General features: G+C 64.0%; 57 protein-coding genes, 2 pseudogenes and 1 riboswitch (2 of these 60 running past the window's edge). Of the genes and pseudogenes, 41 read left to right on the top strand and 18 right to left on the bottom strand.

Annotation, left to right across the window (positions count from 1 at the left end):
• A protein-coding gene (gene coq7 / locus RBA41_RS10825; RefSeq protein WP_306623676.1) for a 2-polyprenyl-3-methyl-6-methoxy-1,4-benzoquinone monooxygenase crosses the window boundary here: on the top strand, nt 1-593 show its 3' portion. It extends 52 nt beyond the left edge of the window; 593 of the gene's 645 nt are visible here — the last part of the coding sequence; the start codon falls outside the window, past its left edge; the stop codon is at nt 591-593.
• Nucleotides 594-666: 73 nt separating this feature from the next.
• Here coq7 and RBA41_RS10820 read toward each other — a convergent pair whose 3' ends face one another.
• From RBA41_RS10820 to RBA41_RS10805, 4 genes are all read right to left on the bottom strand, one after another.
• Nucleotides 667-1089 carry an OsmC family protein gene (locus RBA41_RS10820; protein ID WP_306623675.1) on the bottom strand — a complete coding sequence of 141 codons (423 nt, stop codon included), beginning with the start codon at nt 1087-1089 and terminating at the stop codon, nt 667-669.
• Between the two features lie 64 nt (nt 1090-1153).
• A complete protein-coding gene (locus RBA41_RS10815) occupies nt 1154-2338 on the bottom strand; it encodes an ABC transporter permease (RefSeq protein ID WP_306623674.1) in 1185 nt (394 codons plus the stop codon).
• A complete protein-coding gene (locus tag RBA41_RS10810) occupies nt 2335-3066 on the bottom strand; it encodes an ABC transporter ATP-binding protein (protein ID WP_306623672.1) in 732 nt (243 codons plus the stop codon). The genes RBA41_RS10815 and RBA41_RS10810 overlap by 4 nt, the downstream gene beginning before the upstream one ends.
• A gap of 16 nt (nt 3067-3082) precedes the next feature.
• On the bottom strand, nt 3083-4531 hold the full coding sequence (locus RBA41_RS10805) for an alpha/beta hydrolase (RefSeq protein ID WP_306623671.1): 1449 nt from the start codon (nt 4529-4531) through the stop codon (nt 3083-3085).
• A 328-nt stretch (nt 4532-4859) separates the two neighbouring features.
• On the opposite strand from RBA41_RS10805, the gene rplM reads away from it, so the two are divergent.
• The 5 genes from rplM to erpA all read left to right on the top strand — a co-directional run bounded on the left by rplM (nt 4860) and on the right by erpA (nt 8764).
• Entirely contained in the window at nt 4860-5294 is a 435-nt protein-coding gene (gene rplM, locus RBA41_RS10800; RefSeq protein WP_054266289.1) for a 50S ribosomal protein L13, read from the top strand.
• Nucleotides 5295-5303: 9 nt separating this feature from the next.
• Nucleotides 5304-5696: a 30S ribosomal protein S9 gene (gene rpsI, locus RBA41_RS10795; RefSeq protein ID WP_054266290.1), complete on the top strand. Its 393-nt coding sequence runs from the start codon at nt 5304-5306 to the stop codon at nt 5694-5696.
• Between the two features lie 248 nt (nt 5697-5944).
• A complete protein-coding gene (argC, locus tag RBA41_RS10790) occupies nt 5945-6982 on the top strand; it encodes an N-acetyl-gamma-glutamyl-phosphate reductase (protein ID WP_306623670.1) in 1038 nt (345 codons plus the stop codon).
• 118 nt (nt 6983-7100) lie between these two features.
• Nucleotides 7101-8240: an FxDxF family PEP-CTERM protein gene (locus tag RBA41_RS10785; protein ID WP_306623669.1), complete on the top strand. Its 1140-nt coding sequence runs from the start codon at nt 7101-7103 to the stop codon at nt 8238-8240.
• A 161-nt stretch (nt 8241-8401) separates the two neighbouring features.
• Nucleotides 8402-8764 carry an iron-sulfur cluster insertion protein ErpA gene (gene erpA / locus RBA41_RS10780; RefSeq protein ID WP_306623668.1) on the top strand — a complete coding sequence of 121 codons (363 nt, stop codon included), beginning with the start codon at nt 8402-8404 and terminating at the stop codon, nt 8762-8764.
• Between the two features lie 39 nt (nt 8765-8803).
• Here the strand turns inward: erpA and RBA41_RS10775 are convergent, their stop codons facing one another.
• Both RBA41_RS10775 and RBA41_RS10770 read right to left on the bottom strand, forming a co-directional pair.
• Nucleotides 8804-9904, bottom strand: a complete 1101-nt coding sequence (locus RBA41_RS10775) for an anhydro-N-acetylmuramic acid kinase (RefSeq protein ID WP_306623666.1) — start codon at nt 9902-9904, stop codon at nt 8804-8806.
• Nucleotides 9905-9991: 87 nt separating this feature from the next.
• Nucleotides 9992-11356: a M23 family metallopeptidase gene (locus tag RBA41_RS10770; protein WP_306623665.1), complete on the bottom strand. Its 1365-nt coding sequence runs from the start codon at nt 11354-11356 to the stop codon at nt 9992-9994.
• Between the two features lie 171 nt (nt 11357-11527).
• Between RBA41_RS10770 and tyrS the strand changes: the two genes are divergently transcribed.
• The 10 genes from tyrS (at nt 11528) to ruvB (ending at nt 20093) form a co-directional block, all read left to right on the top strand.
• Nucleotides 11528-12793 (top strand): tyrosine--tRNA ligase, encoded by a 1266-nt coding sequence (tyrS, locus tag RBA41_RS10765; protein ID WP_306623664.1) that lies wholly within the window; start codon nt 11528-11530, stop codon nt 12791-12793.
• Nucleotides 12790-13236, top strand: coding sequence for a D-aminoacyl-tRNA deacylase (gene dtd / locus RBA41_RS10760; RefSeq protein WP_306623663.1), 447 nt, complete (start codon nt 12790-12792; stop codon nt 13234-13236). Before tyrS ends, dtd begins: the two co-directional genes overlap by 4 nt.
• 48 nt (nt 13237-13284) lie before the next feature.
• Complete coding sequence (locus tag RBA41_RS10755) at nt 13285-13950, top strand: YbhB/YbcL family Raf kinase inhibitor-like protein (RefSeq protein WP_306623662.1); 666 nt, start codon at nt 13285-13287, stop codon at nt 13948-13950.
• 45 nt (nt 13951-13995) lie between these two features.
• Nucleotides 13996-14643 carry a histidine phosphatase family protein gene (locus RBA41_RS10750; RefSeq protein WP_306623661.1) on the top strand — a complete coding sequence of 216 codons (648 nt, stop codon included), beginning with the start codon at nt 13996-13998 and terminating at the stop codon, nt 14641-14643.
• Nucleotides 14644-14771: 128 nt separating this feature from the next.
• Complete coding sequence (gene dusB / locus RBA41_RS10745; protein WP_306623660.1) at nt 14772-15797, top strand: tRNA dihydrouridine synthase DusB; 1026 nt, start codon at nt 14772-14774, stop codon at nt 15795-15797.
• 92 nt (nt 15798-15889) lie between these two features.
• Nucleotides 15890-16123 carry a helix-turn-helix domain-containing protein gene (locus RBA41_RS10740; protein WP_054266301.1) on the top strand — a complete coding sequence of 78 codons (234 nt, stop codon included), beginning with the start codon at nt 15890-15892 and terminating at the stop codon, nt 16121-16123.
• Between the two features lie 109 nt (nt 16124-16232).
• Nucleotides 16233-17804, top strand: a complete 1572-nt coding sequence (purH, locus tag RBA41_RS10735; RefSeq protein ID WP_099874292.1) for a bifunctional phosphoribosylaminoimidazolecarboxamide formyltransferase/IMP cyclohydrolase — start codon at nt 16233-16235, stop codon at nt 17802-17804.
• A gap of 60 nt (nt 17805-17864) precedes the next feature.
• The gene (ruvC, locus tag RBA41_RS10730) at nt 17865-18401 is read left to right on the top strand and encodes a crossover junction endodeoxyribonuclease RuvC (RefSeq protein WP_099874293.1); all 537 of its coding nucleotides are present in this window, start codon (nt 17865-17867) and stop codon (nt 18399-18401) included.
• Between the two features lie 21 nt (nt 18402-18422).
• Entirely contained in the window at nt 18423-19001 is a 579-nt protein-coding gene (gene ruvA / locus RBA41_RS10725) for a Holliday junction branch migration protein RuvA (protein WP_099874294.1), read from the top strand.
• 27 nt (nt 19002-19028) lie between these two features.
• Nucleotides 19029-20093, top strand: a complete 1065-nt coding sequence (gene ruvB, locus RBA41_RS10720) for a Holliday junction branch migration DNA helicase RuvB (RefSeq protein WP_306623659.1) — start codon at nt 19029-19031, stop codon at nt 20091-20093.
• A 10-nt stretch (nt 20094-20103) separates the two neighbouring features.
• Here ruvB and yidD (RBA41_RS10715) read toward each other — a convergent pair whose 3' ends face one another.
• Nucleotides 20104-20550, bottom strand: coding sequence for a membrane protein insertion efficiency factor YidD (gene yidD / locus RBA41_RS10715; RefSeq protein ID WP_306623658.1), 447 nt, complete (start codon nt 20548-20550; stop codon nt 20104-20106).
• A gap of 139 nt (nt 20551-20689) precedes the next feature.
• Here yidD (RBA41_RS10715) and RBA41_RS33470 point away from each other — a divergent pair.
• Nucleotides 20690-20788: pseudogene (locus RBA41_RS33470) on the top strand (hypothetical protein); the annotation flags it as partial.
• A gap of 63 nt (nt 20789-20851) precedes the next feature.
• Here the strand turns inward: RBA41_RS33470 and yidD (RBA41_RS33465) are convergent.
• The 3 genes and pseudogenes from yidD (RBA41_RS33465) to RBA41_RS10700 form a co-directional block, all read right to left on the bottom strand.
• Nucleotides 20852-20998 (bottom strand): annotated as a pseudogene (gene yidD / locus RBA41_RS33465) (membrane protein insertion efficiency factor YidD); the annotation flags it as partial.
• A gap of 319 nt (nt 20999-21317) precedes the next feature.
• The gene (locus tag RBA41_RS10705) at nt 21318-21575 is read right to left on the bottom strand and encodes a hypothetical protein (protein WP_306623656.1); all 258 of its coding nucleotides are present in this window, start codon (nt 21573-21575) and stop codon (nt 21318-21320) included.
• Nucleotides 21572-21991 carry a hypothetical protein gene (locus tag RBA41_RS10700; RefSeq protein ID WP_306623655.1) on the bottom strand — a complete coding sequence of 140 codons (420 nt, stop codon included), beginning with the start codon at nt 21989-21991 and terminating at the stop codon, nt 21572-21574. The genes RBA41_RS10705 and RBA41_RS10700 overlap by 4 nt, the downstream gene beginning before the upstream one ends.
• A 176-nt stretch (nt 21992-22167) precedes the next feature.
• On the opposite strand from RBA41_RS10700, the gene RBA41_RS10695 reads away from it, so the two are divergent.
• From RBA41_RS10695 to RBA41_RS10675, 5 genes are read left to right on the top strand one after another with little or no spacing between them, the layout of a single operon-like run.
• Nucleotides 22168-22623, top strand: a complete 456-nt coding sequence (locus RBA41_RS10695; RefSeq protein ID WP_306623827.1) for a YaiI/YqxD family protein — start codon at nt 22168-22170, stop codon at nt 22621-22623.
• A gap of 58 nt (nt 22624-22681) precedes the next feature.
• On the top strand, nt 22682-22912 hold the full coding sequence (locus RBA41_RS10690; RefSeq protein WP_306623654.1) for a hypothetical protein: 231 nt from the start codon (nt 22682-22684) through the stop codon (nt 22910-22912).
• 42 nt (nt 22913-22954) lie between these two features.
• Nucleotides 22955-23191, top strand: coding sequence for a hypothetical protein (locus RBA41_RS10685; RefSeq protein WP_306623653.1), 237 nt, complete (start codon nt 22955-22957; stop codon nt 23189-23191).
• 2 nt (nt 23192-23193) lie between these two features.
• Nucleotides 23194-23955 (top strand): prolipoprotein diacylglyceryl transferase, encoded by a 762-nt coding sequence (locus RBA41_RS10680; RefSeq protein WP_306623652.1) that lies wholly within the window; start codon nt 23194-23196, stop codon nt 23953-23955.
• Complete coding sequence (locus RBA41_RS10675; protein ID WP_306623651.1) at nt 23952-25418, top strand: radical SAM protein; 1467 nt, start codon at nt 23952-23954, stop codon at nt 25416-25418. The genes RBA41_RS10680 and RBA41_RS10675 overlap by 4 nt, the downstream gene beginning before the upstream one ends.
• A gap of 22 nt (nt 25419-25440) precedes the next feature.
• Here the strand turns inward: RBA41_RS10675 and RBA41_RS10670 are convergent, their stop codons facing one another.
• The 8 genes from RBA41_RS10670 to RBA41_RS10635 form a co-directional block, all read right to left on the bottom strand.
• Nucleotides 25441-26196 carry a hypothetical protein gene (locus RBA41_RS10670; RefSeq protein WP_306623650.1) on the bottom strand — a complete coding sequence of 252 codons (756 nt, stop codon included), beginning with the start codon at nt 26194-26196 and terminating at the stop codon, nt 25441-25443.
• 33 nt (nt 26197-26229) lie between these two features.
• Complete coding sequence (locus RBA41_RS10665; protein ID WP_306623649.1) at nt 26230-26601, bottom strand: VOC family protein; 372 nt, start codon at nt 26599-26601, stop codon at nt 26230-26232.
• A 136-nt stretch (nt 26602-26737) separates the two neighbouring features.
• The gene (locus RBA41_RS10660) at nt 26738-27193 is read right to left on the bottom strand and encodes a DUF2147 domain-containing protein (RefSeq protein WP_306623648.1); all 456 of its coding nucleotides are present in this window, start codon (nt 27191-27193) and stop codon (nt 26738-26740) included.
• Nucleotides 27194-27365: 172 nt separating this feature from the next.
• The gene (locus tag RBA41_RS10655) at nt 27366-28283 is read right to left on the bottom strand and encodes a hypothetical protein (RefSeq protein ID WP_306623647.1); all 918 of its coding nucleotides are present in this window, start codon (nt 28281-28283) and stop codon (nt 27366-27368) included.
• A 439-nt stretch (nt 28284-28722) separates the two neighbouring features.
• The gene (locus tag RBA41_RS10650; protein WP_306623646.1) at nt 28723-31533 is read right to left on the bottom strand and encodes a valine--tRNA ligase; all 2811 of its coding nucleotides are present in this window, start codon (nt 31531-31533) and stop codon (nt 28723-28725) included.
• A gap of 90 nt (nt 31534-31623) precedes the next feature.
• Entirely contained in the window at nt 31624-32304 is a 681-nt protein-coding gene (locus tag RBA41_RS10645; protein WP_306623644.1) for an SRPBCC family protein, read from the bottom strand.
• Nucleotides 32301-33428: an MGDG synthase family glycosyltransferase gene (locus RBA41_RS10640; RefSeq protein WP_306623643.1), complete on the bottom strand. Its 1128-nt coding sequence runs from the start codon at nt 33426-33428 to the stop codon at nt 32301-32303. The genes RBA41_RS10645 and RBA41_RS10640 overlap by 4 nt, the downstream gene beginning before the upstream one ends.
• 86 nt (nt 33429-33514) lie before the next feature.
• A complete protein-coding gene (locus RBA41_RS10635) occupies nt 33515-35080 on the bottom strand; it encodes a S8 family serine peptidase (RefSeq protein WP_306623642.1) in 1566 nt (521 codons plus the stop codon).
• Nucleotides 35081-35472: 392 nt separating this feature from the next.
• A riboswitch (TPP riboswitch) is annotated at nt 35473-35578 on the top strand.
• Nucleotides 35579-35648: 70 nt separating this feature from the next.
• Between RBA41_RS10635 and thiC the strand changes: the two genes are divergently transcribed.
• The 19 genes from thiC to RBA41_RS10540 all read left to right on the top strand — a co-directional run.
• Complete coding sequence (gene thiC, locus RBA41_RS10630) at nt 35649-37574, top strand: phosphomethylpyrimidine synthase ThiC (RefSeq protein WP_306623641.1); 1926 nt, start codon at nt 35649-35651, stop codon at nt 37572-37574.
• Between the two features lie 2 nt (nt 37575-37576).
• Nucleotides 37577-37783, top strand: coding sequence for a sulfur carrier protein ThiS (gene thiS / locus RBA41_RS10625; protein WP_099882074.1), 207 nt, complete (start codon nt 37577-37579; stop codon nt 37781-37783).
• 17 nt (nt 37784-37800) lie between these two features.
• A complete protein-coding gene (locus RBA41_RS10620) occupies nt 37801-38607 on the top strand; it encodes a thiazole synthase (protein ID WP_374709530.1) in 807 nt (268 codons plus the stop codon).
• Nucleotides 38608-38624: 17 nt separating this feature from the next.
• On the top strand, nt 38625-39362 hold the full coding sequence (gene thiD / locus RBA41_RS10615) for a bifunctional hydroxymethylpyrimidine kinase/phosphomethylpyrimidine kinase (RefSeq protein ID WP_306623640.1): 738 nt from the start codon (nt 38625-38627) through the stop codon (nt 39360-39362).
• A gap of 20 nt (nt 39363-39382) precedes the next feature.
• A complete protein-coding gene (gene thiE, locus RBA41_RS10610) occupies nt 39383-40030 on the top strand; it encodes a thiamine phosphate synthase (protein ID WP_306623639.1) in 648 nt (215 codons plus the stop codon).
• Nucleotides 40031-40066: 36 nt separating this feature from the next.
• A complete protein-coding gene (locus tag RBA41_RS10605) occupies nt 40067-40702 on the top strand; it encodes an ANTAR domain-containing response regulator (protein WP_306623638.1) in 636 nt (211 codons plus the stop codon).
• A gap of 301 nt (nt 40703-41003) precedes the next feature.
• A complete protein-coding gene (locus tag RBA41_RS10600) occupies nt 41004-41591 on the top strand; it encodes a DNA-binding transcriptional response regulator (RefSeq protein ID WP_306623637.1) in 588 nt (195 codons plus the stop codon).
• Between the two features lie 14 nt (nt 41592-41605).
• On the top strand, nt 41606-42004 hold the full coding sequence (locus RBA41_RS10595; protein ID WP_306623636.1) for a response regulator: 399 nt from the start codon (nt 41606-41608) through the stop codon (nt 42002-42004).
• Between the two features lie 89 nt (nt 42005-42093).
• Nucleotides 42094-43200 carry an S-(hydroxymethyl)glutathione dehydrogenase/class III alcohol dehydrogenase gene (locus tag RBA41_RS10590; RefSeq protein ID WP_099874345.1) on the top strand — a complete coding sequence of 369 codons (1107 nt, stop codon included), beginning with the start codon at nt 42094-42096 and terminating at the stop codon, nt 43198-43200.
• A gap of 291 nt (nt 43201-43491) precedes the next feature.
• Nucleotides 43492-43938: a hypothetical protein gene (locus RBA41_RS10585; protein ID WP_306623635.1), complete on the top strand. Its 447-nt coding sequence runs from the start codon at nt 43492-43494 to the stop codon at nt 43936-43938.
• A 95-nt stretch (nt 43939-44033) separates the two neighbouring features.
• Nucleotides 44034-44807 (top strand): hypothetical protein, encoded by a 774-nt coding sequence (locus tag RBA41_RS10580; RefSeq protein ID WP_306623634.1) that lies wholly within the window; start codon nt 44034-44036, stop codon nt 44805-44807.
• Between the two features lie 8 nt (nt 44808-44815).
• Entirely contained in the window at nt 44816-47494 is a 2679-nt protein-coding gene (locus RBA41_RS10575; protein ID WP_306623632.1) for a class III lanthionine synthetase LanKC N-terminal domain-containing protein, read from the top strand.
• 269 nt (nt 47495-47763) lie between these two features.
• A complete protein-coding gene (locus RBA41_RS10570; protein ID WP_306623631.1) occupies nt 47764-49683 on the top strand; it encodes a M56 family metallopeptidase in 1920 nt (639 codons plus the stop codon).
• Nucleotides 49684-49794: 111 nt separating this feature from the next.
• Nucleotides 49795-50199 (top strand): hypothetical protein, encoded by a 405-nt coding sequence (locus RBA41_RS10565; RefSeq protein ID WP_306623629.1) that lies wholly within the window; start codon nt 49795-49797, stop codon nt 50197-50199.
• 124 nt (nt 50200-50323) lie between these two features.
• Nucleotides 50324-50734 carry a hypothetical protein gene (locus RBA41_RS10560; protein WP_306623628.1) on the top strand — a complete coding sequence of 137 codons (411 nt, stop codon included), beginning with the start codon at nt 50324-50326 and terminating at the stop codon, nt 50732-50734.
• A 107-nt stretch (nt 50735-50841) separates the two neighbouring features.
• Nucleotides 50842-51228, top strand: a complete 387-nt coding sequence (locus tag RBA41_RS10555) for a BlaI/MecI/CopY family transcriptional regulator (RefSeq protein WP_306623627.1) — start codon at nt 50842-50844, stop codon at nt 51226-51228.
• Nucleotides 51218-52435, top strand: coding sequence for a M56 family metallopeptidase (locus RBA41_RS10550; RefSeq protein WP_306623626.1), 1218 nt, complete (start codon nt 51218-51220; stop codon nt 52433-52435). The genes RBA41_RS10555 and RBA41_RS10550 overlap by 11 nt, the downstream gene beginning before the upstream one ends.
• Before the next feature lie 62 nt (nt 52436-52497).
• On the top strand, nt 52498-54810 hold the full coding sequence (locus tag RBA41_RS10545; RefSeq protein WP_306623625.1) for a UvrD-helicase domain-containing protein: 2313 nt from the start codon (nt 52498-52500) through the stop codon (nt 54808-54810).
• Between the two features lie 215 nt (nt 54811-55025).
• Nucleotides 55026-55433 carry the 5' portion of a TfoX/Sxy family protein gene (locus RBA41_RS10540; RefSeq protein ID WP_306623624.1) on the top strand. 153 nt of this gene lie beyond the right edge of the window, so the window shows 408 of its 561 coding nt (coding positions 1-408); the start codon lies at nt 55026-55028; its stop codon lies off the right edge, out of view.

The following is a 55433-nucleotide window of genomic DNA, read 5'->3' as shown; positions in this document are numbered from 1 at the left end:
ACAAGGCCCTGCGCGTGATCGCGGGCGTGGCATCGGCGTCGCGGCCGACCCCGGCGGCGCACGCCGATGACGGCCAGCTCGACGCAGCGGAACAGCGCCACAGCGCCGGCCTGATGCGGGTCAACCACGTGGGCGAAGTGTGCGCGCAGGCGCTGTACAACTCGCAATCGCGCTTTGCCAAGACCGAGGCGATGCGGCTGCAGTTCGCCGAGGCCGGGCGCGAGGAAGAGGATCATCTGGCGTGGACGGCCCAGCGGCTGGCCGAGCTGGGGTCGCAGCCGAGTTTGCTCAATCCCCTGTGGTATGCGGGAGCGTATGCACTGGGCACGGTGGCGGCGCAACTGGGCGACGCGCGCAGCCTGGGGTTCGTGGTCGAGACCGAGCGCCAGGTGGAGGCGCATCTGAACAGCCATCTCGATCTGCTGCCGGTGCAGGATGCCAAGTCGCGCGCCATTGTCGACCAGATGCGGGTCGACGAGATTGCGCACGGCGCGGCGGCGCAGGCGCTGGGCGCGGTGGACGTGCCGCTGCCGGTGCGCGGCGTGATGAGTGCGATGGCGAAGGTGATGACGACGACGGCGTATTACGTTTAACCACTGTCCCGAAAACCGTCGTTTCTGCCATTGGCAGAAACGACTTTCTGCCATTGGCAGGAACGACGGAGCTTCACCCTTCGATAATCTCAAACGAATGCGTGATCTCGGCCATCTTGGCCAGCATGATCGACGCTGAGCAATACTTGTCGTGCGACAGGCTCACCGCGCGCTCCACCGCGCCCGGTTTCAGATTCTTCCCCGTCACCGTGAAGTGAAAGTGGATCCTGGTAAACACCTTGGGATCGGTCTCCGCGCGCTCGGCTTTCAAACTCACGTCGCAGCCGCGCACATCCTCGCGGCCGCGCTTGAGAATGAGCACCACGTCATACGCCGTGCATCCGCCGGTACCGAGCAGCACCATTTCCATCGGCCGCGGCGCCAGGTTGTGGCCGCCGCCTTCTGGGGCGCCATCCATGCTGACCATGTGGCCCGACCCTGTTTGCGCCCGAAAACTCATGCCCGAGGGACCATTCCAGCTGACTGTGACTTCCATTGCATTCTCCGATCATTGTGTCGGCCTATTGTAATGGAGCCCGCGCGCCCGTGCTGGGCAGCGCCTACACCGACAGCACGTAGCGCTCGCTCTTCATGCGCCAGCTGGCGAACGCCACCGCGCCCAGGGCCGGCAGCATCGAACTGAGGAAGGTCAGCACGAACGGCAGCGCGCCCAGATCCTGGCCCTTGGCCAGCTCGCGCAGCAGGGTCTGGTTCGACAGCATCGGCACCACATACATCCATGTCGCCGTCTTCAGGTCCAGCACCGACACCGCCACCCCCGGCAGCATCGGCAACAGGATCACGAGGCTGAGCATGCTCTGGGCTTCCTTGAACGATTTCGCATTCATGGCCAGCGCGATGTGCAGGCCGGCCGCGAACAGCGACAGCGGAATGGTCGCCACGCACACCAGGGCCAGCTGGGCCGAGGTGACGCGCCAGCTCATGCCGATTTCTTCCAGCGGCAGCCAGGACAGCACGGCATGCGCCAGCGCCAGTTCCAGGGTGATGCCGATCACGGCCAGCGAGCCGGCCGCCAGCCACTTGCCGGTGATCAGCGACCACGGACTGGCCGGCTGGGCCATCAGCACTTCGAGCGAGCGCCGCTCGCGTTCGCCGGCGGTGCTGTCGACCGCCGCCGACAAGCCGCAAATAAACGCCGGGAAAAACAGGAAGCCGAGAATGGCGCCGATCAGCCCGGCCGAGCGCGCCGCCGTGCTGCCGGTATCGAAGCGCTGCAGGCGCACCGGCGCCATGGTGGCCGGCGAGACGCCGTGCGCCAGCAGGCGTGCGCTGCTGATGTTCGAGCTGTAGCTGTGCAGCACTTCTTCGATATCGCGCTGGCGCTGGCCGTTGTCGCTGGCCGAGTCGAACCAGAGCTCGATGCCGGCCGGCCGCATGCCCTGGTACTGCTCGCCGAATGCGGGGTCGAGCCGCAGCAGGGCCACCACCTTGCGCCCGCGCAGCAGCTCGGCGATGGCGTCTTCCTTCATCTCTTCCATCGGCACGACCGTGATGTTTTTTTGCTTGAGCTGGGCCATCAGGTTGGGCGCCTGGGCGGCGTTGACGACCGCCAGCTGCATGCCTTCGCGCTCGGAGCGGGTGGCGCGTCCGATCTGCTGGTTGAGCATGTAGCCGAGCATGAGCGGGTACATCAGGGTGAACAGGGCCAGCAGGACCAGCGCGCGCCGGTCGCGCAGCGTTTCCTTGAATTCCTTGAGAAAAACGACCAGGAATGCCGGCTTCATGCTGAGATTCCTTCTTCGCCCACCAGGCTGACGAAAGCGTCTTCGAGATTGGCGATGCCGGTGCGCCGGCACAGCTCCTGGGGCGAGCCCTGGGCCACGGTATGGCCCTTGGCGATGACGATCACGTCGTCGCACAGGTGCGTTACTTCCTGCATCACGTGGGTGGCCATGATCACGCAGCAGCCGTCCTGGCGCAGGGCGGTGAGCGCGGTGCGCAGGGCGCGCGTGCTCATCACGTCCAGCCCGCGGCTCGGTTCGTCGAGCAGCAGGTGGCGCGGCTTGTGCAGCAGGGTGCGCGCCAGCGCCACCTTGATGCGCTGGCCCTGCGAAAACCCCTTGGCGCGCCGCTCCAGGATGTCCTGCATGGCCAGCAGGTCGGCCACTTCATCGATGCGGCGCTGCACCAGGGGCGTGCTCATGCCGTTCAGTTCGCCGAAATAGGCCAGGTATTCGCGCGTGCTCAGGCGCTCGTAGAGGCCGAACTGGTCGGTCAGGAAGCCGATATCCTTGCGCACCGTCATCGGATCGATGGCCGGATCGATGCCGCCGATGCTGATGCTGCCCTGGTCGCGCTTGAGCAAGCCCACCAGCAGGCGCAGCAGGGTGGTCTTGCCGGCCCCGTTCGGACCGAGCAGGGCCGTGATCTGGCCGTCGGCGGCCGTGAAGCTGACGCCTCCCAGCGCTTGCAGCGTGCCGAACTGTTTGCGTACGTCGTCTACAACAATCATCGTGGCCTCGGGCTATTCAGGGGTGCGGACCGGCGCTGCCGATCTGGAAATTGGCGGCCGGAATGTCATTCAGGCAGTGGGCAATCACCGGTTTCTGCGGCGCGTCGAGAAACTCGCGCAGCAGGCGCGGCGCGCAGCCCAGCGCGGAAATGCCGTGGCCGGCATTGGCCACCACCAGGTGCTGGGCCTTGGGAATGTGGCGCGCGGCGGCCTCGGCGCGGCGCGGTGGCGTTACCGGGTCCAGCGCGCCCGACAGCAGCAGGGCCGGCGCCAGGATCGGGCTCGGCGCGCGCCAGGCGACGGCCGGGACCTTGATCGACTTGCACAGCTCGATCAATTGCCCGACCCGCCCGCCGCCGAGGAAGGAATTGTGGGCGTCGTCGGCCAGCAATTGCGGCGTCATGCGCGGATAGTCCTCGGCGCAGATCACGGCCATGTGCAGCACCAGCGCGGTGCCGCCTTCGCCGGCCAGGTCGGAGGCGACGTTGCGGCGCGCCACGAAAGGAGCCCAGCGCCCCAGGTGGGCGCTGTGGATCAGGAACGGCAGGCGCCGTCCGTCCAGCGCCGAGTACAGCACGTTGTGCACGGTGTTCAGGAAGCGCTCCTTGGTCAGGTTCATCTGCAAGGGCTCGGCGGTGCGCGGATTGGACAGGTTCAGCGGCACCGGACCGGCGCTGACCCTGGCCAGCAGGCCGTCGAATTCGGCGCGCAGCGCGGGGTAGGCCTTGTTGCAGCCGGCATCGGCCGCGCACTGGCGGAACAGGGCGTCGAGCGCCGCCTGGCCGTCGCGTCCGCCGGCCGGGATGATCTGGTCGGGCGCGGCCACGCCATCGAGCACCAGGCTGCGTACCGCATGCGGAAACGCGCGCGCGTAGGCCTGGCCGAGGCGGGTGCCGTACGACGCCCCCCACACATTGATTTGCTGGTAGCCGAGCGCCAGGCGCACTTGTTCGATGTCGCGCGCGGCGTGTTCGGTGGTGTAGGCCGACAGCGGCTGGCGGATGGCGGCCAGGCAGGCGCGCACGGCGGCGATCTGTTCCTCGTCGCTGAGATTTTCCGGCAGGGTCTTGTCATCGCAGTCGAGCTTGCCGGACAGGCCGGTGCCGCGCTGGTCGATGAAGACGATGTCGCGGGTGGCGCGGGTGCGCCGGAAAATCGCATTGAGCACCGGCAGCACGTCGCTGCCGGCCTGGCCGGGGCCGCCCGCCAGCACGAACAGGGGATCGGGGCGTCCCGATTCGCGGAAGGCCGGCGCGACGGTGATGTGCAGCGTCAGGGTCGGGCCGGTGGGCTGGTGGTAATCGAGGGGAACGGCCAGTGTGCGGCAGCGCAAGCCTTCTTCGGAACCGGGCAGATGACAGGTGCGGCCGTTCAGGGCCGCGCCGGGCGCGCCGGCCAGGCAGGGTGGCGCCAGGGCCGACAGCAAGGAGATTAGTGAGGCGGCAAGGCAATGTTTCAATTTCACGAGGTCTCCCGACGATAAGTGCTCAGGCATAGTAGATTGACATTCTTTCCGGGGTCAAGAAAGTTTTTCCCGGTTAATGAAATAGGCGCTGTGGTGCAGTCTAGGATGGGCCATGGCGCTGGCGTTTGCGATTTGTCTAGGGATGGCGCCGATGTCATTTCGCTACTGCGGCAACAGCCGGAGAAGGGCTTGACTCGGCTGTGGGGAGTGCGCTATAGTAGCCGGCTTTCCGTTTGCTCAGGAAAAGACAATAAGGCAGAGTCCGCGGGTAGTCCAAGCGGAACCACCATTTGAGCGATTTAATAAGTTTTATATTTAGGAAGTCAACATGAAAACTTTTTCCGCTAAGGGACATGAAGTCCAGCGCGATTGGTTCGTGGTTGACGCGACGGATCTGATCCTCGGACGTGTTGCCAGCGAAGTGGCACTCCGGTTGCGCGGCAAACACAAACCCGAATTCACTCCTCACGTCGACACGGGCGATTTCATCGTCGTGATCAATGCAGGCAAACTGCGCGTGACCGGTACCAAGGCAACCGAGAAGACGTACTACCGTCACTCCGGCTACCCAGGTGGTATCTACGAAACCAACTTCAAGAAAATGCAAGAGCGTTTTCCTGGTCGCGCGCTTGAAAAAGCGGTCAAGGGCATGCTGCCTAAGGGCCCGCTTGGCTACGCCATGATCAAGAAGCTCAAAGTGTACGCGGAAGGTTCCCACCCGCACGCTGCCCAGCAACCTACAGCACTCGTGCTGTTCAAGTAAGGAGCTGACATGATCGGTAACTACAATTACGGCACCGGCCGTCGCAAGAGTGCAGTCGCTCGCGTCTTCATCAAAGTTGGCACTGGCCAAATCATCGTTAACGGCAAACCAGCCGCTGACTACTTCTCGCGCGAAACGGGCCTGATGGTCATCCGTCAACCGCTGGAACTGACCGGCAACGTCGAGCGTTTCGACATCAAGGTCAACGTTCACGGTGGTGGCGAGTCCGGCCAGGCTGGCGCGGTTCGTCACGGCATCACCCGTGCACTGATCGACTACGACGCATCGTTGAAGGGCGACCTGGCACGTGCCGGTTTCGTTACCCGCGATGCACGTGAAGTCGAGCGTAAAAAAGTTGGTCTGCGCAAAGCACGTCGCGCAAAGCAATTCTCGAAGCGTTAATTCGCCTCCAGCGCGCACTTCGGTGCGCAGCGTCAAAAAAGCCGCCGACTGCGAAGTCAGGCGGCTTTTTTGTTTTTGTTTCCTAACCGGGGTCAGACCTCCGACTAGCAACAAAAGTGTTTCGAATCGGAGGTCTGACCCCGGTTAGGAAAGTTTTGGGGTTCGGTAGCGCTGCGCAGCGTTTTGCTTGCGCTGTTAGAATCACCATCTTTCGGGCAGGGCCCACCATTTACTCTCAAGGAATACATATGATCAAAGTTGGCATCGTCGGCGGTACGGGTTACACGGGCGTGGAATTGCTGCGACTGCTGTCGGTCCACCCTGATGTGGAGCTGACCGCGATTACCTCGCGCAAGGAAGATGGCTTGCCCGTCGCGGATATGTTTCCTTCGCTGCGCGGCAAGGTGAACCTGGCGTTTTCGGCCCCGGACAAGGTCGACCTGACCAAGTGCGACGTGGTCTTTTTCGCCACCCCGCACGGCGTGGCCATGGCCCAGGCCCCGGCCCTGCTGGCCGCCGGCGTCAAGGTCATCGACCTGGCCGCCGATTTCCGCCTGAAAGACCAGGCTAGCTTCGAGCAGTGGTACAAGATCCCGCACACTTGCCCGGACCTGCTGGAAGAGGCCGTCTACGGCTTGCCGGAACTGAACCGCGAAGCCGTCAAGAACGCGCGCCTGATCGCCAATCCGGGTTGCTATCCGACTACGATGCAGCTGGGCTTCGTGCCGCTGCTTAAGGCGAACCTGATCGACGCCAGCGCCCTGATCGCGGATGCCAAGTCGGGCGTGTCGGGCGCCGGCCGCAAGGCGGAAATCGGCACCCTGTTCTCCGAGTCGAGCGATAATTTCAAGGCCTACGGCGTGTCCGGCCACCGCCATACCCCGGAAACCGTGGCCCAGCTGCAGCGTTTCACCGGCCTGCCCGTGAACCTGATTTTCACGCCGCACCTGGTGCCGATGATCCGCGGCATGCATTCGACGCTGTACGCGCGCCTGACTACCGATATCAGCAACGAGGAGCTGCAGGAACTGTTCGAGACGACCTACAAGGACGCGGCTTTCGTCGACGTCATGCCGTTCGGCTCGCATCCGGAAACCCGCTCGACCCGCGGCTCGAACATGCTGCGCCTGGCGCTGCATCGTCCGAACAACGGCAATACCCTGGTCATCCTGGTGGTCCAGGATAATCTGGTCAAGGGCGCGTCGGGCCAGGCGATCCAGTGCATGAACCTGATGTTCGGCCTGGATGAAACCCTGGGCTTGCAACAGGTCGCGCTGCTGCCGTAAGGCATGACAATGGCGGGAAGCGCAGCTGCTTCCCGCAATATTAAATTTTAGTTAAACTTTCAATTTAGCCAAGTAGTCTTTATGATGGGTGGTATTTACCCACCATCGAAAGACGCTCATGCGATTCGTCCGCTCCCTGTTGTCCGCCCTCGTGCTCGGCATCTTCGCCGCGCCCGCGCTTGCCGCCCCCTCCTACACAGTCACGACGCTCAATACCGGCCAGTACGATCAATGGCGCCTGATCGACAACGCCGGCACCCTGTACGGTTCTTCAAACTGGCGTACGGCATTTCATGCCGGCGGCAGCACCACGGTGGTGCATGTCAGCACGAGTCCGTTTCCCACCGGTGAAATCACGGCCATCAGCAATGCCGGCCATATGGCCAGCTACGAATACTGGACCACCATTGGCGACATCGTCAACGCCAGTGGCTACCTGACGGTCAACGGCGTTACCACGGACCTCGGTGGGTTCGGCCCTGATAGCGGCCGCGGGGACACGTTCAGCCATGGCGTCAACAATGCCGGCACGGTGGTGGGCAGTTCAAGCACCAATCTGCGCCTGCCGGGAGGCGATCCGCATTATCCGCGCTTCGCCAGCCATGCTTATGTGTACAGCGACAATAAAATGAAGGACCTGGGCACGCTGGGAGGCATCCACAGCAGCGCCTCGGGCATCAATGCCGCCGGGACCATCGTGGGCACCGCTGAAAACGCCAACCGCCAGGATCGCGCCTTCATCTATCAGAACGGCCGCATGACCGACCTGGGCGGATTCAGTGGCGGCAGCAGTCTGGCAAGCGGCATCAATGATGCCGGCCTGATCATCGGACAGTCCGCACGCGACAATAACGGCTATGTGAAGTCGGCCTTTGTGTATGCGAATGGCGCGATGACGGATCTGGGCTGGGGTGCGCAGCGCAGTTCGACTGCCGTCGATATCAACGAGCTGGGCCAGATCATCGGCTACGGCGCCGATGCGAACGGCCAGGAGCGTGGCTTCATCTACCAGAACGGCCAGTTGCTGCAGCTCGACACGGCCGTCGACCCGCTGGACAACTGGATCATCAAGACCACCTACAGCATCAACGACCGTGGCCTGATCCTGGCCGATGCGTGCAAGCTCGATGTCTGCGGCACGGTGCTGCTGAGCCCCGTTCCGGAACCGGAAACCTATGCAATGATGCTGGCCGGACTTGGTTTGCTCGGCTTTTGCGCGCGCCGCCGCTCCCGCACCGCAGCGAGCGCAAAGCAATAGCTTGAATTCAAGCCGGATGGCCGCATTGTAGGTACAGTAGGACAGCACAGCCCCGGCACGCGCCGGGGTGTTGCATTTGACGGTCGCCGGCAGTGGTCTGTGAGCGTGACTCGTCCCAACAGTCTATAATGACTCATATCCGTTCCCAGTAGGAGTTCCAAATGAATGCAGTTGCTGAAATGCCAGAAGTAATGCCGGCCCCGATCGTGTTTACCGATAGCGCCGCGCAAAAGGTTGCACAGCTGATCGAGGAAGAGGGCAATCCCGACCTCAAATTGCGCGTCTTCGTGCAGGGCGGCGGCTGCTCGGGCTTCCAGTACGGCTTCACCTTCGACGAAATCGTCAACGAAGATGACACCACCATGGTCAAGAACGGTGTGCAACTGCTGATCGATTCGATGAGCTACCAGTACCTGGTCGGCGCCGAAATCGACTACAAGGATGATCTCGAAGGCGCCCAGTTCGTCATCAAGAATCCGACCGCTACCTCGACCTGCGGTTGCGGTTCGTCGTTCTCGGCCTGAGTCAGTCCGGCCCAGGCCGCTCTCACGCGGCCTGCCAGCCTAAGCAGGATAGAGGGCGCCCAGAATCCTGGGTCCCTTCGCCCCCGTCACCGAGGGCAGATTGCCCGCTTCGCGCCTCGTGAAGCGGTAGCCCAGCCACGCGAACGCCAGCGCTTCGACGTGATTCGGGGCCACGCCCAGGGCGTCGGTTGTTTCCACTCTTGTATTGCCACCCAGCGCTTGCGCCAGTTCGCGCAGCAGCGTGCCGTTGTACGCCCCGCCGCCGCACACATACACCGCCTCCACCTCGCTGGCCTGCTGGCCGATGGCGCGCGCAATGCTGACGGCGGTGAGCGTGGTCAGGGTCGCCTGTACGTCCGCCGCCGGCATGCTCGGCGCCTGCGCCAGCCGCTGCGCCAGCCAGTCGGCATGGAACAGGTCGCGCCCCGTGCTTTTGGGGGCGGCCAGGCGGAAATATGGTTCGTCGAGCAAGATGCCGAGCAGGGTCGGGTCGACTTGACCGCTGGCGGCCCAGGCGCCGCCGGCGTCATAGGCCTTGCCCTGGTGCAGGCCGATCCAGTGATCCATCAGCACATTGCCGGGACCGGTGTCGAAGCCGCTCACCTTGCCGTCGGCATGCAGCACGCTGATGTTGGCGATGCCGCCGATATTGATCACCACGCGGGTCTGGCCGGCCTGGCCGAAGCAGGCCTGGTGGAAGGCCGGCACCAGCGGCGCGCCCTGGCCGCCGGCGGCCACGTCGCGCGCGCGGAAGTCGGCGATGACATCGATGCCGGTCAGTTCGGCCAGCAGGGCAGGGTGGTTGAGCTGGCGCGTGTAGCCGAGCTCGGGGCGGTGGCGTACCGTCTGCCCATGCGCGGCCAGCGCTTGCACGGGGCCGGGCGCCCCCGGCAGCAGGGCCGCCACGCACTCGGCGTAGCAGCCGGTCAACTGGGCGGCGGCCAGCGCTTCGCGGGCGATTTCATCGTCGCCGCTGCTTTGCAGGGCCATCAGGTCGGCGCGCAATGCGTCGGGGAAGGGGACGATGGCCGCTTGCAGGGTGCGGATGGCGCCGCCGGCAAAGTCGGCCAGCACGCCGTCGACCCCATCCATGCTGGTGCCGGACATCAAGCCGATGTACAGCGTCGAAGGTGTGGTCATGTCTGTTCCAATCAAAACAGCGGGCGAAAAAAAGGGCAGGAGCCGGAGTCGATGATCCGGTTCCTGCCCGTCTTGGTGCGGCGAGCCTTAGCGCGCCATGTTCGAGCCGGTCGTCGGACGCAGCAGGGCGAAGCGGTGCGACATGTCGGCCGCGGCGATCTGGAAGCGGGCCCGCTCGGCCTGCGTCATCGGGGCCTGTGCCAGCACCTTGATCGACATCGGATCGACAGCATCGTTGTTGACTCGGAACTCGTAGTGCAGGTGAGCGCCGGTCGACCAGCCGGTCGAGCCGACATAGCCGATCACATCGCCCTGGCTGACCTTGCTGCCCTTGCGGATGCCTGGCGCGAAACGGCTCATGTGCGCATACGCGGTGGTGTAGTTGGCCCAGTGCTTGATGGTGACGAAGTTGCCGTAGCCGCCTTGCACGCCGGCGAAGTCGATCACGCCGTCGCCCGAAGCGCGGATGGGCGTACCCAGCGCGGCGGCGAAGTCGACGCCCTTGTGCGCTTTCCAGGAGCCGGAAATCGGATGCGAGCGCATCGAGAAGCCCGACGAAATCCGCGAAAATTCCAGCGGCGACTTGAGGAAGGCTTTTTTCAGTGCCTTGCCGTCGAAGGTGTAGTAGCCGCCCTGCTTGCTGACCGGATCTTCGTACCAGACGGACTGGTAGGTCACGCCGCGGTTGACGAATTCGCCTGCCAGGATGCGGCCGGCGCGCACCATTTCGCCATCTTGCCAGAACGTTTCGTAGACCACGTTGAAGCGGTCGCCGCGTTTCAGGTCGGAACGGAAGTCGATACTGGTGGAGAACATTTCGATGATCTGGGCGACGATGGCGTCGGGCAGTTTGCCGCCGTCGGAGGTGGCGTCGGTCGCCGAGTAGAGGGAGTTGGTGATTTCGCGGGCACGCATTTCAACCCGGCGTTCCAGCAAGGCTGGCGTTTCCTCGGCAGTGAACTTGCCGCCCTCGCGGGTGATCGAAATCAGTTTGACCGGGTTGTCGCGGCCGTCGACGACGGTGGCGCGCAGCCATTGCAGTTCGCCGTTTTCACCCGTCTGCGCCTGGACCCGCTTGCCGGTCTTGAGCTGCATGACCGCCTTGGCGACCTTGTCGGACTTGATGAAGTCGACGGCAGCGGCATCGTCCACGCCCAGACGCGTGAGCAGGGCGGCGAGCGTATCGCCCGGACGTACCTTCTCTTCGTGAATGAATTGCTGGTCGTCCTTTTGCAGCGCAGTGATCTGATCCGCCAGGTTCGGCAGTTCGAGATCTTGTGCGATCGATTTGACCGGCAGGTCCGACGCATCCGGGGCCAGGGGCGCTACGCCCGCGGCACCAAATGCGCACACTGTCAGGAAAATCGCGCCGGCGCTGATGATGCGCGCTTTTCGCGTTGTTCCTAGCAGGCCGGTCAAGCGTTTGCCTGTGAATTTGTTTGTAGGGTCCATGCAATCAGTTAAAATTTGCCGCTTGAACATTCGCGTTGAGCACTTAACTATTTCTTGTTATTGTTTTGTTTAGTTTTCATTGGGCAAGATTAATCGGATCGAGCAGTATATCAAACTTTTGAATCCGCCCAACAATTTCGACACTTTGCTACAGATTTATTACAGAACCCTATGACCACTCCTGCCACCTCCAAGCCTGCCGCCCCTGCGCAAGGTACTCCCCCATTGCCGCTGACGGACACCGTGCTGGAAGCGCTGGCCATCACCAAGCGCGGCGTCGACGAGCTGCTGATCGAGAGCGAGTTCGCGCAAAAGCTGGCCCGTTCCGAAACAAGCGGCACGCCGCTGCGCATCAAGCTCGGCCTCGACCCCACCGCGCCCGACCTGCACCTGGGCCACACCGTGGTGCTGAACAAGATGCGCCAGCTGCAAGACCTGGGCCACCAGGTGATCTTCCTGATCGGCGACTTCACCTCCATGATCGGCGATCCGTCGGGCCGTAACGTTACGCGCCCGCCGCTGACCAAGGAGCAGATCGAAGTCAATGCGATGACCTACTTCAAGCAGGCGTCGCTGGTGCTGGACCCCTCGCGCACGGAAATTCGCTACAACTCCGAGTGGTGCGACCCGCTCGGCGCGCGCGGCATGATCCAGTTGTCCTCGCGCTACACGGTGGCGCGCATGATGGAACGCGACGACTTCACCAAACGCTTCAAGAGTGGGACACCAATATCGATCCACGAGTTCCTTTATCCTTTGATGCAGGGGTACGATTCTGTCGCTTTGAAGGCCGATCTTGAGCTGGGCGGCACCGATCAGAAGTTCAACTTGCTGGTCGGACGCGAGCTGCAGAAGGATTATGGCCAGGAACAGCAGTGCATCCTGACCATGCCGCTGCTCGAAGGGCTCGATGGCGTCGACAAGATGTCCAAGTCCAAGAACAATTATATTGGCATAACGGAACCCGCCAACACGATGTTCGCCAAGCTGATGAGCATTTCCGACGTGATGATGTGGCGTTATTTCGAGCTGCTGTCGTTCCGCTCCATCGCCGATATCGCCGCGCTCAAGGCCGAGATCGATGGCGGACGCAATCCGCGCGATGCAAAAGTAGCTCTTGGACAAGAAATTGTGACGCGTTTCCACTCGGCCCAGGCGGCTGACGATGCGCTGGCCGATTTCGTGAACCGGTCCGCCGGCGGCATTCCCGATGATGCGCCCGAAATGACCGTCGACGGCGCGCCCATGGGCATCGCTCACCTGCTCAAGAAAACCGGTATGTGCGCCTCCACCGGCGAGGCGATGCGCATGGTCGAGCAGGGCGGCGTGCGCATCGACAGTGCCGTCGTCAGCGACAAGGCGCTCAAGATCGAGGCCGGCAGCTTCGTGCTGCAAGTGGGCAAGCGCAAGTTCCTGCGCGTGACCTTCACGGCATGATTGCGCTGCTGCAACGGGTCAGCCACGCCAGCGTGGTCGTCGATGGCGCCACCATCGGCGCCATCGACGCCGGCCTGTTGGTCCTTCTGTGCGCCGAAAAGGGCGACAGCGAAAAGGAAGCGGACGCCCTGTTGACCAAATTGCTGGGTTACCGGGTGTTTGGCGACGAGGCTGGCAAGATGAACCGCAGCCTGCTTGATACCAACGGCGGCCTGTTGCTGGTGCCCCAGTTCACCCTGGCGGCCGACACCAACTCGGGCACGCGGCCATCGTTCACGCCCGCCGCCAGTCCGCAGGATGGCTTGCGCCTGTTCGACCACGTGGTGCGCCAGGCCCGCGCGCGCCACACCACAGTCGAGACCGGTCAGTTCGGTGCTGACATGAAAGTGTCGCTGACCAACGACGGTCCGGTCACTTTCTGGCTGCAAGTGCACCCAAAATGAAACCAAGCGGGCCGTTTGTGGTCAATATAATCAGTACAGGAGGTTGCGATGAGACTCTGGAGTGATTCCTTTACCGACGGCGGCCTGATTCCCGCCGAGTGCGCCTTTGCGGCGATCGACCCGGTCAAGCACGCGCGCCTGTCGACCAACCGCAACCCGCACTTCGCCTGGGATGATGTGCCTTCCGGCACGCAGTCGCTGATTCTGTTTTGCTACGATATCGACGCGCCCACCGTCGCCACCAATGTCAACAAGGAAGGCTTGTTCGTGCCGGAAGCGTTGCCGCGCGCCGATTTCTATCACTGGACCCTGGTCGATATCCCGGTCGCCATGCGTTCGATTGGCGAAGGCAAGTTCTCGGAACTGGTCACGCCGCATGGCAAAGCCGGCCCGCTGGTGCCGTTCACCATCAAAAACGGCACCGAGCATCAATTACGCCAGGGTGTAAACGATTACACGAGCTGGTTTGCGAGCGATCCGGACATGGCTGGCGAGTATTACGGTTACGATGGCCCGTGTCCGCCGTGGAACGACCTGCGCGTGCACACCTATTTATTCTGCGTCTACGCGCTCGACGTGCCGCGCCTGGCGCTCGAAGGCCGCTTTACCGGCCCCGAGGCGCGCCTGGCGATTCGCGGGCACATCCTCGACGAGGCGCAGATGTACGGCGTGTATTCGCTCAATCCCGACCTCGCGGCCACCCTGGTTCCTTAAAGAACGCAACTTTTTCAGTCCGGGCACGGCGTGCCCGGCTTCCCCATGTCCCCGACCACGATCATTCTCATCCGCCACGGCGAAACCGCCTGGAACGCCGAACGCCGCCTCCAGGGCCATATCGATATCGCCCTCAATGACGAGGGCCTGCGCCAGGCCAGCGCGCTGGCCGACGCCCTGGCGGGCGAGCACCTCGACCTGATCGTCTCCAGCGACCTGCAGCGCGCCGCCCAGACCGCCGATGCCGTGGCCCGCACGCGCAGCATGCCGGTCCGGCGCGACCCTTTGCTGCGCGAACGCTGCTTCGGCGGCTTCGAGGGCTTGCTGTACGCCGAGATCGAACAGCGCTTCCCGGTGGAATTTGCCGCCTGGCAGGCGCGCGAGATCGATGCGCCGATGCCGTCCGGCGCACGGGCGGCCGAAACGTTCCGCCAGTTTTACCAGCGCGCCGTTGCCGCCATCATTGAATGGGGCGAATCTCATCCGGGCCAGAGCCTGGCCCTGGTGGCCCACGGCGGCGTGCTCGAATGCGCCTACCGCGCCGCGCTCGGCCTGTCGCTGGAAACGCCGCGCGACTTTCCGGTGCTCAACGCCAGCGTCAACCGCTTCCACCTGCTTGACGGCAAGCTGAGCCTGCTCAGTTGGGGCGAGGTCGGACACTTGCAGCCACGCGTGCTGGATGAGCTCAATTGAGGCTTGTCAAGCGTGCACGATCCCGTTTTTGTGGCCGCGCGGTGCTGTCAAATGAAAAATAGTGCTTATTAATTGAGCAGCACTTCAGGTAAAATAGAGGGTTCCCGCAAACTCTGAGCGTCCCGCCCGTGCAAATTGGTCCTTACTTGCTGCGCAATAATGTTTTCGTTGCTCCCATGGCGGGGGTGACGGATCGTCCTTTCCGACAACTTTGCAAGCAGCTGGGCGCCGGCTATGCCGTCTCCGAAATGGCCGCCTCGAACCCGCGGCTGTGGGCCACCGAAAAGAGTTCGCGCCGCACCGACCATGAAGGCGAAATGGAGCCGAAAGCGGTCCAGATCGCCGGTGCCGACCCGCAAGACCTGGCCGACTGCGCCAAGTTCAACGTGGACCGTGGCGCCCAGATCATCGATATCAATATGGGTTGCCCGGTCAAGAAGGTGTGCAACAGCTGGTGCGGTTCGGCCTTGCTGCAGCACGAAGACCTGGTCGAACAAATCCTGTACGCCGTGGTGCGCGCGGTGGACGTGCCGGTGACATTGAAATTTCGCACCGGCTGGAACCGCGAAAACAAGAACGCCCTGCGCATCGCCCGCATCGCCGAACAGGCCGGCATCCGGATGCTGACCCTGCACGGGCGCACCCGGGCCGACGGCTACAGCGGCGACGCCGAGTACGAGACCATTGCGGCCGTCAAGGCCTCGGTCGCCATTCCCGTGGTGGCCAACGGCGACATCACCACCCCCGAAAAGGCGAAACATGTCCTGGCCGTGACCGGGGCCGATGCGGTGATGATCGGGCGCGCGGCCCAGGGCCGGCCGTGGATTTGCCGCGAAGTCGACCATTACCTGCGCACCGGCCTGCATCTGCCCGCGCCGGCGGTGGAGGAAGTACGCGCGCTGATGAACGAACATTTGCAGGCCCACTACGCGTTTTACGGCGAATTTTTGGGCGTGCGCACGGCGCGCAAGCACATCGGCTGGTATGTGCGCGACCTGATCGGCGGAGAAGAATTCCGCCAGCAAATGAACCTGCTGGAATCGACCGAGGCACAGTTGCGCGCGGTCGATGCCTTTTTTGAAACGCAACATGTTCATGGGGAACGGTTACAATACCGGCCCGCGGCCCTTGCTCAAGTGGCATTGGCAGCCTGACACGGCACAGCTAGCAATACGACATACTGGAACGACCGCTGCCTGCAGAGCCGCGGCGAAACATTTAATCCGCAGAAAAGCACCAACATAATATGAGCAAAGAAAGTATCCAGGAAGTTGTCCAGAAGAGTCTTGAAGAGTATTTCAACGACCTTGGCGAGCAGCAGGCATCGAACATCTACGATATGGTGGTCCTGACCGTCGAAAAACCGATCCTCGAGGTCGTCATGACGCGAGCGGAAGGCAACCAGTCGCACGCGGCCCAGATGCTGGGCATCAACCGCAATACCTTGCGGAAGAAATTGCAGGAACACGGACTGCTGTAATTAGTCTTATTAGCACACACTGAGTGGCCGTGCTATCGAGCGCGAGCCCATCGCGCCCGAGGGGTGCGCCAGTGCAAACACCGAATACTCCACAACCAGGCCACTCACCATGATCAAACAAGCCCTCATTTCCGTTTCCGACAAGACCGGCGTGCTCGACTTTGCACGCGCGTTGTCCGCGCTCGGCGTCGGCATCCTGTCCACCGGCGGCACCGCCAAGCTGCTGGCCGATAACGGCGTGGCCGTCACCGAAGTGGCGGATTACACGGGCTTTCCGGAAATGCTCGATGGCCGGGTCAAGACCCTGCACCCGAAAGTGCACGGCGGCATCCTGGCACGCCGCGACTTTCCCGAGCACGTCGCCAAGCTGAGCGAGCACGACATTCCGACCATCGACATGGTGGTGGTCAACCTGTATCCGTTCCAGGCGACCGTAGCCAAGGACGATTGCTCGCTGGAAGACGCGATCGAAAACATCGATATCGGCGGCCCGACCATGCTGCGCTCGGCTGCCAAGAACCACAAGGACGTAATCGTCATCTGCGATCCGACCGACTACGCGCAGGTGCTGGCGGAAGTGACGGCCGGTGAAGTGCCTTACGACACCAAGTTCCGCCTGGCTAAAAAAGTGTTCGCTCACACCGCACAATACGACGGCGCCATCACCAATTACCTGACCAGCCTGGGCGAAGACAAGGCCCACGCCACGCGCGCGGCCTATCCGCAAACGCTGAACATGACGTTCGAAAAAGTGCAGGACATGCGCTACGGCGAAAACCCGCACCAGTCGGCCGCGTTCTACCGCGACCTGGCGCCGGCCGCCGGTTCGCTGTCCGCCTACAAGCAATTGCAGGGCAAGGAACTGTCATATAACAATATCGCCGACGCCGATGCGGCATGGGAATGCGTCAAGTCGCTGGGCGGCCTGGGCCAGCCAGCCGGCTGCGTGATCGTCAAGCACGCCAATCCGTGCGGCGTGGCAATCGGCACCGATGCGCTCGACGCCTACAGCCGCGCGCTGCAGACCGACCCGACGTCGGCGTTCGGCGGCATCATCGCGCTGAACACTGAGCTGGACGGCAAGACCGCCGAAGCGATCGCCAAGCTGTTCGTGGAGGTCTTGATCGCGCCATCGTTCTCGGCTGAAGCACGCGCCATCATGGCGGCCAAGCAGAACGTGCGCCTGCTGGAAATTCCGCTGGGCGCGGCCAACAATCCGTTCGACGTCAAGCGCGTCGGCGGCGGCCTGCTGGTGCAGTCGCCGGATGCCAAGAATGTCGGCCTGGAGGAATTGCGCGTGGTCACCAAGAAGCAGCCGACCCAGCAGCAGTTGCAGGACATGATGTTCGCCTGGCGCGTGGCCAAGTTCGTGAAATCGAACGCCATCGTCTTCTGCGCCAACGGCATGACCCTGGGCGTGGGCGCCGGCCAGATGAGCCGCATCGACTCGGCCCGCATCGCCTCGATCAAGGCCCAGAACGCCGGCCTGACCCTGGCTGGTTCGGCCGTGGCGTCGGATGCCTTCTTCCCGTTCCGCGACGGCCTCGACGTGGTGGTCGATGCGGGCGCGACCTGCGTGATCCAGCCGGGCGGTTCGATGCGCGACCAGGAAGTGATCGATGCCGCCGACGAGCGCGGCGTGGTGATGCTGTACACCGGCGCGCGCCATTTCCGTCATTAATTTCGACGGCTTGCGCAAGTTTGGTATACCGAAGTTTCTCCGGCGGTATACCATTCGTCCATGATTATTCTTGGCATTGACCCGGGCCTGCGCACCACAGGCTTCGGGCTTATCGAAAAGCAGGGCAACAAACTGCGCTACATCGCTTCCGGCACCATCAAGACGGTGTCCGAAGGCGAGCTCCCCGGCCGTCTCAAGGTGATCCTGCACGGGATCGCCGAGATCGTCCGCACCTACCAGCCCGATTGCGCGGCGGTGGAAAAAGTCTTCGTCAACGTCAATCCTCAATCGACCTTGCTGCTCGGGCAAGCGCGCGGCGCCGCCATCACGGCGCTGGTTGGCGCGGACCTGTCGGTGGCCGAGTACACGGCGCTGCAGGTCAAGCAGGCCGTCACCGGCCACGGCAAGGCGGCCAAGGAACAGGTGCAGGAAATGGTGGCGCGCCTCTTGGTGCTGCCCGGCCTGCCCGGCACCGACGCCGCCGACGCGCTCGGCGTGGCAATCTGCCACGCCAACAGTGTCGACGCGCTGGCGCTGATCGGCGCGCTGGCGCCCTCGCTTTCCGGCCTGCGCATGAAGCGCGGCCGTCTCGTTTAACCTTGTTTTAAGGTCTACCCCATGATCGGACGTATTTCCGGAACGCTGCTCGAAAAAAATCCGCCGCAGTTGCTTATCGATTGTCACGGTGTCGGCTATGAAGTCGATGTGCCGATGAGTACCTATTACGATCTGCCCGCACTCGGCGCGCAAGTCACCCTGTTCACGCATCAGGCGATCCGCGAAGATGCGCATTTGCTGTTTGGCTTCGGCAACGCGGCCGAGCGCGCGGTGTTCCGCCAGTTGATCAAGATCACCGGCGTGGGTGCGCGCACGGCGCTGTCGATCCTGTCGGGCATGACGGTGAACGACCTGGCGCAGGCCGTGACCTTGCAGGAAGCGGGTCGTCTGGTGAAGGTGCCCGGCATCGGCAAGAAGACGGCGGAACGGCTGCTGCTGGAACTGAAGGGCAAGCTCGGCGCCGACCTCGGCTCGGTGGGCGGCGTGGTGCAGCACGATGCGCAATCTGACATTTTGAATGCGCTGCTGGCGTTGGGGTATTCTGACAAGGAGGCCACGGCCGCGCTGAGGAATATGCCGGCCGGCAGCACCGTCTCGGACGGCATCAAGTTCGCGCTCAAGGCGCTGTCCAAGGGCTGACGCTAACATTTACACGAAAGTTCATCCATGAGTATCCAGACCGACGACTTCAGCGAGCAGCGCATCATCGCGCCCACGCCCGCGTCGCCCAATGAAGAGGCGATCGAGCGCGCGCTGCGGCCCAAGCAGCTCGACGAATACGTCGGCCAGGAAAAAATCCGCGGCCAGCTCGAGATTTTCATTTCGGCCGCGCGCAAGCGGCGCGAAGCGCTCGATCACACCTTGCTGTTCGGGCCGCCGGGGCTGGGCAAGACGACGCTGGCGCACATCATCGCGCGCGAGATGGGCGTGAATTTGCGCCAGACGTCCGGCCCGGTGCTGGAGCGGCCGGGCGACTTGGCTGCGATTCTGACCAATCTCGAAGCGAACGATGTGCTGTTCATCGACGAGATTCACCGCCTCTCGCCGGTGGTGGAAGAGATTTTGTATCCGGCGCTGGAAGACTACCAGATCGACATCATGATCGGCGAAGGGCCGGCGGCGCGTTCGGTCAAGCTGGACCTGCAGCCGTTCACGCTGGTGGGCGCGACCACGCGCGCCGGCATGCTGACCAATCCGCTGCGCGACCGTTTCGGCATCGTGGCGCGGCTGGAGTTCTATAACACGGCGGAACTGACGCGGATTGTGACGCGCAGTGCTTCGCTGCTGAACGCGCCCATCGTCGAAGAAGGCGCGCGCGAAATCGCCCTGCGCGCGCGCGGCACGCCGCGGATCGCCAACCGGCTGCTGCGGCGCGTGCGCGATTATGCGGAGGTGAAGGGTACCGGTGAAATTACCAAGGCCATGGCCGATGCTGCGCTGGTGATGCTCGATGTCGACTCGGTGGGTTTTGACGTCATGGACCGCAAGCTGCTCGAAGCGGTGCTGTTCAAGTTCGGCGGCGGGCCGGTTGGCATCGGCAATCTTGCGGCGGCCATCGGCGAGGAAAGCGATACGATTGAAGATGTGCTCGAACCATATCTGATCCAGCAAGGCTATTTGCAGCGCACCCCGCGCGGACGCATCGCCACGCCGCTGGCCTACCAACACTTCGGCCTGTCCGCGCCGCGCACCAGCCCGACGGGCGACTTGTGGGACAACCTGGGGGGCTGAGCCAGCCGGGTTAGGTGCGTCGGCGGCCGTCTCTTCGGGGTGGGATATGCGTGGACTGTTCGCGCTTGCGCTCGCGTCGCTTGTTCCACCAGTCGCAGCAGTGGGCGCCGTCGCCGCAGCCGGATAAACAGTCGCACGCCTTTCCGGCGGTCGACGGCGACAGATCGCAATCGCAGGGGAGGTCGCACTCGCCTGCCTGATTCGGCCTGGCCAGGAGGCGTGCCGTGGCGGGCCGCTCTACTGTGGGCTGGTAGCGGCGGTAGGCGATCCCGCATTTTCGCAGGCGCCCGTTCAGGATTGCCAAGCCATCCCACAAACCGAAGCGGCGGATGGCGCGTGCACCAAGATGCGAGCAGCTGGCGTTGCCGGTATAGGCGCAATAGGCGCAGCGGAAACCCTTGTACGGCGACAGATGGCGCTGGTAGAACCCGATTGCCGATAGCGCGAGTGTTTTCATTATGGTGCTTTATCACCGTGTCTTGTGACGGCGCCTGTTTGATTGCCAAGAAGAACATTTCGCACGAGTATGGTTGCTTGACCCTTCCAGAACAAGCAGGTATTTACGAGGTTTTGCTACCGTAAACTAGGAGAGACATCTGCATGCAACACCGGCACCGATCACGTCAGATATTCCGCTGCGTCAAATTCGCGCCGAGTATAACGACGTCACCATTCGCGCCTATCAGGCGTATTCCCATCCGATCACGGATGCGGCATTGGCTGCGGGCACCTTCGTTTCGCCCCACGCCGAGGCCATCCCAAACGCCGTAACGGCGGATGGCCCGTGCACCGAGCGCCGAACAGCTGGCGTTGCCGGTGTAGGCGCAGTAGGCGCAGCGGAAACCCTTGTAGGGCGACAGATGGCGCTGGTAGAAACCGATGGCCGATAGCGCGAGTGTTTTCATCATGGTGTGCTTGTCACCGTTTCTTGCAATGGCGCCTGTTTGATTGCCAAGGAGAACATTTCGCACGAAGTATGGTCGGGGGACACTTCCAGAACAAGCAGGTATTCACGAGGCTTTCCTACCGTAAACTAGGAGAGACATCCGTGTGCCTGCACGCCCGGTGAACCTGTGCATGACGCACCAGATTCACGCGATGGGGGAAGCACGGCGCTTGTAAGATAGCGGACCCGAGGATGCTACCAGCCATTTGACAAATTTTCTCAGGGGAACATTTAATGAAAATGAATGAAGGCAGACGGTGGAATGTGTATCTGCTCTGTCAATCCGGTACCGCTGGCGGCGGTGGATTTTTACGGTTCCGCGTCAGGAATTTCTTCCAGGCCGAGAGTTCGAAAAACGTGCCGAGCAGCGCAAAACCGGCTGCGTATTCTTTCGACGGCATGGTAAAGAACAGCACAGCGGCCAGCGCGAAGCAGACCGTTGCGGTGAGATGGGGGTTTTTCATGATGACCAGGCTCGCAAGCGTTATCGACTGCGGAGTATGCACCGCAAACCAAGGTGCATCAAGCTTGCTCACTTGTGTGGAAACACATCGTCGGATCGCTCACGCCGGCGCAGCGGACGATACGTGCGGTTGCGCCGGGCCGGCCACACGAAGGTGGCGAACATATAGACCGAGAAGCACAGCAGCGGTCCCATCACGCCCAGCACGGCCGGTTCGGGATACAGATACACCATGGCGCTGCCCGCGACCAGCTGGAACAGCACGATCACGGCCGCCAGCCTGCGCCGCCATGCCGAGCGCTGGATACGCGCGCCGGCAATGGCGAAAAAAACATACCCCGCCGCGAAGGCAAGAATACCCGCACCCATGAGCAGCAAGGTCGCGTCGCCGGCGAACGGGTGACGCTGCGCCGGCGGCAGCAAGGTAATCGAGGTGGCGAACAGTGACGCCATGCCGGCCAAAAAGGCGAGCACTTGTAAAAGTAACATCTGGACTCCGCGTGGTGCAACGGACCCAGTGAGCGTCCGGCAAACTTCACTTGGCAAAAATTGCCGACTATGTATGAAACTTGTCGAAAGATAACACATGATGCCGTGACGCGCCAGCCGCTGGCGTTATACTGCGCGCACACCCCCGATAACCCGCCAAGAAAGAAGTGACGATGATGCAAATCTGGGTCGATGCCGATGCCTGTCCGGTCGTCATCAAGGACATCCTGTACCGCGTGGCCGAGCGCCTGCAACTGAACGTAACCCTGGTCGCCAACCAGCTGATGCGGGTGCCGCCATCGCGCTTCGTGCGCGCGGTGCAGGTGCCGGCCGGCGCCGACGTGGCCGATGCCGAAATCGTGCGCCTGCTCGCTCCCGGCGACCTGGTGGTCACGGGCGACATTCCGCTGGCCGCCGATGTGCTGACCAAGGGCGGCTTCGCGCTCAATCCGCGCGGCGAGTTCTACACCAACGACAACATCGCCCAGATGCTCACGATGCGCAAATTCATGGATGAATTACGCGGCAGCGGCGTCGACACCGGCGGCCCGGCGCCCTTCGGCCAGGCCGACCGCCAGAACTTCGCCAACCAGCTCGACCGTCACTTGGCCCGCCACGCCAAACGCCCCTGAACCCGCGTACAATATCGGTACGGCCTGACGAAAAAGCAAGATTACTGAAAAGGTAAGCATGACGCTGTTACGTATTCTTGGCCTCATGGTCGCCGCGCTTGCCATGGTCGGTTTCGGCGTGTGCGGGGCCCTGGGCGTGCTGATCGGTACTCACCCCGGCGCCGATCTGGTCGACAGCTTCAACATCTACTTTTTCCTTGGTCTGGCGGGTCTGGCCGTGTGTGCCGCGCTTTTCTGGTTCCTCGGCAGGAAAGCGTATAAAGCGTTCGCATCGTCCGGCAAGCAATAGCCGGTCCATCTCCTTCTGAACGCAGTTTCTCGTGAGGCAACTATGATCTTTCTGCGCGTTATCGGGCTGATGATTGCCCTGGCCGCGATGGTGAGCTTTGGCGCATGTGGCGTGCTCGGCCTGATTCTCGGCACCCATTCCGCGCAGAAAACAGGATCCCTCGAGTTGCTTGTGTATGGCTACATCGGGCTGGGGATTGCAGCCATGATTGCCTGGGGTATTTTCCGCCGCATGAGGGTGGCGCGCGCGCGCCGCGTGTCGACGCCGCCCCGGCAATGAGCGTGCAATTGCTCTCTCCCGGCGCCGCCCATGCCGTTCACCTGCTGTTCGAGTGGGCCGCCATCGCCATCGGCGTGCAGCTGTACCGGCGCCAGCGCGCGCGCAGCGGCGCCAGCGGCATCCTCAGCAACAGCGGCTATGCCGTCGTGATCGGCTGCATCCTCGGCGCCGCCATCGGCAACAAGCTGGTGTTCTGGATCGAGTACCCCCACCTGTGGGCCGCGCACGCGGGCAACGTGACGGTCTTGATGTCGGGGCAGTCGATTGTCGGCGGCCTGCTGGGCGGCTTGCTGGGCGTGGAAATGGCCAAGAAACTGACCGGCCAGCGCCAGTCCACCGGCGACCAGTTCGTGCTGCCGCTGATGGTCGGTATCGCCCTCGGGCGCATCGGCTGTTTTCTGGCGGGCCTGAACGACGGCACCTACGGCACGGCGACCACGCTGCCATGGGGCGTCGATTTCGGCGACGGCATCGATCGCCATCCCACCCAGCTTTACGACATCATCTTCGTGCTCGCGTGGGGCGGCCTGCTGCTGGCGCTGCGCGCGCGCTGGTGCGACAAACCGGGCCTGATGTTCAAGCTGTTCTTGTCCGGCTACCTGTTCTGGCGCCTCGCCATCGATGCCGTCAAGCCGCTGCGCTACGACTATGGCGCGGGCCTGGGCGGGGTGCAGCTGGTCTGCCTGGCCGCGCTGCTCTGCTATCTTCCATTTCTCGCCAGGCAGCTTGGCGGGCCGGCACCCCTGAAAGCGATTGAACCATGAGCCGGAAAATCCGTCCCTATCTGTTTTACGACACCACCACCTCGGTGTGTTCGACCTGTCTTCATCCGGTCGAGGCCAAGATCATCTTCAAGGGCACCGATGTCTTCATGGACAAGTGGTGCAGCGCGCACGGCGCCGAACGCGTGCTGGTGAGCGACGATGTCGACTACTACCGCCTGTGCCGCGAAGTCTTCGTCAAGCATCCGGAGATGCCGCAGACCTTCAACACGCCCATGCAATACGGCTGCCCATACGACTGCGGCCTGTGTCCCGATCATATGCAGCACTCCTGCCTGTCGATCGTCGAAATCACCGACAACTGCAACCTGAACTGCCCCGTGTGTTATGCCGAAAGCGGCACCCACCGCGAGCTGCACAAAAGCTTCGAGGACATCATCAAGATGCTCGACGCGGTCGTCGCCAACGAGGGCGAGGCGGACGTGATGCAGCTTTCGGGCGGCGAGCCGACCCTGCATCCGCGCTTCTGGGACATTCTCGACGCGGCCAAGGCGCGTCCGATCAAGCACGTGATGGTCAACACCAACGGCATCGTGCTGGCGCAGGACCCGGCGTTCGCGCAGCGCCTGGCTACCTACGCGCCCGGCATCGAGGTCTACCTGCAGTTCGATTCCCTGCGCGGCGCGGTGCACAAGGCCCTGCGCGGCGCCGACCTGACCCGCATCCGCGCGCAGGCGCTGGCCAACCTGAACGCGGCGGGCGTGTCGACCACGCTGGTGGTGACGCTGAAAAAAGGCTTGAACGACGACGAAATCGGCGCCATCATCGACTTTGCGCTGACCCAGCCCTGCGTGCGCGGCGTGACCTTGCAACCGATCCAGGATGCCGGCCGGGTAGAGCAGTACGACCCGCGCGTGCACCGCCTGACGGTGTCCGAAGTGCGGCGCAAGATCGCCGAACAGACATCCTTGTTCACCTTGCAGGATATCGTTCCGGTGCCCTGCAATCCGGACACGCTGGCCATGGCGTATGCGCTCAAGACGGCCGATCAGGTGGTGCCGCTGACGCGCTACCTCGATCCGCAAACGCTGGTCGAAGGCAGCAGCAATACCATCGTGTTCGAGCGTGACGAGACGCTGAAAAAGAGCATGAAGGAGCACGTCTTCAAACTGTTCTCGACCAACCACTCTCCCGAGTCGCAGGCCAACTGCCTGTCCGAGTTGATGTGCTGCCTGCCGCTGATCGACGCGCCCGCGGGTCTGCGCTACGACAATGTCTTTCGCGTGCTGATCGTGCAGTTCATGGACGCGTATTCGCTCGACGTGCGCGCGCTGAAAAAATCATGCATCCATTTCGCGCTGCCGGACGGGAAGATGATTCCGTTCGAGAGCTACAACCTGCTGTACCGCGGCGGCGAGCAGCTGGCCGAGATCCGCGCCAGTATCGCGCAGCAAACCGCGCAGCGCAAAGGGCCGCGCAAGGTCATTCCGATCGGCGCGCAGTAAGGCCACACAGCCGGCATGCGCGTCAGCGCGGCGCGCGCTTGCTTGCAATGACTTCGCCGATGGAATGCGTGCCGGGTGCGTACAGCGCCAGCCCCGCGCCGGCAACGGCCATGGTCAGCGCCGCGGCCAGGAACGCCCAGCCGGTGCGCCGGATGGCCGGCTCGATCCAGTGAGCGCGGTCCAGGCCCCGCAGGCGGCGATACAAGCTGGCCGAGAGCAGCCCGTCGACCAGCAGTTCGGCGAACAGCAGCGGCGCCGAGGCCACCAGCGAGAACATCATGAAAATCGCTGCCCCGATGGCGGCGCAGATGGCAACGAGCAGCGCCAGCGGAATGGCCAGTTCTTCGGCGCTGCCGACCGCTTCGAGCGCTGTGTCGCTCACGTCCGACATCATCCCGCCGCCGGGCGGGTCGAAGTTGGCGCTGGCGCCGCCGCCATCGAAGCTGCCGCCCTTGCCGCTGAAGGCGACGTCTGAGCCGCGCCCGGATGGTGCCAGGTCGGGCAGGCCGCCGTCGCCGATGTCGCCGCCCCGCGAGCGCAGCCAGATCCACAGCAGAAAAAGGAAGGCGAGATAGGCGACGGCGATCGATGCCGGATAACGCAGCCACATGGTCTGCAGCCCAGCCAAGAGCAGCAGGAAGGATGCGAGAAAGCCCGCCGCGCCGGTCAGCGTGACCAGCAGGAGCATCTGCAAGCGCGGATAGCTGTCGCGTTCGAGCTTGCCGCGCAGGCGCTCGACGTCGCGCTCGCGCTGCGATACGGCGGGGCGCCGTCTCATGGGGTGTTCACGCAGGGCCGGCGTGCCGCGCGCCTAGTGTTCGGCCTTGTGGCATACGGCTTCGATATTGTGGCCATCGGGACCGATGACGAAGGCGCCGTAATAGTCCGGATGGTAATGCGCGCGGATGCCCGGTGCGCCGTTATCCTTTGCGCCGGCTTCGAGCGCGGCGGCGTAAAACTGGCGTACCTGTTCGCGGCTGTCGGCCACGAAGGCCACGTGCATCTGGCCCTGGACTGCGCCGCCCTGGCCGAACCAGAACTCGGGCTTGCCGTTTTTACCCAGGCCCGCCCAGCCCTTTACTTCGAGAACCAGGGAAATTCCCAGCGGCGCGAGCGCCTTGCCGAAAAAAGTTTTGCTCTGTTCGTAGTCGCTTACTGCAAAGCCAAGGTGGTCGATGATCATGTCAGGTCCGATGAAAAGTTAACGTGATGAAAGTGTCGCCATGTATGCTATGGCAACCTTGTGCTTTGAATAATATCAGGATTGACGACCAGCAACAATGCCGGTCGACGCCGCGCGCTACAGGCGGGAGAGAAACTTACTCTTCGCGCACCCAGACCTGGGAACGGCCGAACATCGGCATGCCCATGTAGCCGCGCACGTTGAGCTTCTTGCCGCCTTCGACGACTTTCAGCTTGCTCTTGTAGACCTTGCCGTTGTCCGGGTCGAGGATCTGGCCGCCGGTGTACTCGTCGCCTTCTTTTTTCAGGCCGCTCATGAAGGTCATGCCGAGGATCGGCTGGTCCTTGTTGGCGCCTTCGCACTTGGTGCACTTGGGATTCTGGTCGGTGCCCTCGGGGCGGAACAGTTTTTCGAGCTTGCCCTGGATTTCGCCGTTGTTGTCGCTGATGCGGATCAGCGCCTTCGGCTTGCCGGTCACGTCATCGATGTTTTTCCACAGGCCGACCGGGGACGCTGATTCCTGCGCCGAAACCAGTGCCGGCGCCGTGGCCAGCATCGCGGCGATCAGGGTTGCTGTTGTAAGTGCTTTCATGGGTGTCTCCAGTATTGTTGGTTTGTCCAGCGTTGCTAGTGTAGCAAACTGGCTTTGCACTGGCCCCACAACTTTGTATCAGGTTGTGTGGGCGTTACCGGGACACGCAAGGGCGGCAAAACTGGCCGTTTGGGGCGGGATGACCGCCCTGAGTCCAGGGCCGTCAGCGGGGTCAGGGCGCCGTGATGATCTTGGCGATCTCATTGCGGGTACCGGCAATCGGCGTGCCCTGGGTCGTCTGCTCTTCGCTGCGGATCACGCCGAAGCCTTTCGCCAGCCACGCCACTGACATCTGGCCTTTGACATCCGACGGCATGGTCAGTTTGCAGGTGTTGGCAAAGGTACGACCGGCGACAGTCATGGACTCAAACCCGGCAAACGTCATTTCGTCGGAGACTGTCTCTATTGTGGTTGTTGCGGGACCAAAGCTGGTGCTGGTGATCGTGTTGATGTAATTCGACACAACGGTCTGGCCAGGCACCATGTTGAGCACGATGACCGCTTCCTTGGAATACACGTCTTTGCCGTCGGGAATGCCTCGATCGCTGTACTGGGCAATTCCCAGTGGGGTATAGACGTTACCGTTGAGCGTATGGAAAGCTGCGCCAAAACGCGTTCCGTTCTCGCGCAGTTCGACGTCACCGATGGCCATCACGCCTTCGAACATTTCCTGGACGATCAAGTGGCTATATTTATTGGTCATCGTGTATTTCACACCGGGTGTCATCTCAAAGCATGTGGCGAAGGAGTTCGACGTGGGCGATAAGGTGCCTGGAGCAGGTGCGGGAGCCGGGGCAGGGGCAGGAGCAGGAGCAGGTGCAGGTGCAAGTGCAGGTGCAGGTGCGGGAACTGGAACGGCCGGAGCCACCGTTGCCGTATCAGGCACCGGCGCTGGTTCCGGAGCCACGACTGGCGCCGGCGCGGCAACCGGTGCCACCACCACAGGTTCTGGCGCAGTTACCGGCGCCGGCACCACGACGACTGGCGCAGCCGGCGCCATGGCCGGTGCGGTCGTGTTATCGGACGATCCGCCGCCGCAACCGGCGATCAGGACGCTGGACAGGGCGATGACATAGGCTGATTGTTTCATGTAATTTCTCTTTTCAAAAATAGTCGTACTTCCGCCAGCCAATGGAAATCCACCACGGCCATGCCGCGGGCTTGGCAAAAGTTGCTTGCAGTCTGCGTGCCGGCGTGAACCGGTGAATGATGTTGTTATGCGCGCTGCGAACGCCAGCCCCGTGCAAGCCACGGAACCGGGTAACAGGGGGGCTGTCGACGGCATGCGTCGATCAACGGGAACAAATCAGGAACATCGCAGGTGTCGGTCGGCTGACCAATAACGGGAGTGGGTCCCGCTCACCAAAGAACGATATTATAGAGAAACTTTAAGTTCTTTTGAGAAAATATTGTCAAATGTTAACTGAATAAGACAGTGTACATTTTCAACTTGACATTTTTTCTAGTACGTACGGCGCGCTCTCGCTTCCTGCTGGAAGCAAAAGCGCGCAGCACTGTTGCGTGACGGCTTACGCCTTCGGCAGCTTGGCCAGCTGCTCGCGCAGTTTTTCTATCGTGGCCGAGAAATTGACCAGACGCTCTTTTTCCTGCGCAACCACCGCCTCAGGCGCGCGCGCCACGAAGCTTTCGTTGCCCAGCTTGCCGTTCACCTTGGCGATCTCGCCTTCGATGCGGGCGATTTCCTTCGCCATGCGCTCGCGTTCCGCCGCCACGTCGATCTCGACCTTGAGCATCAGCTTGGTCGCGCCCACCACCGCCACGGCCGCCGGCGACTCCGGCAAGGTGTCGACGATGTTCACTTCCGACAGCTTGCCCAGGGTCTGCACATAAGCGGCATAGCTTTCCAGGCGCGCGCGGTCGGCGGCATCGGCCGCTTCCACGATCAGCGGCACGCGCATCGACTCCGGCAGCTTCATCTCACCGCGCAGGGTACGGGTGCCATCGGTCAGCGCCTTGAGCTGGCCCATCCACTCTTCCGCGCGCTCGTCGATGAGCGCGGGATTAGCTTGCGGATACGGCTGCACCATGATCGAGTCGCCGGCCGGGTTGAGCTGCTTGCCCGCCAGCGGCGCGACGGTCTGCCACAGCGTTTCGGTCACGAACGGGATGATCGGATGCGCCAGGCGCAGGATCACTTCCAGCACGCGCAGCAGCGTATTGCGGGTGGCGCGCTGCTGGCCTTCGCTGCCGTGCTGGATCTGTACCTTGGCCATTTCCAGGTACCAGTCGCAGTAGTCGTACCACACGAACTTGTGGATGGCCGAGGCGATGTTATCGAACCGGTAGTCGTCGAAGCCCTTGATCACTTCCATTTCGGCGCGCTGCATGGTCGACAGAATCCAGCGGTCGCCCTGCGACAGGTCGGCATCGGCCGGCACGCTGCAATCCTTGTCCTGGGTGTTCATCAGCACGAAGCGGGTGGCGTTCCACAGCTTGTTGTTGAAGTTGCGGTAGCCCTCGGCGCGGCCCAGATCGAAATTGATGTTGCGGCCCAGCGAAGCGTAGCTGGCCATCGTGAAGCGCACCGCATCGGTACCGTAGGCCGCGATCCCTTCCGGGAATTCCTTGCGCGTGGCTTTGGCGATCTTTTCGGCGTCGCGCGGATTCATCAAGCCGGTGGTGCGCTTCTCGACCAGCGCTTCGACGTCGATGCCGTCGATCAGATCGATCGGGTCGAGCGTGTTGCCCTTCGATTTGGACATTTTCTGGCCGGTCGAATCGCGCACCAGGCCATGCACGTACACGGTCTCGAACGGCACCTTGCCGGTGAAGTGCGCGGTCATCATGACCATGCGCGCAACCCAGAAGAAGATGATGTCGAAGCCCGTCACCAGCACCGACGACGGCAGGAAGGTCTTCAGGTCGACCGTCTCTTCCGGCCAGCCCATGGTGGAGAAGGGCACCAGCGCCGACGAGAACCAGGTATCGAGCACGTCGTCGTCGCGGCGCAGCGGCGCCGTCACGCCGGCCGCCAGCGCCTTGGCCTTGGCTTCTTCCTCGGTCTTGGCGACAAAGATATTGCCGGCGTCGTCGTACCACGCCGGAATCTGGTGGCCCCACCACAGCTGGCGCGAGATGCACCAGTCCTGGATGTTGTTGAGCCACTGGTTGTAGGTGGTGTTCCAGTTCTCCGGCACGAACTTGATCTCGCCCTGGGCGACTTTGTCGAGCGCCACTTCGGCGATCGATTTACCCGGGAAGAAAGTGCCTTCCGGCGCCGGCTTGGTCATGGCGACAAACCACTGGTCGGTCAGCATCGGCTCGATGACCACGCCGGTACGGTCGCCGCGCGGCACCATCAGCTTGTGCGGCTTGACTTCCTGCAGCAGCCCTTGCGCATCGAGGTCGGCCACGATCTTCTTGCGCGCCACGAAACGGTCCAGGCCACGGTAAGCCTCGGGCGCTTCTTCGTTCATCTTGGCGTCGAGCGTCATCACGCAGATCATCGGCAGCTTGTGGCGCTGGCCGACCGCATAATCGTTCAGGTCGTGCGCCGGGGTGATCTTCACGCAGCCGGTGCCGAAGGCCTTGTCGACGTATTCGTCGGCGATGATCGGGATTTCGCGCTCCGTCAGCGGCAGCTTGAGCATCTTGCCGACCAGCGCCTCGTAACGCTCGTCGGTCGGATCGACCGCCACGGCGACGTCGCCGAGCAGCGTTTCAGGACGCGTGGTGGCCACCGTCAGGTGGCCGCTGCCGTCCGCGAACGGATAGCGGATGTACCACATCGAGCCGTCTTCTTCTTCCGACACCACTTCCAGGTCCGACACGGCGGTGCCCAGTTTCGGGTCCCAGTTCACCAGGCGCTTGCCGCGGTAGATCAGGCCCTGCTCGAACAGACGCACGAAGACGTCGGTGACAACTTTCGAGCGCGGTTCGTCCATCGTGAAGTATTCGCGCGACCAGTCGGGCGAGGTACCCATGCGGCGCATCTGGCCGGTGATGATGTTCCCCGACTTCTCTTTCCATTCCCAGACTTTTTCGACGAACTTTTCGCGGCCCAGGTCATGGCGCGAGATTTTCTGCGCGTCGAGCTGGCGCTCCACCACGATCTGGGTGGCGATGCCGGCATGGTCGGTGCCCGGGACCCAGGCGGTATTGAAGCCGCGCATGCGGTAGTAGCGGGTCAGGCCATCCATGATGGTCTGGTTGAACGCATGGCCCATGTGCAGGGTGCCGGTGACGTTCGGCGGCGGCAGCTGGATGCAAAACGACGGCTTGTCGGCGTCGGTGGTCGCGGCGAAGTAGCCGCGTTTTTCCCACTCCGCGCGCCAGTATCGTTCAATGTCGGCGGGCTCGAAAGATTTGTCTAATTCCATGGTTTGTCGTGTATTTTTGCGAAAACGTTCATTATAGAGGACTGCCGCCAGGCCGCAGCCGGGAATACCGGCCGGCCTGGCCGCGGACAGTTATTGCGCCGCGGCGCGCTGGCGCAGCGCTTCCAGGGTCTTGGGCATGCTGCCACGGCTCATGCTGTCGACGATCCAGCCCAGTCCCATCGGCACCGGACCCGGATCGGTGTACACCATGTACTTGACGACGGTCTTGGTTTTGTCCGCGGCGTTCGGTGCCAGCAGCCAGAAACCGGTGGTGTCGGCGATCGCTTCCTCGGCCTTCACGCCTTCCCAGGGCAGCATTTTCCACGACAGCTGGCAATGATAGGCGGTCACCTTCGGCTCCATGCGCAGGCGGTACTTCTTGACCTTCCCGAGCGGGAGCTTGAGCGTCATGTCGACCTGCGCCGCGTCATCCTTGCGCAGCACCGCCACCTTCTCGACGTTGGGCATGAAGCTCGGGTAGGCCGCGTAATCCTGGATCATCGCGCACAGCTTCGGCACGGGGGCGTTGATGATGGTGGCGGCCATGAAGGCCTTGCCGGGCTGGCCGGGCTTGCTGACGTCGGCGAGGGAGACCACCGTCTCGGTCAGTTTGGCGGTGTCGATGCCGGGGTCCGCGTAAGCGCCGGCGCAGGCGGCGGACAGCGCCGCGCACAAGAATAGTCTGGTCGTGGTCATGAGGCTTTTTTCGATGTTGGTCACGGTGTTGGTCAAATAGGTGGCGTTCATGGCAACCGGTCCGCGTGCGCTCATGCCGGCTGCCCCAGCACCTGGGCCAGGACAGCGCCGGCCGCATGCGGGCGGCCCAGCGCACGCGCACGTTCGCCCATGGCGGCCAGCTGGCCGGGATGCGCCAGCAGATGGGCGATGCGGTATTCCAGCGTCGGGCCATCGACCGCCTTGAGTGCCACGCCCTGTTCGAGCAGGTAGTCGGCGTTGCGCTCCTCCTGCCCCGGAATCGGCGAATTGACGATCATCGGCAGGCCCATGGCCAGGCATTCCGAACTTGTCAGCCCGCCCGGCTTGGTGATCACCAGGTCGGCGCAGGCCATCAGGCGCTCCACGTGATTGGTAAAGCCCTGCGCCAGCAGGCGTCCCGGAAAGCGCGCTTCGAGCAGCTTGAGCGCGGCCAGTGCCTTGGCGTTCTTACCGGCCAAGACGATCAGCTGGAAGGTACCTTCGAGGCTCAGCAGGCGTTCGGCCACCGTCTCCAGGCTGCCCAGGCCCGCGCCGCCGCCCATCAGCAAGAAGGTGGTGGTGTCCGGGTCGAGTCCGAAATCGCGCGCGCAGGCGGCGCGTTCCGGCACCTGCCCGAAGGCCGGCATGATCGGAATGCCGGTCACGTGGATGCGTTCCGGCGCAATGCCGCAGCGCCGCATGCGGTAGGCGACTTCCTCGTTGCCGGCGAAGTAGCCGGCCATGTTCTCGTGCACCCACATGCGGTGCAGGTCGAAGTCGGTCACCTGCACCCACACCGGGCAGGTGAAGCCGCGCTTGCGGATCGCGCGCGCCAGAATCTCGGCCGGCAGGAAGTGGGTGCAGACGATGGCGTCCGGCCGGGCATCCTCGATGGCCTGCATCAGCGCGCGCGTGTTGAGGCGCTCCAGGCCGCGCCGCAACTGCTGCATGGTGCTGTCCGGGCGCGCATCGTTGCTGGCCTGGTACAGGTAGCCCCACAGCGCCGGCGCCTTGTTGACCAGCTTCAGATAGAACTCGGTGTACATCTTGCGAAAGCCGGACGTCACGTAATCCATCACGTCCAGGTGGGTGGCCTCGATGCCGCCCGGCGCCGCCGCCGCGTGGGCGCGGATCGCTTCGGCCGCGCGCATATGGCCGGCGCCGGCGGAAACGCTTAACAGCAAAATCTTTTTCGTCATACTTGCCCGGAGATGGTAGGGGCGCCAGGCGCCCCGGATAAACAAAAGTCTATCAGCGTACCATCTCCGCAAGGTCCGGCGTCAGATCAATTCCCGCAACCCATCAACTTGATGCGGTCGTAGGCGGCCTTTGCCTGCACCAGGCCAAAGCCGTACCTGGTGTCGCGTCCCGCCGTGCCCAGGTCGAGCGCGCTCTTGCCGAGCGAGGTGCGGATCTGGGCGCCGCTGCAGGTCGGGAAGTAGCTCCACACCAGCGCCGCCACCGCCGACACGTGCGGGGTCGCCATCGAGGTGCCGTCGAAGTAGGCGTAGCTGGCCGGCTTGACCGCCACCGTGGCGCTCTGGCCCAGCTGGGTCTTGAGCTGCGCGCCCTCGGTGCTTGATGCCGACACCGATGGAATGAGCGTGGCCGTGCCGACCGTGCCGGTAAAGGCGCCGGCCACGTTGTTGTACACGACCGCGCCCACGCCCCCGCTGTTCTGGCAGTTGGCGACCTTGGTGGCGAAATCGATGCTGCCGCGCGCGATCAGGCACACCTTGCCCGAGACGGCGGCGTTGACCTTGTCGCCCAGGCCGAAGTCGGCCAGCGGCGCGCTGGCCGTTTTCACGGGCGAGCCGTCCATCGACCCTGGCGCATACACGGTGGCGCCCACGGTCAGCGACGGCGTTGAGCCGCTGTTCATCGGTACGGTCGAGAGTACGCCCACGCCAGGGCCGGAAATTTCGACCTTGCTGTTGTACTGCGAGAAGCTGGCCCAGGCCTTGTTCTCGTCCAGCGCGCCGACCATCATCACGCTGCTGTAGCCGGCCGGGTAGGAGATCACCGTGTTGCCATCGTTGCCCGCCGCGGCGATGCTGAGCACACCCTTGGCGGCCAGCGCATCGAAGGCGCGCTGCTCGGTCTTGCTGGCACGCCCGCCGCCGAGCGACATGCTGATCACGTTGGCGCCGGCGCTGCCGCACTTGTTGGCGGCCGTCGCCAGGGACGAGGAATAGGCCCAGCCAGCGGCGCCGAACACCTTCACGATGTGCAGTTTCAAAAGCCGGTTGGCGTTCACGCCCACCACGCCGGTGCCGCTGTTGTTGATGGCCGCGACCGTGCCCGCCACGTGCGTGCCATGATGGTTTTCGTCGGTGTACCAGTTGCCGGTGCCGGCATCGTATTCGCCGGCGACGCTGTTGGCGCTCAGGTCTTCGTGGGCGCGGTCGTAGCCGGAATCGATGATGCATACCTTGCGGTTGGCGGCGTTCGCGTCCGGCAGCAGGTCGGCCTGCACCAGCTTGATCCCGTAGGGCACCAGCTGGCCGGTCGCGTAGGGCGTGCCGGTCGACGCCGACGTCAGGGCAAACGCCTTGCGCACCACGTCTTCCTCGATGTACTCGACGTTCGGATTGCGCAGCAGTCCGTTCAGGGCCTGGGCCGGCACCTCGATCGCCATCGCATTCATGCCGTGGATCTCGTGCTTGACCGCACCGTGAGCGCCCGACACCGCCGCCTTGACGATGGCCGCCTTGCCCGGCTTGAACGCGACGATCACGCGGGTCGTGTCCGCCGCCGCGGACGCATGCGTGACGACGCCGACTGCGACGGTGGCCAACAATAGTTTGACCGCGCTGGCGATGGGGGACATTTCAGGCTTGGTATGCATCATGGCAGTTCTCCGGAATGATCGTTTCAAAGGTGCCGCAGGCGTTGGTGACTGGCGTGCCCATGGGACCAGAAATTAAGTGTATTGGGAAACGATTAGAGCAATCAAACAAGTTGTTTTGCGCGTCATGCAACTGTTGTTTTGTACCGAAAATCACGATTCCTGCCGTGCGCTCACTGCCGGATGTGAGAATTGGTGATATTGTTTTGCGCCTCACACTGCAATCATGTGGCCGGAACGGCAATCGTGTCAGGCATGCCATCCGCGCTCCACGATTGTTCAGTGTCCCACTCCGGTGCGCGCGGGTCTTGTGGCAGATCACTGCGCCGGACGTGCCGAAAAAGCCATCTTGTCCGGCCGATCAACAGGTATAATGACGCTCGCTGCCGCAAGGCGGCACACGCTAGGGGTCCTGCAAGTCGCTGAGCGACGCGCGGGTGAGAAACACCCTCTGAACCTGATCTGGATAATGCCAGCGAAGGGAAGCCAGTGAGTTCCATGGATGCGCCGTCACGGCTGCCATCCCGGCCGCTCCTACTCCTTTGCTGGCTCCTGCACGCAATGGAGCCACATGAACGCACCGCTTAAAACCCCGCTCAAATTCGATTCGGCCACCGCCACGGTGGACGAAGCCGCCATCGCGCCTTTCCCGAATTCCCGCAAAGTCTATGCCCAGGGCAGCCGCGCCGACCTGCGCGTGCCGATGCGCGCCGTCAGCCAGTCCGATACCGCCGCCTCGTTCGGCGCCGAACCGAATCCGCCCGTGTATATATATGACACGTCCGGCCCGTACACCGATCCGGAAGCGCAGATCGACATCCGCTCTGGCCTCGGTACCCCGCGCCTGCCGTGGATTCTGGAGCGCGGCGACACCGAGGAACTGGCCGGCCCCAGCTCGGCCTACGGCCAGGCGCGCCTGGACGATCCGGCGCTGGCCGCGCTGCGCTTCCAGCTGCAGCGCACCCCGCGCCGCGCACTGGCCGGCGCCAACGTGACGCAGATGCACTACGCGCGCCGCGGCATCATCACGCCCGAAATGGAATACGTGGCGATCCGCGAAAACCTGCGCCGCCAGGAGTACTTGCAGGAGCTCGAAGCGTCCGGCCCGATGGGCAAGCGCAGCGCCCAGCTGCTGGGCCGCCAGCATCCGGGCCAGTCGTTCGGCGCCAGCATCCCGGACACCATCACCGCCGAATTCGTGCGCGAGGAAATCGCGCGCGGACGCGCCATCATCCCGGCCAACATCAACCATCCGGAAGTCGAGCCGATGATCATCGGCCGTAATTTCCTGGTCAAGATCAACGCCAACATCGGCAATTCGGCCGTGACCTCGTCGATCGGCGAGGAAGTCGAAAAAATGACCTGGGCGATCCGCTGGGGCGCCGACAACGTCATGGATCTGTCGACCGGCAAGCACATTCACGAAACGCGCGAATGGATCATCCGTAACAGCCCGGTACCGATCGGCACCGTGCCGATTTACCAGGCGCTGGAAAAGGTCAACGGCAAGGCCGAGGACCTGACCTGGGAAATCTTCCGCGACACCCTGATCGAACAGGCCGAGCAAGGCGTCGATTACTTCACCATCCACGCCGGCGTGCTGCTGCGCTACGTGCCGATGACGGCCTCGCGCCTGACCGGCATCGTCTCGCGCGGCGGCTCGATCATGGCCAAGTGGTGCCTCGCGCATCACAAGGAATCGTTCCTGTACACGCACTTCGAAGACATCTGCGCCATCATGAAGGCTTACGACGTCTCGTTCAGCCTGGGCGACGGCCTGCGTCCCGGTTCGATCTACGACGCCAACGACGAAGCCCAGCTGGCCGAACTGAAGACCCTGGGCGAACTGACCCAGGTCGCCTGGAAGCACGACGTGCAGGTCATGATCGAAGGCCCGGGCCACGTGCCGATGCAGCTCATTAAAGAGAACATGGACCTGCAGCTGGACCAGTGCGGCGAAGCGCCGTTCTACACCCTGGGACCTTTGACGACCGACATCGCGCCCGGCTACGACCACATCACCTCCGGCATCGGCGCGGCCATGATCGGCTGGTACGGCACCGCCATGCTGTGCTACGTCACGCCCAAGGAACATCTGGGCCTGCCGAACAAGGATGATGTCAAGGATGGCATCATCACCTACAAGATCGCGGCCCACGCAGCCGACCTGGCCAAGGGCCATCCGGGCGCGCAGATCCGCGACAACGCGCTGTCGAAAGCGCGCTTCGAGTTCCGCTGGGACGACCAGTTCAACCTGGGCCTCGATCCGGACAAGGCGCGCGAATTCCACGACGAGACCTTACCGAAGGATTCGGCCAAGGTGGCGCATTTCTGCTCGATGTGCGGACCGCATTTCTGCTCGATGAAGATCACCCAGGAAGTACGCGACTACGCCGCCACCATGAACGTGAGCGAGCAAAGCGCGCTGCGCCAGGGGATGGAAGTGAAAGCCATCGAATTCGTGCGCCAGGGCGGTGAGCTCTATAAAAAGGTGTGACCGTGATCGAGATCGAGGTGAATGGCGAGGCACGGCGCGTGGCGCCGGGCGCCTCCTTGCTCGACCTGGTCGAGGAACTTGGCCTGCCGCCCGGGCAGGCCATGGCGCTGGCGGTCAACCGCCAGGTGGTGCCGCGCCAGCAATGGCCGCAACGCGCGGTGCTGGCGCTGGACAAAATCGAGATCGTGCGCGCCATCGGCGGCGGCTGACAGATAAGGAATCGACAATGAACATGAACGATAACAACGGGGACGGCAACGACGTCCTCACCATCGCAGGCAAAACCTACCGTTCGCGCCTGCTGGTCGGCAGCGGCAAATACCGCGACCTGGCGCAAACGCGCGAGGCGACCGACGCCGCGCAGGCCGACATCGTCACCGTGGCGATCCGCCGCGTGAATATCGGCCAGGACCGCAACGCTCCCAGCCTGCTGGACGTGCTGCCGCCCGACCAGTACACGATCCTGCCCAACACGGCCGGCTGCTACAACGCGAAAGACGCGGTGTACACCCTGCAGATGGCGCGCGAGCTGCTGGGCGGACGCAATCTGGTCAAGCTCGAAGTGCTGGGCGACGAAAAGACCCTGTTCCCGCACATGCCCGAAACGCTGATCGCGGCCGAAGCGCTGGTCAGGGACGGCTTCGACGTCATGGTCTACTGCAGCGACGATCCGATCCAGGCGCGCCTGCTGGAGGAAATCGGCTGCGTGGCGGTGATGCCGCTGGCGTCCCTGATCGGCTCGGGCATGGGGATTCTCAATCCCTGGAACCTGTCCCTGATCATCGAGCAGGCCAAGGTGCCGGTGCTGGTCGACGCCGGCGTGGGCACCGCGTCGGACGCGGCGATTGCCATGGAACTGGGCTGCGACGGCGTGTTGATGAACAGCGCCATTGCCGGCGCGCGCGATCCGGTGCGCATGGCCGGCGCCATGCGCCTGGCGGTGCAGGCCGGGCGCGAAGCCTTTTTGGCCGGACGCATGCCCAAGCGCTTCGCCGCCGTGCCGTCCTCGCCGGTGGCCGGCAAAGTCGCGTGACAGGGCAGGGTGCGTTCATGCCGACGGTGCTGGTGTTCGCCGGACTCGATCCGTCGGGCGGCGCCGGCATCGCCGCCGACCTGACCGCGATCGCGGCCCAGGGTGCGCACGCGCTGCCGGTGGTCACCGCGCTGACGGTGCAGGACCATAACCGCGTCCACGACGTGGTGCCGGTCGATTGCGCCCTGCTCACGCGCCAGGCGCAGGCACTGATCGACACGGTCGAGGTCAAAGCCGTCAAACTCGGCATCCCCGGCAACCGCGCCAACGCCGAGGCGATTGCCGCGCTGATCGTGCAGCTGCGCCAGCGGATTCCCTCGCTGCCGGTGGTGCTCGACCCGGTGCTGGCCAGCGGCCATGGCGATGCGCTGGCGCGCGGCGACGCCCTGGCGGCGCTCATGCCCCTGCTGGCCGTGGCCACGCTGGTGGTGCCGAACCTGCGCGAAGCGGCCGCCCTTGGCCGGGTGGCGTGCCCGCATTTGCTGGTCACCGGCGGCCATGGCGAGGGTCCCGATGTCGTCAACCGCTGGCGCAGCGAAGGGCACGAACAGGAATGGCGCTGGCCGCGCCTGCCCGGCGAATTCCATGGCAGCGGCTGCACCCTGGCGGCGGCGATTGCCGCCCGCCTGGCGCTGGGCGAATCGATGTCTGACGCCCTCGAACGCGGCCAGTCCTATACCCATCAAAGCCTGGCGCAATCGTTCGCGATCGGCCCCGGGCAGCGCATTCCACGGCGCCTACCTTCCTTACTATGACACTGAAAGCGACACTCCCCATGCGCGGACTTTACCTGGTCACCCCCAACTGGGACGATACCGAACGCCTGCTCGACTGCACCCGCGCCGCCCTCGATGGCGGAGTGGCGCTGGTCCAGTACCGCCACAAGGACGCCAGCCCGGATCTGCGCCGGCGCCAGGGTGCGGCGTTGCTGGCGCTGTGCCGCCGCTACGGCCGTCCGCTGGTCATCAACGACCACCTCGACCTGTGCCTGACCTTGGGCGCCGACGGCGTGCACGTGGGCGGCACCGACGCCTCCGTGGCGCAGGTGCGCGCCGCCCTGGGACCCGGCAAGATCGTCGGCGCCTCCTGCTACGGCGACCTGGAACTGGCGCGCGCGGCCGAACGCGATGGCGCCACCTACGCGGCCTTCGGCGGCTTCTATCCATCGCCGGTCAAGCGCTACAGCTTCACCACCGCGCCGGATATTTTGCTGGAAGCGCGCAGCCAGATCGCGCTGCCGCTGGTCGTCATCGGCGGCATGACGCCGCGCAACGCCGTGCCGCTGGTCGAACGCGGCGCCGACATGGTGGCGGCGATTACATCGGTCTATGGCAGCGCCGATCCGGGCGCTAGCGCGCGCCAGTTCGATGCCTTGTTCGGCGCGCAGCGGAAAACGTGCGCGAACGTGACCGGGGCCGTATAATCTTTTTACACTTCCCCATAGCGTAAAAGGACTTCCGTGCCAACTTCCGCCCCTGTCGCGAAACGCCGCATCCTCATCGTCGACGACGATCCGCTGCTCCTGCAGTTTCTCAATGAAGTCATCGGCCATGCCGGCTACGACACGGTGACCGCGTCGTCCGGCGAAGAAGCGCTGCAGCAGATCGTCGCGGGCGAGCCGGACATGGCGCTGCTCGACATCACCATGCCCGGCATGACCGGGCTGGAACTGGCGCACCACCTCAAGACCCACACCACGGTGCCGTTCATGTTCCTGTCGGCCATCGGCGACAGCGAATCGAGCAAGCAGGCAGCCGCCTACGGCGCGCTCGGCTACCTGGTCAAGCCGGTCGACGCCGAGCGCCTGATGCCAGCCTTCGAGGCGGGTCTTGCGCGCGCCGACGATATCCGCCAGCTGCGCCGCACGGAACTGAACCTGAACGCCGCCCTGGCCGCCGGACGCGAAACCAGCCTGGCCGTGGGCTTGTTGATGGGCAAATTCCAGACCGACCGCAACACCGCCTTCGAGGTGCTGCGCGACCATGCGCGTTCGAGCCGGCGCAAGATCAACGAAGTGGCGGACCAGTTGCTGGCCGCCGAAGAAACGTTGAACAGTTTGCATGCCGGTTTTGCCAGTCGTCTCAAATCGAAGTGATGCGACGCGAAGGCGTTGCGTGTTGCGGACGCTTTCAAAATAAAAATCTTGCACACTGTTCCCGTAGAGCAAAACTTTGCTACACTTGGTGCTGTGACTTGCATTTCTTCACATAGTTTGTAGCGCGACTGAGCCCTGACCCGCTCCTGTCCGCCCCTGTTCAGCGCCGCCTTTCCCCTGCGGCCGATAGATGTTTTCGGCCCAGCTCCGCCGATTGTTCCCCTGATGTCGCCACGCTTGCGCTATTGCCGCGCCGTGCGATGCAGGATGTCGATCGAAACGGTTCAGAAAGGAGGTCGTCATGAAAGCGACCGCTAATTACAAACTCTGCATTTCCGACGCTGGCCCGCAAGTGGTCGCCAAAGAGCGCCGCACCTTGTTTTCCCACACCCCGCGGCGGCGCGAGGTCGGTTTCGCCTTTATCCCCCTGGACGCCGAGGCACCGCGCGTGACCGCGCCCTTGATGGACGCGGCGCTGGTGCTCGGCTGCGCGAGCGATGCCGGCCCGGGCGACCATGAGGGCTGCGCTCGCAATGTGCCGCGCGTGCTGCATATCGACAGCGATGAAAAGACCGCGCTGGTGCTGGCCACCCTGTTGCAGCCGGAAGCGCGCGTGACTCACGTGACCACCATCGCCGAGGCACGCCACCTGCTCGGCACGCAACTGTATTCGCTGGTGGTGCTCGATCCCGGCCTGTCCGACGGCGACGGCCGCGCGCTGCTGCCCGAGCTGCTGACGACGCCCCTGCTGGTGTACTCGGCGCGCCTGCCCGACGCGCGCGACCCGGTGCGCGCCTTCCTGCCCAAGCCATGGACCTCGCCGCGCCAGCTGTGGAGCACCATTTCGACCATGCTCGGGATTGCGCCCGGCATGACGGCGGGGGACTAGGCATGGTCACCGGCATGAACAACGGCCTCAAGACCATCCTGTACGTCGAAGACGACCTGCACGTGCGCACCACGGCCAAGCTGGTGCTGGAGGTGATCGGCAAATTCGAGGTGCGCGACTGCGGCTCCGGGCGCGAAGCGCTGCTCACCGCCATGGATTTCAAGCCCGACCTGATTTTGCTGGACGTGATGATGCCCGAACTGGACGGCCTCGCCACCCTGGCCATGCTGCGCCGCATGCCGCACCTGGCCGAGACGCCGGCACTGTTCGTGACCGGCCTGACATCGGAGGCGGACGTGCGGCGCTATGCCGAGGCGGGGGCGATCGGAGTCATTCCCAAGCCCCTGATGCCGCTGCGCCTGACCGGCCAGCTGCACTCGCTGTGGGAGCAGCACGCGCTTGCCGCGGCTTGAACGGAAGATGCACGCTTGGTTCCAGCTTGATATGATGGCGGAAGTGCGCCCGCGCGGCGCGATCCGATCATCTGAGGGACAGGAACAACATGAAAACCAAGGCAGCGATTGCATGGAAGGCGGGCCAGCCGCTGACGATTGAAGAAGTCGACCTGGCAGGCCCGCGCGAGGGCGAGGTGCTGGTCGAAATCAAGGCCACCGGCATCTGCCACACCGATTACTACACGCTGTCGGGCGCCGATCCGGAGGGGATTTTCCCCGCCATTCTCGGACACGAAGGCGCCGGCGTGGTGGTCGACGTGGGCCCTGGCGTGAAGAGCCTGAGCAAGGACGACCACGTCATCCCGCTGTACACCCCCGAATGCCGCCAGTGCAAATTCTGCCTGTCGCAAAAAACCAATCTGTGCCAGTCGATCCGCTCGACCCAGGGGCGCGGCCTGATGCCCGATGCGACCAGCCGCTTCTCGATCGACGGCAAGCCGATTTTCCACTACATGGGCACATCGACCTTCTCGAACTACATCGTGGTGCCCGAGATCGCGCTGGCCAAGGTGCGCTCGGACGCGCCGTTCGACAAGATCTGCTACATCGGCTGCGGCGTCACCACCGGCGTGGGCGCGGTGTTGTTTACGGCCAAGGTGGAAGCGGGCGCCAACGTGGTGGTGTTCGGCCTGGGCGGCATCGGCCTGAACGTGATCCAGGCGGCGAAAATGGTCGGCGCCGACAAGATCATCGGCGTGGACCTGAACCCCGAGCGCGAAGCGATGGCGCGCAAGTTCGGCATGACCCACTTCATCAATCCGTCCAAGGTGGAAAACGTGGTCGACACGATCATCCAGCTGACCGACGGCGGGTCGGACTACAGCTTCGAATGCATCGGCAACGTGACCACCATGCGCCAGTCGCTCGAATCGTCGCACAAGGGCTGGGGCCAGTCGATCATCATCGGCGTGGCGGCGGCGGGGCAGGAGATTTCGACCCGTCCGTTCCAGCTGGTCACGGGCCGTGTATGGAAAGGCTCCGCGTTCGGCGGCGCGCGCGGGCGCACCGACGTGCCCAAGATCGTCGACTGGTACATGGAAGGCAAGATCAATATCGACGACCTGATCACGCACCGCCTGCCGCTCGAACGCATCAACGAAGGCTTCGACCTGATGAAGAGCGGCGAGTCGATCCGCTCGGTCGTGCTGTACTGACGCCGCTACCGCCGCTACCGCCTTTGCGCAAGCGGCGCCATGCCATGTTGCTCATCGGCAGCGGGCCTGCCCGTTGCCGCTCCCGTCCGCGCCGCCTTGCCGGCGCACACTTGCGCTTCCCCCCAGCAAGCTGGCGCCTCCTTGGCGCGCCATAAGGTCCGGCCTGACGCCGATCATGCATTGAGTCCTGTCGCGGAACTATATTGAACTTCCCCGGGGTGTCGTTTCACCCGTAGCCATGCAGCTAGCACCCCATGTTCCACGTTGTGCTTCTTCTTGTGGAGGTTTCAAATGGATCCCAAAGTATTTCATGATCTGGTCGCGAAGGCAAAAGCCGATCCCGCGTTTTTCCATCAATTGATTTTCAGCCCGGAAAAAGTGATAGACCAGGTCGCCGACCTTGACCGCCGGGCGAAAGGTGCCCTGGTGGGCCAGGATCCGGCAGCCCTCATTGCCAGCGCACTGGGCGTGCTTCAGCGCTGCGGCAATACCTGTTCGAGCAGCTGCGACAACACCTGTGGCGGCAGTTGCGGCTACACCACCAACCTGACCGCCGAGGCGGCGATTGCCGCCCCCGGGGTGAACTATTTCTCGGGCATCCGGAGCGAGCTGGCACGCTGCGGCAACACCTGTTCGAGCAGTTGCGACAACACCTGCGGCGAAAGCTGCGGCTACACCACCAATTTCACCGATCTCGGTGGCGTCATCATCAATCCGGCCAACCCTTGGAGCCGTTGATCCGCGCACGCATTAGCGCAGCAATGTGAGGCGTCACGCCGGTCCGGCGCCTCACATTGCTTTCGGCGTCCCGCCGCTTCACCAAGGAGCCCGCCATGGACAGAACGACTCTCGCCCGACTCGTCGGCGACTTGCGCGGCGACGCGCAACTGTTTCATACCTTCCTGTCCGATCCCGATGCCGCGTTGGGATCGCTGACCTACCTCGACGAGGCAACGCGGCGCGCGATCGGGGCCATTGATCCGCAAGCGTTCATCGCCGATGCCACTGCCCTGCAAGACAGGGCCGCCGCCCTCTGCGGATGCACCGGCAGTGCCTGCTACATCACCTGTTATGCCACCTGCCGAATAAGCACCTGCGGTGCCAGCTGCGGCGAGACCGTCAACTTGCCGGCCGGATCGGCCGCGCGCATGCCGGCTGCCCCCAACCCCGGCAGCACCCCGTTCGCCCGGCTGGTCGGCGACTTGCGCGACAACGAGCAACTGTTCGATACCTTCATCGCCGATCCGGATGCGGCCATGGGCACCTTGCCTTACCTCGATAGCATCGGCGGCGGCAGGCTGCGCGCGCTCAGCCCACGGCCGTTCGGCACGTCGGTCGCCAGGCTCCCGGGCGGAGACCTCGCCCTCGGCGCATGCGGCCCCCAATACACCTGTTCCTGCACCTCGTACACCTGCGACGGCGTGACCTGCGGCGGTTCCACCTGCGACGTCACGTGCACCGCTACAAGTTGCGGCAACACCTGCGGCGACAGCTGCGGCTTCACCACGAACATCGACGCCCGCTACCTCGGCCTTGACCTCTGGCGCAACGAACGCGCGCGGGCCGCCGGCCAGGTCTGGGATGACGCCTACCTCGTCTGGAAATGAGCCACCACATGAATCCATCAATTGACAGCGCGCTGCCGAACAGCACTTCCTATCTGGACCACCTGCACGATTGGGGCCTGTCGCCCGAGATCGGCGGCGTGTGGCTCAAGGTCGACCGCACCGACCGCGTGCAGGGCTGGAAACTGCACGTGTCCGGCGTTCCGGCCGAGGCGCACGCCCTGCTCGACGCCATCATTCCCGTCTTGCGGGCCCGCCAGGTGCCATTCAAGATCGCCAGGGACGCCACCATCCTGGGACTGCTCAACGAAGGGAACCTGGGCGCCACCCAGGTCGGCAAATTCTGCACCATCTACCCCGCCAGCGATGTCGATGCCAGCGCGCTCGCCATGCAGCTGGTACAGGCGACCGAAGGCTTCAACGGCCCCGTGATCACGTCGGACATGGCCCTCGGTAATCTGGTGTATGCGCGCTACGGCGGCTTCAACACCATCGTCGAGCGCGACCTGCTCGGCCAGCACCACCTGTACATCAGGGGCGCCGACGGCGACCTGATTGCCGACGCCTACACCCAGCCTTTCGTGCCGCCATCCTTTGTCGCCTGCCCGTTCGCCCCCCCGGTCGCGCCGGCGGCGGCACCGGCCGATGCCCAGAGGCCGAGTGGTCCGGCCACGTTCGGGCCCGGCTATGTGCTGGTCGACGTCATCAAGCATCATGCCAAAGGCAATGTCTACCTGGCCATCCTGGCGCGCTCGCAGGACAGCGTGGCCGGCAGGGTGATCAAGGAAGGGCGCAAGCACTGCCTGTCGGACATCCATGGACGCGACATCCGGGTACGCCTGCAACGCCAGGGCGCCATCCACGCGCAGGTGGGCGGCATGGTGCCGGTGCCCGCGTGCGACCCGTACTTCGAGGTCGACGGCAACGGCTATTTGCCGATGGCCTTCCTGCCTGGCGCCGACCTGGAAACGGTGGTGCAGGCGAGCCTGAAGCGCGGTCCCTGGAGCGCCGCCGGCCACCAGGACAAGCTGCGCCTGCTGGACGCCTTGCGCCAGCTGGTCGACGCGGTGCAAGGGCTGCACTGCGCCGGGTTCGTGCACCGCGACCTGAGCGTGTCGAACGTCTGGCTCGGGGACGATGGGAAAACCTGGCTGCTGGACCTGGAGATTGCGCAGCATGTGGGCGACTGCGCTCCGGTGTTCGGCAAGGGCACGCCGGGCTTCATGGCGCCGGAACAGGAAGCGGGCGCCGCGCCCGCGTTCGCGCAGGATATCCATGCGACGGCGGCGCTGATCCTGTTCGCCCTGACCGGCCTCGATCCGCGCCGCACCCTGTTTGCGCGCGGCGAATCGCGCGTGCGCAACCTGCGCCACCTGACCGCATCGGTGCCCGACGCGCTGCTGGCGGTGGTGCTGGCCGGCCTGGACGACGATCCGCTGGCGCGCCCCGCGCTGGCCGCGTTCGGGCGGCAGCTGGCCGCTTACCAGGCCAGCCTGTGCGCCGGTGCCGCGCCCGCTGGCGCGCCGCAGCAGCACGACTTCGCAGCCTGCGCCCGGGGCGCCGGACTGGGCCTGCTGCGGCACGCCTTCCGCGACCCGCAATCGGGCCTGTGGCTGTCGGCGGGCCTGTCCAATTCCGCGGGCGGGCAGGAACAGGCTTCCTCGTACGAACTGCGGCGCGGCGCCAACCGCGGCGTTGCGGGCGTGGTGTACGCGCTCGCGCGTCTTGGCCGCGCCGGCATCGCCATCGACGGCGCCGCCCAGGCCGTGGACCAGGCCGTGGCCTGGCTGCTGTCGGACGCCCGGACGCCCGACCACGGCATGCCCGGCCTGCATTTCGGCGACGCCGGCGTGGCCGTCTGCATCGCCGAAGCGGTGCGCGCCAGGCTGATCGCACCGACGCAGCGCATCGACGACTGGATGGCCCGGGTGTTCGACGCGCCCATCGCCTGGCCCGACGTCACGCACGGCGCGGCGGGGCAGGGCCTGGCCGCCCTCATGTGCGCGCACAGCCTTGGCACGGACGCTCCGCTGGCCATGGCGCAGCGCTGCGCGCGCTACCTGGCCGAGTCCCAGGCGGCCGACGGTTCCTGGGTCATGCCCGAGGGGGTGCCCGGCATGTCCGGCGAAACCCTGAGCGGTTTTGCCCACGGCGTGGCCGGCATGGTGTTCTTCCTGCTCGAGCATGGCGAGCGCTTTGGCGACGCCAGCAGCCGCGCGGCCGCCAGCCGTGGCCTGCGCTGGCTCGGACAGCATGCGCTGCCGGCCGACGGGGCGGCGGCGCTCCAGTGGCGCTACAGCGACCGCCAGGGCGCCGTCTGGAACTGGTGGTGCCATGGGGCGCCCGGCATCGCGCTGACCTTCCTGCGCGCGTACCGGCTCACCAACGATCCGGCGGCGGCGCAGCTCGCGCGGCGCGCGCTGGACGGCATCGATCCCGCCCTGCGCGCGCCCAACCTCACCATCTGCCATGGACTGGGCGGCCTCGGTGAAATCTTGCTGGAAGGCGCCGAGGCGCTGGGCGAGCCGGCCTATCGCGACAAGGCCGCCGCGCTGGCGGACACCATCCTGCACCTCGGGCACCGTTGCGCCGATGGGAGCCTGATCTGGCTGTCGGAAGACCCGGTGGCGCCGACCGCGGACCTGATGGTCGGCATGGGCGGCATCGCGCACTTTCTGGCGCGTTTGAGCGGCGCCGGCAAGGGATTGAGTTTTCCTTTGCTGCCGTAATCGCTGTGCAAGCCGGCGTTGCCGCATCAACGCCGGCTTGCGTCCATCCGGCGCGCGCGCCAGCGACCTCCTTCGGTCGCCTGTTCCCCCGAATCGACCGCCCATCGCCTGCCGCTGGAGCATGTTCCGCCTTCCTCCTACAGTACCGTCAGCACGCCGCGCCCGCGGCCGCCCTCAAAGTAGAAAAATAGTTCTAGACAAAATTATCTAGATATTTTATTCTACATTGGACTATTGACGGAGAGACAAATGCACGCAGGAACCCACCCATGAACGACATGCTCGCCGTTATCGTGCCCAGCCTGGGCTGGGCGCTGCTCGATTTTGTGTGGCAGGGAGCGTTGATCGGCTGCCTCGCCGCCATGGTGCTGGGATTGCTGCGCGCTGCGCGTCCCCAGCTGCGCTACGCCGTCGGCTGTGCCGCGCTGCTGCTGTGCGCCGCCTTGCCGCTGGCCGGCACGGTGCAGCGCGTGCTCGATGCGCAGGCGCTCACGACCATGCTGCCGCTGGCCGCCGCCGGCATGCCGGAGATACCAGGCGGCGCGCCCATCCTGGCGGCGCAGGTCGCGACATGGGAGCCGGTGCTGCAGCAGCGCCTGCCCCTGCTGATGTTTTTCTGGAGCTGCGGCGCCGGCCTGCTGGCGCTGCGCCTGATGCTGGGCCTGGCCTGGGTACGGCGCCGCAGCCAGCCGGGCCGGTTTGCGCACAACGCCGCCTGGCAGGCGAGGGTGGACCGGCTGGCGCTGCGTTTCGGCGTGGCGCGCCAGGTCGCGCTGGGGCTGGTGGACGACTTGCCCAGCCCGGTCACGGCCGGCTGGTGGCGCCCGGTGATCCTGGTGCCGGCGTCGCTGGTGAGCGGCATGCCGCCCGACCTGCTCGAAGCCTTGCTGGCGCACGAAATGGCGCACATCAAGCGCTTCGATTACCTGGTCAACCTGATTCAAAGCGCGATCGAAATCGTGCTGTTCTATCACCCGGCGGTGTGGTGGTTGTCGCACCGGGTGCGGATCGAGCGCGAACAGATTGCAGATGATTTAGCAGCAAGCATGCTCGGCGAACCGCGGCGTCTGGCGCTTGCATTATCCGAACTGGACCGGTTCCAGTTCTCCACACCTCAACTCGCCCATGGGGCTCACGGAGGAAATCTTATGTCCCGCATCAAACGCCTGGTACGCCCGGATACCGAACCGCTCAACTGGAAAATGGCGCTGCCGATACTCGGCCTGTCGGCCGCCTGCGCCGCCTTCTATGCCAACGCGCAGACAGCGCCGCTACCGCTTGCCAAAACCGCGCGCATCGATAGTGCGCAGGCGATCCCTCCGGTGCCGCCGGTGCCCCCGGCGCCGCCGGCCGCTCCCGCGGCATCGATGGATATGCCGGTACCGCCGGTGCCACCCATGCCACCCATGCCGCCGCGTCCTCCCGTGACCATCACCAAGGGCGCCGGCGAGATGTCGTATGCGCTGGTGCAGGGCGCCGAGCGCAAGGGCATGCTCAGTGGCGACAGCCGCGATGTCGACGACATCGACGCCGCCAAGCACACCGTCAAGGGCGACTTCCTGTGGTTCCGCCAGGGCGGCAAGGCTTACGTGGTGCAGGACCCTGCGCTGATCGCCAGGGTGACCGACGCCTATGCGCCGCTCAAGCGCCTCGGCGAGCGGATGGACGTGCATGGCAAGGAGATGGAAAAGCACGGCAAAGTGGTCGAACAGCTGGGCCGCGACATGGAGCGCACTGTGGGCGCCAATCGGCCCGACGACGCCGAAACGCAGCGCATCACCGGCCTGATCGTGGCGCTGGCGTCTCAGCAGGGCCGCTTGCAGCGCGACATTGTGCTGCTTGAGCGCCGGATCGACGACGCCAGCGGGGCCGCGCGCACGCAGTTATCGGGCAAACGCGACCAGCTCAACGTCAAGCTGGGCGACATCGAACGCCAGCTCGACCAGCAGCACGCGCAGTTGGAGCGCCAGCACGCCAAAATGGAGGTGGCGCGCGCGCCGATGGACGCCATCGGCAGGCAGATGAAAGAAGCCGGCAAACCGATGGACGCGCTGGGCAAGCAGATGAATGTACTGGGCCGGGAAATGGACCAGCAAGCCAAAGCGGCGGAGCGCGTGATGCGCGAGGTGCTGCGCGACGCCGTCGCCAGGGGCCTGGCGCGGCCGCTGCCAGGGAATCGCGCGGGCTGAGCTGTCTGACTATTTTGGCAAATAGCCAAAAATGTCGAATGTGCAATGATATAGAATGGCGGCTCCGGCGATGCGCCGGGGTTGCCACTCCATCTGACCGTTAAGGGAATCATGAAAAAATTTGTCGGCGTTTTTGTCGCGGCCGCTGCCGTCCTGTGTGCTGCTCCATCGCGCGCCGCGCCGGTCGATATCAAGGGGCGCTGGATCATTGACCTGGCGCCCATGGTGGCGGAGATGAAAGCGAAGAAGGCGCCGGCGAAAGCGATCGCGTCGATGGAAGAGACCTTCCGCGGCGGCATCATGACCATCGATGCGAAGGCGGTCAAGCTCACCGTCGCCGGCTATGACGACCGGCATCCCATGATCTTGAAGTACAAAGTAGTCGGGACCAGGGATGACTGCATGGCGCTGCTCGTGGATGGCTCACCGCGTCCCATTGCCTACTGTCTGGTGGCCGGCGGCATGCAGGTCAAGGACCCCACCGCCGGCATGACCCAGTTCTACCGGCGCCATTGAGCACGCAGCGACGAAGGGGCTGCGATCTGTTAACTTAATTGCATGTCGATTGTACAATGGATTAGAATCAGGCTTCCGGTCGCGCAGGAAGCGCTACCACCATCGACTCACCGTTAAGGAAAACATGAACAAAGCTCTACGCGTTGGTTTTGCGGCCATTGCCGTGCTGTGCGCCGCCCAGTCGCATGCCGCCCCGGTCGACATCAAGGGAAGCTGGGAGATCGACCTGGCCCCGATGCTCGAACAGGCGAAGAAAAATAACGCCCCGGCCGAACAGCTTGCGCAGCTCGAGCGCAGGTTCCAGGGCAGCCAGATGGTGATCGACGCAAAAACGATCACGCTCTCGCTGGCCGACAGCGTCGCCCAGCCGATGACCTATGAGTACAAGGTCGCCAAGACCGTCTCGAAGAAAGCCAACTGCGTCAGCCTGAGCATCGATGCCTTGCCGGCGCCGCTGGACTACTGCATCAACGATGGTGCCCTGTCCGTCAACGATCCCACCAGCGTGCTGGTGTCGGTCTACCGCCGCAAATAAAGAATGAAGCAAAAGTAATAAAGCCCGCGACACGGGCTTGACCTTTGCGATTACGCGTGTAATCATAAGTGATCGATTACACGTGTAATTAATAAAGGGAGTGGCGCATGGAACAACAAGCGGGCGCGATCAGCGACGCCGAGTCGAAGGTCATGGAAGTGCTGTGGCAGGCTGGCCGCGCCATGCCGGCCGAAGATATCGTGGCTGCGCTCGTGAGTGGCCACGAGTGGCGGGAAGCGACCGTCAAGTCGCTGCTCAACCGGCTGCTCAACAAGGGTGCGGTCAGCGCGCAGAAGGACGGCCGCCGCTATCTCTACACGGCGGTGCTCAAGCGCGAGCACTGGCTCACCAGCGAAAGCAAGGGCATGCTCGATCGCCTGTTCGGCGGGCGCATTGCGCCGCTGGTGGCCCATTTCGGCAAGCACCGCAAACTGAGCAAGACCGACATCGCCGAGCTCAAACGCCTGATCGGAGAGCTCGACGATGATCAATAGCCTGCCCGATCTGCTGCTGCGCCTGACCATCTGCGCCAGCGCGGCCATTGTGCTGCTGCTGCTGGTGCGCCGCCCGCTGCGCCGGCGTATCGACGCCCGCCTGGCGTACCAGGCCTGGCTGATCGTCCCGCTGGCCATGACCGCCGCCGCGCTGCAGCCCTTGTTCGCCGCCCCGGTAGAGGCGCTGGTGCTGCTGCCGGCGTTCGGCCCTGCGGGGATCGCGACCGGGGCGGTCAGCGCCGCCCATCCTGGTTTCACCGGGTGGCTGCTGCTGGCATGGGCTTGCGGCGCGCTGGCCACGCTGGCCCTGTTTTGCCTGAGCCACCGCGCCTTCGTGCGCAGCCTGGGCACACTGACCGTGCGCGGCGGCCTCGCCTACGCCGCCCATACGGCTGGCGGGCCGGCCCTGCTCGGATTGTGGCGCCAGACGATCGTGGTGCCGGCCGATTTCGAGCAGCGCTACAGCGCCGCCGAACAGGCGCTGATCATCGCCCACGAGCAGGTCCACGCGCAGCGCGCCGATGCCGCCGCCAACACCTTGCTGGCGCTGATGCAATGCGCCCTCTGGTTCAACCCCCTCGTGCACCTGGCCGCGCCGCGCTTTCGCTTCGACCAGGAACTGGCCTGCGACGCGCTGGTGATGCAGCGCCATCCGGCCCGGCGCCGCGCCTATGCCGGCGCGATGATGAAAACCCAGGCCGGCGCGAGCGTCACGCCGTCCGTCTGCCACTGGCAATCCTGCCACCCACTCAAGGAGCGCATCATGCATCTGCAGCAAACCTCACCAACCCCTTCGCGCCGCATGGCAGGGCGCATGCTGGTAGCGGCGCTGGCCGCCGTCACCGTCTTCGGCGCCCTGGCCGCACGCGCCGAGTCCACGCCCGGCTACGCAGTGGCCATGACGCTGCGCGTCGGGACCGACGCGGCGCCGCAGAACGTCCACATTCTCACGCCGGCGGACTTTTCGGTGCGCTCGGGAGAGGGCGAGAGCGCGTGGACCGGCGATTTTTCGATTACCGCGGCCGGCCCCGACCAGGTGTTCATCCGCAGCAAAATCAGCCAGAACGGCAAGCTGGTGAGCGAACCGGGCACGCTGGCACGCCTGGGCGCCAGCAGCGGCATCAAGATTGCCGGCGCCCAGGGCAAGCCCGGCCTGGCGCTTGAATTGACGGTCACGCCGGCGGCCCAGGCCGTGCCCGGCGCCTGACAAGGCCCGTTCGCCAGCGAAACCGCCGCCGTCCGGCGGCGGCACGCCGGTATAATCACGGTATGCAAAATCTCCTCCATAACCTCAATCCCGAACAACTCGCCGCCGTCACCCTGCCACCGCAGAGCGCCCTGATTCTTGCGGGCGCCGGCTCCGGCAAAACGCGCGTGCTGACGACCCGCATCGCCTGGCTGATCCAGACCGGCCAAGTGTCGCCGTCCGGGATCATGGCGGTGACGTTTACCAACAAGGCAGCGAAGGAAATGCTGACCCGCCTGTCCGCCATGCTGCCGGTGAGCACGCGCGGCATGTGGATCGGCACTTTCCACGGCCTGTGCAACCGCTTCCTGCGCACCCATTACCGCGATGCCGCGCTGCCGCAAACCTTCCAGATCCTCGATTCCCAGGATCAGTTGTCGATGATTAAGCGTTTGCTGAAAGCGAACAATATCGATGACGAAAAGTATCCGGCCAAGAACCTGATGTATTTCATCAACAACGCCAAGGACCAGGGCTTGCGCGCCAACCGGGTCGAGGCGCACGACCCGATCGAACGCAAGATGGTCGAGTTGTACGAACTGTACGACAACCAGTGCCAGCGCGAAGGCGTGGTCGATTTCGCCGAACTGCTGCTGCGCGCCTACGAACTGCTCGAACGCAACCAGCCGCTGCGCGAGCATTACCAGGCGCGCTTCAAGCACATCCTGGTCGACGAGTTCCAGGATACCAATGACCTGCAATACAATCTGCTCAAGCTGCTGGCGGGGCAGGGCCAGCAGGTGGCCGGCGCGCTGTTCGCCGTGGGCGACGACGACCAGAGCATTTACGCCTTCCGCGGCGCCAATGTGGGCAACATGAGTGCCTTCGAGCGCGAATTCCGGGTCGAGAACCTGATCAAGCTGGAGCAGAACTACCGCTCGCACGGCCACATCCTCGACAGCGCCAATCACCTGATCGCCAACAACAGCAAGCGCCTGGGCAAGAACCTGCGCACCGATGCCGGCCACGGCGAGCCGGTGCGCATCTACGAAGCCTCGTCCGACCTGGAAGAGGCCCAGTGGATCATCGAGGAAGCCAAGAGCCTGATGGCCGAGGGTTCCTTGCGCCGCGAAATCGCGATCCTGTACCGCTCCAATGCGCAGTCGCGCGTGATCGAGCACGCCCTGTTCGCGGCCGGCCTGCCCTACACCGTGTACGGCGGCCAGCGCTACTTCCAGCGTGCCGAAGTCAAGCACGCCATCGCCTACTTGCAGCTGATGGACAATCCGCACAACGATTCGGCCTTTTTACGCGTTGTCAATTTCCCCACGCGCGGCATCGGCATGCGCTCGATCGAAGCGCTGCAGGCGGCCGCCGAACAGTACGGCATTTCGCTGTACGCGGCGGTGCCTTACGTGGCCGGCAAGTCCGGCTCTTCGCTCAACAGCTTCGTGAAACTGGTCGAAGGGGCCCGCTTCGAGACCCAGCAACTGGCGCTGCCCGAAACGGTGCGCGTGGTGCTCGAGGCCAGCGGCCTGCTGCAGCACTACCAGAACGAAAAGGAAGGCGCCGACCGCATCGAAAATCTGGAACAGATGGTCAATGCCGCCACCCAGTTCGTGCAGGAAGAAGGCTTCGGCCAGGGCGCCCCGGCTTACATGGGACCGAAGACGCAGGCCAGCGCCGGCGAGCTGATTTTGAATGGCGACGGCACCGAGATCATCGACGCCGACATCGCGCTCAACACCATCATGTCGCCGCTGTCGGCGTTTCTGTCGCACGCCTCGCTCGAAGCGGGCGACGCCCAGGCCCAGGCCGGGCAGGATGCGCTGCAGCTGATGACGGTGCACTCGGCCAAGGGCCTCGAATTCGACGCCGTGTTCATCACCGGCCTGGAAGAAGGCTTGTTCCCGCACGAAAGCAGCTCGCGCGAAATGGATGGCGTCGATGAAGAACGGCGCCTGATGTACGTGGCCATCACGCGCGCGCGCAAGCGCCTGTACATGAGTTTTACGCAAACGCGCATGCTGCACGGCCAGACCCGCTACAACATGAAATCGCGCTTCTTCGACGAGCTGCCGGAAGAGGCGCTCAAATGGATTTCGCCGCGCGTGCAGTCGCACTGGTTCGGCAACAAGAAGTCGGCCTGGGATGAGGCCAAATTCAGCAGCGGCGGCTCGGACAACAAGATCGCCCAGCAGATCACGCAGAAAGCGGCCAGCAACGGGCCCGGATGGCGCATCGGCGAATCGGTGGCGCACGCCAAGTTCGGCGAAGGGGTGATTGTCAATATCGAGGGCGGCGGCAGCAATGCGCGCGCCCAGATCAATTTCGGCAAGGCCGGCATGAAAGTGCTCGACCTGTCGGTCGCCAAGCTCGAACGCGTGGCGCGCTAGTCTGGTGCGTCATGAATAATAAGACTGATAGTGTATCCGCGTGTATCTGTCGCAAGGAGGGGAAATCATGCGGGTAGCGATGAAAGTTGAGTTGATCAAAGCGCAGCGCGGTGAGCTAAAAACGCGAGCGTCTGGAAGAACGACCCGGTCCGCGTGACCGAACGGTCGATGATGATTCTACGCGCTGTGTAACCACTATAGAATGGATTCCTTCGATGCCGTTTTCTGTCAATGATCGAGAAATACTTTGCGCAGTCAAAGGGGTCGGGCCGACGGTCATCGCTCGACTTGAGCAGATGGGCTATTCGGATCTGGAGCAACTGGCTGCCGCAGACGCCCAAGGCATTGTGGAAAGAGCCGCCGCACTTGTTGGTTCAAGCTGTTGGAAGAATAGTCCCCAGGCGAAGGCGGCGGTTCAGGCCGCTATCGCCGCCGCTACTCGTGCCAGCAAGACGATGGTTGAGCCTGGACTGGTCCACGAGCCGCTGCTGCCCGACCATGCCATCCGCGAACTCGAGAGCATGGCAAACCTCGGCCCCAAGTCAGCAGCCATCCTCGCGGCAGCAGGAATTGACTCCTTGGACCATCTTGCAATGCTCGGCTCAGTTGCTGCCTTTGCGATG

This window comes from Massilia scottii (genome assembly GCF_030846495.1).
Lineage (GTDB): Bacteria > Pseudomonadota > Gammaproteobacteria > Burkholderiales > Burkholderiaceae_D > Telluria_A > Telluria_A violaceinigra.
The sequence above is the reverse complement of the archived record's forward strand: the minus strand, read 5'-3'. Positions and strand labels throughout refer to the sequence as shown.

Excerpts from the sequence above, each read along its gene's own strand:
- RBA41_RS10660 (WP_306623648.1), bottom strand. The coding sequence starts at position 27,193 with ATGAAAGCACTTACAACAGCAACCCTGATCGCCGCGATGCTGGCCACG.
- RBA41_RS10650 (WP_306623646.1), bottom strand. The coding sequence starts at position 31,533 with ATGGAATTAGACAAATCTTTCGAGCCCGCCGACATTGAACGATACTGG.
- RBA41_RS10550 (WP_306623626.1), top strand. The coding sequence starts at position 51,218 with ATGATCAATAGCCTGCCCGATCTGCTGCTGCGCCTGACCATCTGCGCC.
- ruvA (WP_099874294.1), top strand. The coding sequence starts at position 18,423 with ATGATCGGACGTATTTCCGGAACGCTGCTCGAAAAAAATCCGCCGCAG.
- RBA41_RS10620 (WP_374709530.1), top strand. The coding sequence starts at position 37,801 with ATGAACATGAACGATAACAACGGGGACGGCAACGACGTCCTCACCATC.
- RBA41_RS10565 (WP_306623629.1), top strand. The coding sequence starts at position 49,795 with ATGAAAAAATTTGTCGGCGTTTTTGTCGCGGCCGCTGCCGTCCTGTGT.
- tyrS (WP_306623664.1), top strand. The coding sequence starts at position 11,528 with ATGACCACTCCTGCCACCTCCAAGCCTGCCGCCCCTGCGCAAGGTACT.
- ruvC (WP_099874293.1), top strand. The coding sequence starts at position 17,865 with ATGATTATTCTTGGCATTGACCCGGGCCTGCGCACCACAGGCTTCGGG.
- RBA41_RS10670 (WP_306623650.1), bottom strand. The coding sequence starts at position 26,196 with ATGAGACGGCGCCCCGCCGTATCGCAGCGCGAGCGCGACGTCGAGCGC.
- RBA41_RS10555 (WP_306623627.1), top strand. The coding sequence starts at position 50,842 with ATGGAACAACAAGCGGGCGCGATCAGCGACGCCGAGTCGAAGGTCATG.
- RBA41_RS10570 (WP_306623631.1), top strand. The coding sequence starts at position 47,764 with ATGAACGACATGCTCGCCGTTATCGTGCCCAGCCTGGGCTGGGCGCTG.
- purH (WP_099874292.1), top strand. The coding sequence starts at position 16,233 with ATGATCAAACAAGCCCTCATTTCCGTTTCCGACAAGACCGGCGTGCTC.
- rpsI (WP_054266290.1), top strand. The coding sequence starts at position 5,304 with ATGATCGGTAACTACAATTACGGCACCGGCCGTCGCAAGAGTGCAGTC.
- RBA41_RS10665 (WP_306623649.1), bottom strand. The coding sequence starts at position 26,601 with ATGATCATCGACCACCTTGGCTTTGCAGTAAGCGACTACGAACAGAGC.
- dtd (WP_306623663.1), top strand. The coding sequence starts at position 12,790 with ATGATTGCGCTGCTGCAACGGGTCAGCCACGCCAGCGTGGTCGTCGAT.
- RBA41_RS10820 (WP_306623675.1), bottom strand. The coding sequence starts at position 1,089 with ATGGAAGTCACAGTCAGCTGGAATGGTCCCTCGGGCATGAGTTTTCGG.
- RBA41_RS10560 (WP_306623628.1), top strand. The coding sequence starts at position 50,324 with ATGAACAAAGCTCTACGCGTTGGTTTTGCGGCCATTGCCGTGCTGTGC.
- RBA41_RS10595 (WP_306623636.1), top strand. The coding sequence starts at position 41,606 with ATGAACAACGGCCTCAAGACCATCCTGTACGTCGAAGACGACCTGCAC.
- RBA41_RS10755 (WP_306623662.1), top strand. The coding sequence starts at position 13,285 with ATGAGACTCTGGAGTGATTCCTTTACCGACGGCGGCCTGATTCCCGCC.
- ruvB (WP_306623659.1), top strand. The coding sequence starts at position 19,029 with ATGAGTATCCAGACCGACGACTTCAGCGAGCAGCGCATCATCGCGCCC.
- RBA41_RS10635 (WP_306623642.1), bottom strand. The coding sequence starts at position 35,080 with ATGATGCATACCAAGCCTGAAATGTCCCCCATCGCCAGCGCGGTCAAA.
- RBA41_RS10750 (WP_306623661.1), top strand. The coding sequence starts at position 13,996 with ATGTCCCCGACCACGATCATTCTCATCCGCCACGGCGAAACCGCCTGG.
- RBA41_RS10785 (WP_306623669.1), top strand. The coding sequence starts at position 7,101 with ATGCGATTCGTCCGCTCCCTGTTGTCCGCCCTCGTGCTCGGCATCTTC.
- RBA41_RS10640 (WP_306623643.1), bottom strand. The coding sequence starts at position 33,428 with ATGACGAAAAAGATTTTGCTGTTAAGCGTTTCCGCCGGCGCCGGCCAT.
- RBA41_RS10675 (WP_306623651.1), top strand. The coding sequence starts at position 23,952 with ATGAGCCGGAAAATCCGTCCCTATCTGTTTTACGACACCACCACCTCG.
- rplM (WP_054266289.1), top strand. The coding sequence starts at position 4,860 with ATGAAAACTTTTTCCGCTAAGGGACATGAAGTCCAGCGCGATTGGTTC.
- RBA41_RS10810 (WP_306623672.1), bottom strand. The coding sequence starts at position 3,066 with ATGATTGTTGTAGACGACGTACGCAAACAGTTCGGCACGCTGCAAGCG.
- thiC (WP_306623641.1), top strand. The coding sequence starts at position 35,649 with ATGAACGCACCGCTTAAAACCCCGCTCAAATTCGATTCGGCCACCGCC.
- RBA41_RS10740 (WP_054266301.1), top strand. The coding sequence starts at position 15,890 with ATGAGCAAAGAAAGTATCCAGGAAGTTGTCCAGAAGAGTCTTGAAGAG.
- RBA41_RS10545 (WP_306623625.1), top strand. The coding sequence starts at position 52,498 with ATGCAAAATCTCCTCCATAACCTCAATCCCGAACAACTCGCCGCCGTC.
- RBA41_RS10585 (WP_306623635.1), top strand. The coding sequence starts at position 43,492 with ATGGATCCCAAAGTATTTCATGATCTGGTCGCGAAGGCAAAAGCCGAT.
- argC (WP_306623670.1), top strand. The coding sequence starts at position 5,945 with ATGATCAAAGTTGGCATCGTCGGCGGTACGGGTTACACGGGCGTGGAA.
- RBA41_RS10645 (WP_306623644.1), bottom strand. The coding sequence starts at position 32,304 with ATGAGCGCACGCGGACCGGTTGCCATGAACGCCACCTATTTGACCAAC.
- thiD (WP_306623640.1), top strand. The coding sequence starts at position 38,625 with ATGCCGACGGTGCTGGTGTTCGCCGGACTCGATCCGTCGGGCGGCGCC.
- RBA41_RS10600 (WP_306623637.1), top strand. The coding sequence starts at position 41,004 with ATGAAAGCGACCGCTAATTACAAACTCTGCATTTCCGACGCTGGCCCG.
- RBA41_RS10695 (WP_306623827.1), top strand. The coding sequence starts at position 22,168 with ATGCAAATCTGGGTCGATGCCGATGCCTGTCCGGTCGTCATCAAGGAC.
- RBA41_RS10655 (WP_306623647.1), bottom strand. The coding sequence starts at position 28,283 with ATGAAACAATCAGCCTATGTCATCGCCCTGTCCAGCGTCCTGATCGCC.
- RBA41_RS10685 (WP_306623653.1), top strand. The coding sequence starts at position 22,955 with ATGATCTTTCTGCGCGTTATCGGGCTGATGATTGCCCTGGCCGCGATG.
- RBA41_RS10770 (WP_306623665.1), bottom strand. The coding sequence starts at position 11,356 with ATGGACCCTACAAACAAATTCACAGGCAAACGCTTGACCGGCCTGCTA.
- RBA41_RS10815 (WP_306623674.1), bottom strand. The coding sequence starts at position 2,338 with ATGAAGCCGGCATTCCTGGTCGTTTTTCTCAAGGAATTCAAGGAAACG.
- thiE (WP_306623639.1), top strand. The coding sequence starts at position 39,383 with ATGCGCGGACTTTACCTGGTCACCCCCAACTGGGACGATACCGAACGC.
- RBA41_RS10580 (WP_306623634.1), top strand. The coding sequence starts at position 44,034 with ATGGACAGAACGACTCTCGCCCGACTCGTCGGCGACTTGCGCGGCGAC.
- RBA41_RS10690 (WP_306623654.1), top strand. The coding sequence starts at position 22,682 with ATGACGCTGTTACGTATTCTTGGCCTCATGGTCGCCGCGCTTGCCATG.
- RBA41_RS10575 (WP_306623632.1), top strand. The coding sequence starts at position 44,816 with ATGAATCCATCAATTGACAGCGCGCTGCCGAACAGCACTTCCTATCTG.
- erpA (WP_306623668.1), top strand. The coding sequence starts at position 8,402 with ATGAATGCAGTTGCTGAAATGCCAGAAGTAATGCCGGCCCCGATCGTG.
- RBA41_RS10590 (WP_099874345.1), top strand. The coding sequence starts at position 42,094 with ATGAAAACCAAGGCAGCGATTGCATGGAAGGCGGGCCAGCCGCTGACG.
- yidD (WP_306623658.1), bottom strand. The coding sequence starts at position 20,550 with ATGAAAACACTCGCGCTATCGGCAATCGGGTTCTACCAGCGCCATCTG.
- RBA41_RS10775 (WP_306623666.1), bottom strand. The coding sequence starts at position 9,904 with ATGACCACACCTTCGACGCTGTACATCGGCTTGATGTCCGGCACCAGC.
- RBA41_RS10700 (WP_306623655.1), bottom strand. The coding sequence starts at position 21,991 with ATGTTACTTTTACAAGTGCTCGCCTTTTTGGCCGGCATGGCGTCACTG.